Consider the following 54,627-nt stretch of genomic DNA (forward strand, 5'->3'; position numbering starts at 1 on the left):
GCGGCGCGGCGCGCGCGCTCGCGCGGCGCGGTGCCGACGGGCAGCGTCGCGACGGTCTGACGCGCGGCGCGCGGGGCGCGGGGCGCCCCGCGAGGTTTCGTGAGCAGAAATGGTCGGGTCACGTGCGCGCGCCCGACCATTTCTGCTCACGAGATGCGCGGCAGTCGCGGGGCGCCCATGCACGGACGGGAGGCGCGGTGCGGGCTGGCACCGTGCCTCCCGTCCGGCGGTGGTCGCGCCGCGCATTCGATGCGCCCGGTGCGCCATGGGAACGACGAAACCCCGGTCCTGGAGGACCGGGGTTTCGTGTGCCGCGGAGACGGAGGGATTTGAACCCTCGGTCCCCTCAAAGGGGACTCCACCTTAGCAGGGTGGTGCACTCGGCCGGACTATGCGACGTCTCCAAGCACTCTCGCGAGCGCTCCCACCACCATACAGGAGGTCGAGCACTGTCTCGACACCGACCCTGTCTCGGGCGCACGGCAGGGTCCCCCGAAGTGGGGACAGTCGGGGGTTGTCCACCCGTACCCCGGTCAATAGCATCGTCGAGGCGCGGCCATCACATTCCGGGGTCTCACCCCGTCGCCGCGACACAGCACCGACGTCGCTCCTGGGCGGCGAGCCCGACGCGCGCCCGATCGCGCGAGGCTCAGACCGAGGAGTGACCAGGGGGCGCGGCCCACCACCGCGCCCCCGTTCTCGGTGGTTCGAGTGCGCTGGGCTCGCTGGATTCGCGGGCAGTTCTTCGCGCTGGGCGACATCTCACGGGCCGGGGAGCGCGTGGAGTGTCGGTGAGCGCGAAACCTCGGGGACCGGGGTCAGGAGCCGAAGGCCTTCGAGCAGGTCTGCTCGTCGGCGGACTGCCCCTGCAAGCCGTCGAGGGTCTCGGCCGGAGCCGTCGCCGCGGGGCTGTTCGCGGGCGCGGAGGCTCCACCGGCAGCGGCACCGGCTGCACCTGCGCTCGCACCATCCGCACCAAGGCTCGCACCGACACCCGCCCCCGCGCCCGCGCCGCTCGCACCGGCACCCGTCCCCGTGCTCGCACCGGCACCCGTCCCCGCACTCCCCGTGCCCGACCCCGCGCCGGCAGCCGAGCCACCGGCACCCGAAGCCGACCCCGCGCCCGCCGCACGCTCCGCCCCGATCCCGGTGCTGTCCGCACCGAGCGAGAACGACTGGTCCGCCCGGATCTTCGCGAACAGCTGCGCCGCGAGCTCCGCCGACGGCTGCACCTTCCCCGAGTACACCCCCGTCCCACCGGTCGTCCCCGGGTACTGCACGAAGTTGACCTGCGCGAGCGGGAGGTCCTGGAGCGCCCGCCCCATCTCCACCATCGTGCCGGCGTCGTTGAGGCTCTGCGACAGCTGCATGTTCGAGGCCGCTGCCCGGGCCAGCTTGTACAGGGTGGGCGGCGAGGTGAGGGTGTCGTTCGACTTCACCGTGCGCAGCAGCGAGGACAGGAAGGCCTGCTGGCTGGAGATCCGCCCGAGGTCCGAGCCGTCGCCCACACCGTGCCGGGAGCGGAGGAACGCCAGCGCCTGGTCACCCTGCAACGTCGAGGTGCCCTGCGGCAGGTCGAGCCCCGTGTAGCGGTCGTGGATCGGCTGCGCGACGCACACCGGCACACCGCCGATCGCGTTCGACATCTCGATGACGCCCTGGAACGACACCGCCGCCGAGTACTGCACGTCGAGGCCGGTCAGTCCCTGCACGGTCTGCACGACGCAGTTCAGTCCGCCCTCGCCCCACGCGCTGTTGATCGGCTGTGCGGCCATGGCGGGTGTCGTCCCGGAGCCGTCCTGCTTGCGGCACGCGGGGATCGGCGTGACGAGGTCGCGCGGGATGCTCACCGCGGTGGCGTTGGTGTGGTCGGCCGAGACGTGCAGCAGGATGTTGACGTCGTTCAACGTGGCGTCGCGTTCGCCGTACGCCGTGCCCTGCTCGGGGTCGTTGTCCGTGCCGACGACCAGCATGTTGAAGCCGCCCTGGTACGAACTCAGCGCCGCCGGTCCCTTCGCCGGCTGCGCTGGCTGCCCCTGGATCGCGACGCCGTCGCCGAAGTCGTCGGTGACCTGCTTGGCGGCGATCGCGGCGACCGACGCCGTGCTCACGAGGGCGACCGCGGCCACGCCGGAGAGCACCTTCATCGCGGTACCGACGGGGTTGCGGTGCCGGAGACGTCCGTGCCGTGCGATCCCGGTCGCTCGGTTCAGCCGGTGGGATCGGTCGCGGACGTCGTTCACGGGCACTCCTGTCGTGTGCGGACACGGTGCGTGCTCGAGCGGACGAGCACGCGGGCAGTGCCCTCCCTGTCGGGCACCGTGGGGTCCCGCGCTGACCCGGTCGGTCCCGGAGCCGCGGGGACGGCAACCGGACCACCCTGCCATGCGCCCGCCTGTCGATTCAGTGCGAGCGGCCCCGGAATCCGCGGTGAGTGCTCAGGCGGCCGCCCGGAACCGTTCCGGCAGGCCGATCAGGGCATCGGCGAGCTCGACCAGCGCCACCGCGCACTCGTCGAGCGCGTCCCGCTCGGCCGCGGTGGTCGCGCGTTCGGCGATCTTCCGGCGTTCCCGACGAGCGACCACGGCGTCGATCCCGTTCGCCAGCGCCACGTCGTCCGTGAAGAACGCGTCGAGCACGGCACGCTGCGACAGGAGCCAGTCGGCGCTGACGGCCGCACCGCTCCGGCGGAGCCACCACGAACCGAGCTCGACGAAGACCCCGCCCTCGGTCACGCACTCGCGGAGCCAGGCGACGTCGAAGCGATCCGCGCACCGCACCGCGCCCGCCGAGGGCTCGGTGATCATCGTCCGCGCGATCCGGATCCGCTCGATCATGTGGTCGACGGTCCAGTGCGCGACGACCACCCCGACGTACCGCTGCACCGAGACGAGCCGCAGGTTCTCGAGCGGCACGAGCGCTTCGCGCACCGGCGTCCGGGACACCCGCATGTCCGCCGCGATCGTGTCGAGCCGGATCCGCTGGCCACGCCTGTAGACCCCGCGCAGCACGTTGTCGAGCAGCCGCGCGAAGACCGCGTCCCGCAGCAGACTCCGTCGGATGCCGTGCGGATCGTCGTCGTCGCGACCCGGTCGGTGCTGTGCTCGCTCCATGCCGCCAGGATCACGCACGGCCCACGCCGCCGGCTTCGCGAGTGGTCGGCCCGTGGACCGTGCAGGACACTGTCGTGCTGTGGAGGACTGCCATGCGAGGACGATGACAGACCCCGGAGCGCGGCGCTAAACACTCCGCATACGGAATACTACTTCCGCGCCGCGTCCGCTTCCTTGGTCAGGACCGACAGGGGTTGCGTGACGTCCTCGAGCCCCTTCCGGGCCGCGTCGACGCCGAAGATCAGCGCCACGACGCCGCCCGCGATCATCACCGCGGACCCGAGCAGGTACCCCCAGAACAGCGGCTCGCGGGACGACCCGTCGCCGATGAGCGCGCCGTAGATGAGCGGCGCGACGGCACCGAAGATCTGCGCCAGCGCGAAGAAGTACGAGATCGCCTGCGACCGGAGCTCGAGCGGGAAGATCTCGCTCACGGTCAGGTACGCGCTGGACGCGCCCGCCGAGGCGAAGAAGAACGAGACGCACCAGAAGACGACCTGCACCGGCGCGGTGATCGCGTCGGCCTGGAACAGGAACGCCGAGGTGGCGAGCACGAGCCCGGACACCAGGTACGTCGAGAAGATCATCTGCCGACGACCCCAGGTGTCGAAGAACCGACCGAGGATGATCGGCCCGAGCAGGTTGCCGATCGCGAACGGGAAGAAGTACACGCTCGTCTCGGCGGTCTTCAGGCCGAAGAAGTTCGTGAGCACCAGTGCGTAGGTGAAGAAGATCGCGTTGTAGAGGAACGCCTGCGTGATCATCATCGTCGCGCCGACCAGGGTCCGGGTCGGGTACTGCCGGAACAGCACCTTCACGATCGTCCGGAACTTCACGTTCTCCGTCGGCGTGACGGTCATCGCCTTGGACTCGTCGACCTCCGGCAGCCGGTGCCCGGTGGACTTCTCGACCGACTCCTCGATCTGCGTGACCGTCGCCTCGGCTTCCTCTTCGCGTCCGTGCGTCATGAGCCACCGCGGACTCTCCGGGATGTGCCGCCGCAGGAAGATGATCGCGATGCCGAGCACCGGGCCGAGGAAGAAGCCGATGCGCCAGCCGATGTTCTCGGCGAAGTTGGCCGTGTCGAGCAGGTAGATGTTCGCGAACGCGCCGAGTGCCGCGCCGCCCCAGTAGGTGCCGTTGATCGCGATGTCGACGTGCCCGCGGTACTTCGCGGGGATGAGCTCGTCGATCGCCGAGTTGATCGCGGCGTACTCGCCGCCGATGCCGAGCCCGGCGACGAACCGGAAGGCTGCGAGGAACCAGAAGTCCTGCGCGAGCCCCGCGATGCCGGAGCCGATCAGGTAGATGGCCAGCGTGAGGATGAAGAGCTTCCGACGCCCCAGCCGGTCGGACATCCGACCGAAGACGATCGCGCCGACGACCTGCCCGACGAGGTAGATGGTGCCGAGCGAGGTCACCTGCTGCGTCGACAGGTCCAGGTCGGCCTGGAACCCGGCGTTCGACACGATCTGGATCTCGAGGCCGTCGAGGACCCACGAGACACCGAGTCCCACCACGACACTCCAGTGGAACCGTGTCCACGGCAGTCTGTCCATCCTGGCGGGGACCAGGCTCTTGATCGCCCCGTTCGTCGTGCTGCTCACGAGAGGGGAACGTACGCCCGGATCGACGAGATGGTTCAGATCCGGAAACGAACGGGTTCCGGGCTCGGAGCCGGATCCCCCTAATCGAATCCGGCTCCGATGCCGGAACCCCAATCATTGCAATTGCTATGAAAACTCACAAGCAGGAGGCCTGGAGGCGCGGTGCCAGCCCGCACCGCGCCTCCAGGCCCGAACGGCGTAACGTCGAAGAGGTGACCCGACCCGACATCAGAACGGTCGGCGAGCTCCGCACCTCTGGCCACCTCCAGAAGACGGTCCGCGCCGAGATCCGCGACAACCTGCTCAGCGCCCTCCGCGAGGGCCGCGACCCCTGGCCCGGCCTCCACGGCTTCGCCACCACCGTCGTCCCGCAGCTCGAACGTGCCCTGATCGCCGGGCACGACGTCGTCCTGCTCGGCGAACGCGGACAGGGCAAGACCCGACTCCTCCGGACCCTGCAGGGCCTGCTCGACGAGTGGACGCCGGTCATCACCGGCTCCGAACTCGGCGAGCACCCCTACGAACCGATCACGACGGCGAGCATCCGCCGGGCCGCGGACCTCGGCGACGCCCTGCCCATCAGCTGGCGGCACCGCGACGACCGCTACGTCGAGAAGCTCGCGACGCCGGACACGAGCGTCGCGGACCTCATCGGCGACGTCGACCCGATGAAGGTCGCCGAGGGCCGCAGCCTGGGCGACCCCGAGACGATCCACTTCGGCCTCGTCCCCCGGGGCCACCGCGGCATCGTCGCCATCAACGAGCTCCCCGACCTCGCCGAGCGCATCCAGGTCGCGATGCTCAACGTGATGGAGGAGCGCGACGTCCAGATCCGCGGCTACGTCCTGCGGCTGCCGCTCGACGTGCTCGTGGTCGCCAGCGCGAACCCCGAGGACTACACGAACCGCGGTCGGATCATCACCCCGTTGAAGGACCGCTTCGGCGCCGAGATCCGCACCCACTACCCGATCGAGCTCGAGGACGAGATCGCCGTGATCCGCCAGGAGGCGCGGCTCACCGCCGACGTGCCGGACGCGCTGGTCGAGATCCTCGCCCGGTTCACGCGTGCCCTGCGCGGATCGAGTGCGGTCGACCAGCGCAGCGGCGTCAGCGCCCGCTTCGCGATCGCCGGCGCCGAGACGATCTCCGCCGCCGCGGTGCACCGCGCTGCGCGGCAGGGTGAGGATCACGCGGTCGCGCGGCCGATCGACCTCGAGACCGCGATCGACGTCCTCGGCGGGAAGATCGAGTTCGAGAACGGCGAGGAGGACCGCGCCGACGAGGTGCTCGAGCACCTGCTCCGGACCGCGACCGCCGAGACCGTCCGGGCGCGCTTCCGCGGGCTCGACTTCGCGGTCCTCGTCGAGGCGCTCGACGGGGGCACGATGGTGACCACGGGTGAGCAGGTCAGCGCCCGCGCCTTCCTCGAGGGCCTGCCGTCGATCGGCGAGTCCGACCTGTACGACCAGATCTGCGAACGGCTCGGAGCGACCGACGACGGCGAGCGTGCCGGCGCCATCGAACTCGCGCTCGAGGGGCTCTTCCTCGCCCGGCGGATCAGCAAGGAGTCCGGCGGGGGCGAAGCCGTCTATGGCTAGGGCGAACCGACGCCTGGCGCGGGACGCCCGCTACGGGAAGTACGAGGACGGCCCGGACCCGCTCGCTCCCCCGGTCGACCTGGCCGAGGCGCTCGACGCCATCGGCGAGGACGTCATGGGCGGCACCTCGCCCGAGCGTGCCATCCGGGAGTACCTGCGCCGCGGCGGTCGGGACCAGCGCGGCCTGGACGACCTGGCCCGCCGCGTGGCCGAGCGACGTCGCGAGCTGACGGCGAAGAACAACCTCGAGGGCACCCTGCAGCAGGTCAAGCAGCTGCTCGACGAGGCCGTGCTCCTGGAACGCGGACAACTTGCCCGCGACACCGAGATCGACGACGGCGACCGAGCCCTCGCCGAGATGCAGCTCGACAGCCTGTCGCCGTCGCCCGCCACCGCGGTGCAGGAGCTGAGCGGCTACGACTGGACGAGCCCGTCCGCCCGCCAGAAGTACGAGGAGATCAAGGACCTGCTCGGCCGTGAGGTCCTCGACCAGCGGTTCGCCGGCATGAAGCAGGCGCTCGAGGGCGCCACCGACCAGGACCGCGAGGACGTCGCCGCGATGATGCGCGACCTCAACACCCTGCTCGAGGACCACCGCGCGGGGACGGACACGCAGGAGCAGTTCGACGCGTTCATGGCCGAGCACGGGCAGTACTTCCCGTCGGACCCGCAGAACGTCGAGGAACTGCTCGACGACCTCGCTGCCCGGGCTGCCGCGGCACAGCGCATGCGCAACTCGATGACCCAGGAGCAGCGCGACGAGCTCGACGCCCTCGCCCAGCAGGCGTTCGGCTCCCCCGACCTGATGGGACAGCTCGCCCAGCTCGACGACACCCTCCGCTCGCTCCGGCCGGGCGAGGACTGGGGCGGCTCCGAGCGGATGGAGGGCGAGCAGGGACTCGGCCTCGGCGACGGGACCGGGGTGTTCCAGGACATCGCCGACCTCGACGCCCTGGCCGACCAGATCGCGCAGGCCGGACCGGGCTCCGACCTCGACGACCTCGACCTCGACGCCCTCGGCCGCCAGCTCGGGAACGATGCCGTCGTCGACGCGAGGACCCTGCAGCAGCTCGAGAAGGCCCTGCGCAACTCCGGTGCGATGCGCCGCGGTGCCGACGGGCAGCTCCGGCTCACCCCGAAGGCGATGCGGCAGCTCGGGAAGAGCCTGCTCCGGGACGTCGCCGAGCGCATGTCCGGCCGCCAGGGCGCCCGTGACCTCCGCCGCTCCGGTGCATCCGGCGAACCCTCCGGTGCGACCCGGCAGTGGCAGTACGGCGACACCGAGCCGTGGGACGTCACGCGGTCGATCACGAACGCGCTGACCCGCACGGCTGCCTCGGGACGGATGGGCCCCGGCGTCCGCCTGGAGATCGACGACGTCGAGGTGCAGGAGACCGAGGCACGGACGCAGGCCTGTGTCGCCCTGCTCGTCGACACGTCGTTCTCGATGGCGATGGAGGACCGGTGGGTGCCGATGAAGCGCACCGCGCTGGCACTCCACACCCTCGTGTCCACACGGTTCCGCGGCGACGACCTGCAGCTCATCGCCTTCGGCCGCGAAGCCGAGGTGATGGAGATCGAGCAACTCGTCGGCCTCGACGCGATGTGGGACAAGGGCACCAACCTCCACCACGCCCTGCTGCTCGCGAACCGGCACTTCCGGAAGCACCCGACCGCCCAGCCCGTGCTGCTCATCGTCACCGACGGCGAGCCCACCTCGCACCTCGAACCGAACGGCCAGGTGTGGTTCGGGTACCCGCCGGACCCGATCACGATCGCGCTGTCCGTCCGGGAGCTCGAGAACGCCGGACGGCTCGGCGCGCAGACGACGTTCTTCCGGCTCGGCGACGACCCGGGGCTGGCGCGCTTCATCGACGCGATGGCAAAGCGGGTGGACGGCAAGGTCGTCGCGCCCGAGAACGACGACCTCGGCGTCGCGGTGGTCGGGTCGTACCTGGGATCGCGCCGCGGTGGAGCGCTCTTCCGGGACGACTGGAAAATCTGACGGCAGGGTCTGTTCCTCGGGCGATCTCGGTCGTATGCTGACGCCACAGCTGCCCCAGACCCCGGCCGCGATCACCGCTCCACCTGACCGACCACGTCGGTGAACCGACGCTGTCGGGACACCGACAGCGTCGGTGAGGTGGTGATGACCGACCGATGGCACCTGATCCGTCCTCGGCCGGTCGACCCCCGTGGGGTCCCGGAGGACAACGGCGCCCTCCGTCCGACCGCCACGGGTCACCGCGACCCGGCAGGCGGGACGCGGTACGGGTCGGTGGGTTCCGCACCCGACGGAACCTGCCGACCCGATCTCCGCGCCGGAGGCCGAGCGGGTCGCTAGAAGAGCGGCCAGGGCACGGCGGGCCCGTGTCCCGGTGGCGGCGGGAACAGGCCGACCGCCCGCAGCGCCGCGCACCGAGCGCGCAGGGTGTCGACCTCCGCCACCGTGAGGTGTTCGTCGAGTGCGGCACCGAGATCGCCGTGCAGGGCCTCGGTCACCCGGTCGATGCCCTCGAGCTCGTCCGCGTCGAGCGGTTCGCCGATCCACCCCCACAGCACCGAGCGCAGCTTGTGCTCGACGTGGAAGGTCAGCCCGTGGTCGACACCGAAGCGGTGACCGTCCGGCATCGCGAGGACGTGCCCGCCCTTGCGGTCGGCGTTGTTCACGACGACGTCGAACACCGCCATCCGCCGCAGGGCGGTCGTGTCCTCGTGCACGAGGGTCACCGGACGGTCTGCTTCGTCGATCGCCTCGAGCACCGGCCGCCAGCGGGGTGCTCCGTCGCCGGACAGCTCGGCCTCGGCGTCCGCGGTGGGGACGAGGTCGACCGCGTCCTGCTCGGGATCGACGTCCTGCCACCGCTGGACCATGCCGCGGCCGAACGGCCCCTCGCCCATCCACGTCGGGGGGACGACGTCCCAGCCGAACGCCTCGGACACGAGGTACGCCGCGACCTCTCGATCGGCGAGGGTGCCGTCCGGGAAGTCCCAGAGCGGTCGCTCCCCCTCGATCGGCTTGTAGACGACCGCCTCGCCGTCGAGGTCGGCGAGGAAGGTGGCGTTCGAGGCTTCCCGGATGCGTGCCCGGATGGACAGCGACCCGTCGCTCATGCGGCCCCTGGTGGACGGCCGGCGGCCACGATCTCCCGCGTGCGCTCGACGAACGCGCGGGCGGTGCCGACCGGGATCTTCACCTGGAACAGCTCGGCGGGCTCGGGGATCTCGACCACGGCCTCGATCTCCTCACCGTCCTCGGTCGTCTCGGCGACGATCTCGAGCTCGTCGTCGATGGGGTACGCCTCGATCACCACCTGGGCGGTGGCGGGGTCGAACCCGAGGCTCAGGGCGCCGGCACGGAACTCGGCCTCGACCGGCTGGTCGAGCGGTTCACCGTCACGGAGTTCTGCGGGCGCGGACGGCGGGACGCTGAACCGGTTGTCCTCGACGGTCGCGACCTCGTCCAGGAGCTCGTCGATCTTGTCCGCGAGGACGGCCGACTGCTCCTTCTCGAGCGCGACGCTCGTGACACGGCGGCCGTCACGCGCCTGGATGTAGAAGGACCGCTCGCCCGGACGGCCGACGGTCCCGACGACGAGACGGTCCGGCCAGTCGAAGCCGTGCACGATGGTGGGCATACCCCGCATTGTAGGAGCGCCGGGCGACAGTCGTTCAGGCTCCGGCAGGAGCCGGCCCGGTGGCGGGGTCGTCGTGGCCGGCGCCGCCCCCGACCGCGGCGTCCGCGCTCGGCGCCGGTGCGGCCGCGAGCCACGTCAGGTCGCCCGACTCGGTGTTCGAGGCGACGACCTCGGGACGGTGCTCGCCGTAGCGCACGATGGACACCGACGCCGGTCCGACCGCGATGCGCTGGAACAGGTCGAGGTGCATGCCGAGGGCGTCGGCGAGCACGGACTTGATCACGTCGCCGTGGCTCACCGCGACCCAGACGGCGCCCGGACCGTGGGCGGCCTCGACCTCGGCGTCGATCCGGCGGACGGCGGCGACCGCGCGCGACTGCATCCCCTGCATGGACTCCCCGCCGGGGAACACGACGGCGCTCGGGTTCGCCTGGACCGTCCGCCAGAGCGGCTCCTTCGCGAGGTCCGCGAGCTTCCGGCCCTGCCAGTCGCCGTAGTCGCACTCCGTGATCGCCCGCTCGATGCGGGTCTCCGGCTCGCCGGCCTGGCGTCCGAGCAGCGCGCGGGCGGTCTGCCGACACCGTTCGAGCGGGCTGGACACGACCGCGGCGAGCGGGACAGCGGCAAGTCGTCCGGCCGTCCGTGCGGCCTGTTCGCGGCCGACGGCGTCGAGCGCCACCCCTGCCGTCCGTCCGGCGAGGACGCCGGTCGCGTTCGCGGTGGTGCGTCCGTGCCGGACGAGGAGGACGGTCGCCATGTGCCCGATCCTAGGCCGCGATGCGCCCGTCGCCCGTCGCCGCGTCGGACACCACCCGTCCGTCGACGACGGTCACGAGCGAGTCGAGCGCGCCCCGGTGCACGAGGTCGTGCGTCACGAGCATCGTCGCGGTGCCGCGCTCGTGGGTCAGCTGCGCGATGAGCGACATGATCGCCGCGCCGCGCTCCTGGTCGAGTGCGCTCGTGGGTTCGTCGACGAGCAGGACCTCCGGCTCGTGCACGAGTGCGCGGGCGATCGCGATCCGCTGCCGTTGCCCACCGGACAGCTGGGCCGGTCGCTTGTCGGCGTGCCCGGACAGCCCGACCGCGTCGATCAGGTCGTCGGCCCGATCGCGGACCGCCGCACCCCGCCGCCCGGCCCGCGGGCCCCCGAGGTGCGCCATGACGAGGAGCTGCTCGCGGGCGGTCAGCGACGGCAACAGGTTCGACTGCTGGAACACGATGCCGATGCGTTCCCGTCGGAGCGCGGTGGCCTCGTCCCGCGACAGCGCGGCGGCGTCGACCGCGTCGCCCCGCGCACCGGTGATGACGATGCGGCCGGAGTTCGGCCGGATGAGCGTCGCCGCGACGGCCAGGATCGAGGACTTGCCGGAGCCGGAGGGGCCGGTGATCCCGGTGACCTCGCCGGTGCGTGCCGTCAGCGAGACGTGGTCGACCGCGGTGACGCGGCGGTCGCCGTCGGGGAAGGTGAGGGTGACGTCGTCGAGGGTGATCATCGGTTGCTCCCGAGTGCGGTGAGGGGGTCGGCGGCGGTGACGGTGCGGAGGGCGACCGCGGCTCCGGCGAGCCCGAGGGCCGCCATCGCGATCGCCGGGACCAGCGTGGTGAGCGGGCTGAGCAGGAACGGCAGCGCACCGCCGGCGAGCGCCCCGAGACCCACGACCGCGGCGGTCCCGACGCCGATGCCGACGACGAGCACGACGAGCGCCTGGCCGAGGGCGTCCCGGACGAGCGACCGGGTGCTCGCACCGAGTGCCTTCAGGACGGCGACGTCGCCCGCGCGCTGCATGGTCCACACCGTGAAGAAGGCGCCGACGACGAGGGCGGAGACGCCGAACAGCATCGCGATCATCAGGGCGAGCGAACCGACCTCCGACCGGAACGTCTCGAGGGCGGTGAGCGAGCCGAGGTGCGACGAGGCCGACGTGCGGGTCGCGGTGGCGACGGCGTCCCAGTCGGGCGACCCGCTCACCGCGAGGACGGTGGGGTCGCCGTCGCCCCCGAGCCGCCGATCGGCCGCGGACCAGGCGTCCGGGGTCATCACGAGGACCGGCGTGTGGCTGTACCAGGCGTCGCCGCCGACGGAGGCGACCCGGTAGGTGGTGCCCGTGATCGTCACGGGGTCGCCGACGTCGACCCCGAGGTCGGCGGCCGCGCCGGAGGACAGGCCGACCTCGTCGTCCCGCGTCGGCGCGAGCGAGGCGACCGAGCCACGCGCGTCGGCCGAGCCGCCGTGGTCGGCGGCCAGCCCGAACAGGGCGACCCCGACCGCCGATCCGTCGTCGTGACCCGACGTCGCTCGCCCCTGGACGATCCCGACCGGGACCACCTCGTCGACGCCGGCCGCCGTCTGCCAGCCGACCCGCGCCTCCTGGCCGATGGTCGACTCGCCGAAGGACGGCTGCCCGTCGGACGGTTGCTGCAGGACCAGTCGGTCACCCGGCAGGTCGAGCACGGCCGAGACGTTCTGGGCGGCGAGTCCGCCGGTGAGGCCCGCGAGGAACCCCACGAGCAGGGTGATGAGCGCGACGACGGAGCCGATGAGCACGAAGCGTCCGCGAGCGAACCGGAGGTCGCGCCAGGCGACGAACACGATGGTCCCTTCCCGGGTCACGGACCCTCCGCGACCACGACGGTCACGGACCCTCCGCGACCACGCCTCCAGCCTCGCCGCGCCGGTCCCGGCGGACATCGTCGACCGGACTGGTCCCCCGATCGAACTTTCGGTTGATCCGGTCCCGCACCCGGCTCCGTACGCTGGGACCGTCATGGCGCACAGCACGCTCACCCCGGTCTTCGTCGGTCTCCGGACCGGCCTGCACGTGCTGTCCGCCGCGCTCCTGGCCCTCGTCGTCATCCGTGTGCTGGTCAGCGACGGCCCGCGGCCATGGGTGCCCCTCGGGCTGAGCGTCGTCTTCGCCGGCGTCTACCTGCTCGGAGCCGTCGCCGCCCGCACCGCCGAGCGCCGTCGTGCGATCGCCGGCGCGGTCTGGCTCGTCGCGCTGAGCCTCGTCTGGATCGCCCTGCTGGTGCTCGTGCCCGAGGCCGCGTACCTCGTCTTCCCGCTGTTCTTCCTGTACCTGCACGTCCTCCCCCGCGTGGTCGGTCCGGTCGCCGTGGTGGTCGCCACCCTCGTCGCGGTCGTCGCGCTCGGGCTGCACGGCGGGTTCACGGTCGGCGGGGTCGTCGGCCCGCTCGTCGGCGCCGGTGTGGCGTTGCTCATCGGGCTCGGGTACCGCGCCCTCGCGCGCGAGGCCACGGAGCGCGAGGCGCTCGTCGCCGAACTCATCGCGACCCGTGACCGCCTGGCCGCGACCGAGCGTGAACAGGGCGTCCTCGCCGAGCGGGCTCGCCTCGCCCGCGAGATCCACGACACCGTCGCGCAGGGCCTGTCGAGCATCCAGATGCTCCTGCACGCCGCGGAACGCGCGGACGGCGACCGCCCCGGGCTGGAGCACATCCGGCTCGCACGTGACACCGCGGCGGACGGACTCGCCGACACCCGGCGGTTCATCCGTGAGCTCACGCCGCCGTCGCTCGACCAGGGGCTCCCGGCGGCGCTCGGACGGCTCGCCGAGCAGCAGTGGTCCCGCGACGGCCTGTCCGTGACCGTCGACGTGCCCGACGTGGTGCTGCCGATGGACGTCCAGACGGCGCTGCTGCGCATCGCCCAGGGCGCGGTCGCGAACGTGGTGCAGCACGCGCACGCCACGAACGTCGCGCTGTCACTCGCGGTCGACGGCCAGGAGGCGCGACTGACGGTCTCGGACGACGGCGTCGGTTTCGACCCGGTCACCGCGCTGTCGCGAGCGGTCGCGTCCGACTCGTTCGGCCTGCGCGCGGCCCGGGACCGCGTCGGCCAGTTCGGCGGACGGCTGGAGATCGACTCGGCGCCCGGACGCGGCACCACCCTCGTCGCCGTCCTGGAGGTGCCGTGATCCGGATCCTGATCGCCGACGACCACCCGGTCGTGCGGGCCGGCCTGCGCGCGCTGCTCGACGCGGAGGACGACCTCGAGGTCGTCGGCGAGGCCGCGACGCCGGGGACCGCGGTCGAGCTCGCCGCCGACCTCTCGCCGGAACTCGTCCTGATGGACCTGCAGTTCGGCCAGGACACCTCCGGTGCCGAAGCCACCCGGCGGATCCGTGCGCTCGACGCCGCGCCGTACGTCCTCGTGCTCACGAACTACGACTCCGACGGCGACATCCTCGGCGCGGTGGAGGCCGGCGCGAGCGGGTACCTCCTCAAGGACGCGCCGCCGCACGACCTGATCGCGGCCGTCCGGGCGGCGGCGTCCGGCCAGAGCGCGCTCGCGCCCGCGATCGCCGGCAGGCTGATGGCCCGGATGCGGACCCCGCAGGTGTCGCTCTCGGCGCGGGAGATCGAGGTCCTCGAGCTCGTCGCCGCCGGCGCTGCGAACGGCGAGGTCGCGGCGCGGCTCCACATCAGCGAGGCGACGGTCAAGTCGCACCTCGTGCACGTGTTCTCGAAGCTCGGGGTCGCCTCGCGGACGGCTGCGGTGTCCACGGCGCGCTCGCTCGGCATGCTGCGCTGACCTCGCACCGGCGGTCTGCGCCGTTCCCTTGACTCGACCACGGTGGGACGTTCTGATGGACCCATGATCGAGCGCCACCGCGCGGCACTCTTCGCCACGTCGACGATGACCGGGTTCGGGATCGCCTCGTGGATCACCCGCACGCCCGCGATCCGCGACGCGCTCGGGGCCTCGATCGAGGCGATGGGCATCGTCATCCTCGGGCTCTCGATCGGCTCGATGATCGGGATCCTCGGCGCCGGTGTGCTCGTCCGGCGACTCGGGACCCGCCCGCTCATCGTCCTCGGCGGGGTCCTGCCCGTCGTCGGCATGCTCCTCGTCGCCCTGTCCGCCCCCGCGCAGCTCGCCGCCGGGGTGTGGGGCGGGCTGTTCCTCATCGGCTTCGGGTCGGGCGTCGCCGAGATCGGCCTGAACGTCGAGGCGGCTGCGGTCGAACGGCGGATCGGTCGGCCGGTCGTCCCGCTGCTCCACGCCTGCTTCAGTCTCGGCACGGTCCTCGGCGGGGTGGCGGGCATCGCGGTGACCGCTGCCCGGACGCCGGTCCTCACGCACCTGCTCGGCGCCACCGTCGTCATGGCCGCACTCGCCGCGTTCGCCGCCGTGAACCTCCGTCCGGTCCCCCGCGTTGCGCCCGAGGCGTCGTCCGCGGCCGCACCGGCTCCGCGGCTCCGGGCCGTGCTCACGGTGCAGGTGCTGCTCATCGCCGTGATCACCCTGGCGATGGCGTTCGCCGAGGGTGCCGCGAGCGACTGGCTCCCGCTGCTCATGACGACCGACCACGGCGCCCCCGAGGCCGTCGGGTCCCTCGTCTTCACCGGCTTCGCCCTCGCGATGTTCGTCGGGCGGACGGCCGGCACGCCCCTCGTCGCCCGGTTCGGTCGCGCCCCGGTCGTCCGGGTGTGCGCGGCGGTCGGCACCGTCGGCGTGCTCCTCGTCGTGGTGTCGCCGAGCCCCGTGCTGACCGCGGCCGCCGCCGGGGTGTGGGGTCTCGGCATCGCCCTCGGCTTCCCGCTCGCGATCTCGGCCGCCGGCGACCACCCGACCGATGGCGACCGACGGGTGTCCGTCGTCGCGACCGCGGGTTACATCGCGTTCCTGGCGGGTCCTCCGGCCCTCGGGTTCCTCGGCGAGCACCTCGGCCTGCAGGCGGCGATGCTCGTCCCCGCCGCACTCCTCGTCGTGGCGCTGCTCGCCGCCCCGGCGACCCGGAACCGCACCACGCTCGACGTGCGGGAGCCCCCGGTCGGCGCACCGGCCCCGTCCGCGGACTGACGGCACTACGTCTAGCGGACACCATTTCGTGTCGACGGCGGCCCGCGCCAAGATGGAGCCGTGCTCGTCTCCATCGTCTACATGAGCCGGGCGGCCACCCCCTTCGACGACGCCGCCCTGACCGAGCTCCTGCGTGGGTCGCGGCTCCGGAACGAGGCGCTGGGGGTCTCCGGCATCCTGTTGGCGAAGGACGGCCGCTTCATGCAGCTGCTCGAGGGCCCGGCGTGGAGCGTGGACGACCGGTTCGCCGCGATCGCGCGCGACCCCCGCCACGGCGAGGTGAAGTCCCTCGTGCGCGAGGACATCGAACGCCGTCGGTTCGACGGCTGGTCGATGGCCTACCGGTCGCTCGACGACTCCGACATCGCCGCGGAGGAGGGCTTCAGCCCGTTCCTCACCGACGGCGTCGACTTCCCGCGGTCCTTCGACCGCACGAGCGCGGCCTGGCTGCTGAAGTGGTTCCGCGACCGCGAGCTCCACGACCGCTGACCCGCAGCAGCCCGGCCCCCGTGCCGTCCCGCGTCAGTGCGCTCGTCGGTGCCGGACACGGGTGACCGCGGCCGCACTGCCCGCAGCGGCGAGCACGACCAGCCCGAGCGCACCGACGCCCAGGCCGAACACCCCGAGGATTCCGGCGCCGATGTTCGCGCCGCCGCCGTCGTCGACCGTGACGAACAGGGCCCAGAGCGTCACCGAGACGGCGACGAACCCGACCGCGAGCAGCACGGTCGCGACGACGTGCAGCGCGACGACGCTCGCGGACCACCCCACCCGCTCGACCCCGGACGTCGCGAGCGCGGGGTCGCCGTACGGAGGGGTGCCGTGCTCGCTGGTGTCCACGGCGTCAGTCTGCCGTGCCGAACGCGTCCGCCACGACCCCCAGCAAGCGGGGCCGGTGCCGAGGGTCCGCGACGGCGGTGAGCACCATCCGCCACATCGTCGCGACCGCGGGGAAGAGGTCCTGCCGGCCGGTCCGCACCGCCGAGACGAGCTGGACCCCGGTGAACATCGGGACGACGGTCGCGCCGAGCTGCTCGGGTGTGAGGTCCGTCCGGAGTTCGCCGCTCGCGATCGCGAGGCGGAACAGGTCACTGATCCCACCGATCCACTGGTCGTAGAAGGCGGCAGTCGCGGCACCGAACTCGCCGCGTTCGAGCGAGAGCCGGATGCCCGCGCTCACGACGGGGTCGGTCAGCAGCATGCCGGCGATGCCCCGGGAGGCCCGGACGAGCGCCTCGGCGGGCGACGCGTCGTGGTGGCTCACGACGTCGAACGTCCGCACGTTCTGCTCGTCGATGACCCCGAGCGCGAGGGACAGCTTGGTGGGGAAGTGGAAGTGCAGGGCGCCCTGCGAGACGCCCGCCTCGCGGGCGACGGCCGCGATCGTCGTGGCGGCGAAGCCGACACGCTCGAACTCACGGGCGGCGGCCTCCAGGATCAGTGCGCGTCGTTCCACGGTTCCAGTGTCTCGGACTGGAGGCGCGGTGCGGGCCCGCACCGCGCCTCCAGTCCGAGGGTGGTCACCGTCGGACCGCTCGCTCACCCGTGCAGCGAGTCGGTTCGTTCCTGCCGCTCCTCCGGACGCAGCCAGACCTTCACGACCGGGCCGGAGTCGGGATCGGTACCGGTCGGCACCACGACCTCGAGCGCCGTGGCGGTCTGCGTCCACTGCACCTCGCCGTCGGCGCCGAGCACCTCGACGCTGCGGATCGGCCGTCCGAGCAGGTTCGTCCCGCTGCCGAACGAGCGGATGCGCGCGACACCGTCCGCCGGGTCGGCGAGCAGGACCGCGTAGACGTACTCGCCGGTGACGTCGTGGCGGGTGGTGAACCGGACGTCCTCGGACGTGTGGGCCGGAGCGGCGCCGTCGACGAACGACCCCGCCTGGACGTGCGTCGGACCCTCGCCGAAGACGCGCCAGGGACGGGTGCCGTAGATCGCCTCGCCGTTGGCGGTCAACCACCGGCCGATGCCCTCCAGCAGCCGCTGCTCGGGCTCGGCGATCGTGCCGTCCGGCTTCGGGCCGACGTTGAGCAGGAGGACGCCGTTCTTCGCGACGACGTCGACGAGCTCGGCGACGAGGTCGCGCGCGGTCTTGTAGTCGTGCCCCTCGATCCAGCACCAGGCGGACTTGGACACCGAGGTGTCGTTCTGCCAGACGACCGGCGGGATGTCCCCCATCGCACCGCGCTCGATGTCGTAGACGGCGGAGCCGTCCGCGAACGCCTGCCACTTGTAGTTGATGACGACCTCGCGCCCCCACTCGGCGGCACGGTTGTAGTAGTACGCGGCGAGGGTGCGCAGCCACGGCTCGAACGCTGGCTGCTCGATCCACCAGTCGAACCAGAGCACCTGCGGCCGGTACTTGTCGATGACCTCGACGGTCCGGAGCAGCCAGTCCTCGAGGTGTCGCTCGTTCGGCGCGGTCTCCTCGCGCTGGGCCGGGCCGTAGAAGTCGATGAACCGCGGGTCGAGCACGTCCGAGTCGAACCGTGCTCCCCCGTTCATGAAGAACCAGTGCTCGGCCCGGTGCGAGGAAGCGCCGCGGACCATGAACGCGTCGTCGACTGCCTGGAGCAGGTCCCCGAACACGTCGCGCTCCGGCCCCATCCGCGCCGCGCTCCACCGGGAGCGGTCGGTGTCGTACATCGCGAAGCCGTCGTGGTGCTCGGCGACGGGGACGACGAACTGCGCCCCCGCGCGACGGAACAGGGTCGCCCAGTCCTGCGGGTCGAAGTGCTCCATCGTGAACGACGGGATGAAGTCCTTGTAGCCGAACTGCGACTGCGGTCCGTAGGTGGCCACGTGGTGCTCGAACTCGGGGGTACCCGCGCGGTACATGTCCCGCGAGTACCACTCGTTCCGGAAGGCCGGCACCGAGTAGACGCCCCAGTGCAGGAAGACCCCGAACTTGGCGTCCTCGTACCAGCGCGGCGGCGTGTACCCGCGGAGTGACTCCCAGGTCGCCTCGTACGGGCCGGCGGCGACGACCTCGGCGACGGCGGCGAGCGCCGCGGAGTTGTCCGACACGTCGACCGGCTCCGGCAGGGCTGCCGGGTCGATCCGTGGCAGGTCTTGGGGTTCGGGCATGACTCCTCCTCGAGTCGAGCGAAACGTTTCGTCCTGGAGACGGTTCTACGGTAGCGTGCATCGCACCCGCATGGGTGAAACGTTGAGTGATGCGCGACGACGCGCAGGAAGCAGGCCACCGTGGACGTCCTGACGACCCGCACCTTGCGGACCGGTGCGCACATCCCGACGATCGGGCTCGGCACGTTCGGCTCCGACCGGTACGGCCCGGACGAGGTGGCGGCGGCGGTCCGCGGCGGCCTCGACGCCGGCTACCGGTTGGTCGACTGCGCCTCGGTCTACGGCAACGAGCCCGAGGTCGGCGCAGCGATCGCGGCGAGCGGTGTCCCGCGCGAGGACCTCTTCGTGATGTCGAAGGTCTGGAACGACGCGCACGACCCGGCCGATGCGGTCGCGTCGGTCGAGCGATCACTCCGGGACCTGCGGCTCGACCACCTCGACGCGGTGTTCGTGCACTGGCCGTTCCCGAACCACCACGCGCCGCACGCCTCGGTCGAGGACCGCGACCGGTCGGCCCGCCCCTACGACCACGCCGCGTACCTCGCGCTCTGGCGGGCGCTCGAGGGGCTCGTCGACGCTGGACTGGTCCGGCACCTCGGCACGTCGAACACGACGGTCCCGAAGCTGCGGCTGCTGCTCCGCGACGCCCGGGTCCTCCCGGCGCTCAACGAGATGGAGCTGCACCCGACGTTCCAGCAACCGGAGCTGTTCGACTTCTGCCGCGCGAACGACATCCAGCCCGTGGGCTACTCGCCGCTCGGGTCACCGTCCCGCCCGGAGCGCGACCGCGAGGACGACGACCCCGTGGACGTCGACCACCCCGTCGTCCGGCGGATCGCCGAGGCGCACGGCGTGCACCCCGCCGTGGTCTGCCTCAAGTGGGCGGTCGCGCGCGGGCAGGTCCCGATCCCGTTCTCGGTGAAGCCCGAGCAGTACCGCGCGAACCTCGACGGCGCGCTGACGGACCCGCTCACCGACGAGGAACTCCGGGCGATGCAGGACGTCGACCGCGGCGTCCGGCTCATCAAGGGGCAGGTGTTCCTGTGGTCGGGCGCCGCAAGCTGGCACGACCTGTGGGACGAGGACGGCACGATCCCCGGGGGCGTCGGGTGACGGCGACCTACAAGGACCTGCAGCGGGCGACGGGGCTCTCGCTCGCGACGATCTCGAAGTTCTACAACGGCGGCACCGTCCGCGACGAGAACGCACAGGCGATCGAACGGGCCGCGGCGACGCTCGGGTTCCGGCCCAACGGGTTCGCCCGGAGCCTGCGCTCCCGGCGGTCCGGCACGATCGGCGTCCTGCTGCCGGCGCTCGACAACGACTTCCACCTCACCGTGATCGCCGGGGTCGAGAGCGCACTCCGGGCGCACGGGACGAGCGTCATCGTCTCGTCGAGCCCGGACGCCGCCGCGGGCGCGGTCGACCTGCTCCTCAGCCGGATGGTGGACGGCATCATCGCGGTGCCGTCGGACCACGACGTCGAGGCCCTGGCGCGTGAGGCCGAGCGGGTGCCGGTCGTGCAGATCGACTGGCGTGCGGACGCCCTCACCACCGACGGCGTCTTCCTCGACAACCGCGGCGCCGGCGCCCTCGCCGCCCGCCACCTGCTCGACCACGGGCACCGCCGGGTCGGGGTCGTCGCCGGTGACCCCGCGGTCTCCACCATGCGGGAGCGCACCGCGGGCTTCCGTGCGGTGGTCGAACGGGAGGGCGGTGTCCTCGGACCGGACTCGGTCGTCGAGGGCCCCCTCACGGTGCAGCACGGGCAGGCGGCGATGCAGCGGCTCCTCGTGCAGCCGGACCGCCCGACCGCGGTCTTCTGCGCGAACTACGAACTCACCCTCGGAGCCGTCATCGCGCTGAACGAGTCCGGGCTGACCCTCGGCCGGGAGCTCTCCGTGCTCGGGTTCGACGGCCTCGAACTCGCCCAGGCCACCGTCCCGAAGCTCACCGTCATCGTGCAGCCCACGCACGAGCTCGCCGTCCGCGCCGCCGACCTGATCCACGCGCGCCTGACGGACCCCGACGCCGACCCGGCTCCCGTCGACGTCGTCGTCGCACCCCGTCTGGTCGCCGGTGGATCGGTCGCCCGACTCGTCACCCCCACGGAGGCATGATGCTGCGCTACACCCTCACCCACCAACCGACGCTGAGCGCGCTCGCGTCGCTCGGGCACGGCTCCAAGGTGCTGGTCGCCGACGGGAACTACCCGTTCGCGACGGCGATGCGTCCCGGCGCCGCGCTCGTGCACCTCAACTTCCGCCCCGGACTGCTCGACGTCGACGAGGTCCTGACGACCCTGCTCGACGCGGTCCCGGTCGAGGCGGCGACGGTCATGCAGGCTCCGGCGGACACCGTCGTCGCGGCGCACGAGGGCTACCGGCGCATCCTCGGGCCGGACGTGCCGCTCGGTGCGCTCGACCGGTTCGCGTTCTACGACGCGGTCCGGGCGCCCGAGACCGGGTTGGTCATCGCGACGGGCGACCAGCGGTCGCACGCGAACCTGCTGCTCGAGATCGGGTTCCAGCGCACGCCGGAGCAGTAGGGCGCGCGGGCGCGGGCGGCGGGGCGCGCGGGCGGGCGCGGTCGGGCGCGGGCGTGAGTGCGCGCGCTGACGACGACTGCGCGCGTTCCACCACGCGCAGTCGTCGTCAGGGTGCGCATGTCCGCACATCAGCGTGCGCGTCCCCACGGGCGGACCGGAGGCGCGGTGCGGGCCGGACCCGCGCTGGAGGCGCGGTGCGGGCCGGACCCGCGCCTCCAGTCCCCCACGTGCGGACCGGAGGCGCGGTGCGGGCCGGACCCGCGCCTCCAGTCGGTCGACCGACGGCGGCTCAGGTGAGGGCGAGGAGGTTGTTGACCTGCTCGTTCACCCCGGTCAGCGTCGAGATCGGCTTGCCGTTCGCGTAGATGTCGTCGAACGCCGGTTGCACGAGGGCCTGCACGTCGGCCGGGTTCCGGGTCACGGGGAACAGGAACGTCGTGCCGTCCTCGACCTGCTCGGTGAAGGCCGTCACGTCGAGGCCCCGCTTCGCGTACGCCGCCACCGCTGCGTCGGTCCCCGATCGGCGTGCCGGGAAGACGATGCCCGCCCGGCCGACGATCTCCTGGGCGGCAGCGCTGCCGAGGAACGCGACCCACTTCGCCGCTGCCTCCGGGTTCCGCGCCTGCTTCGTGATCGAGTCGCCGAGACCGTTGAACATCGACGCGCGGTGCCCGATCGGCCCGGTCGGCGTCGGCGCGATCCCGACGTCGATGCCCGGGAGGTTCGCGTACGTCCCGATCATCCACGAGCCGTTGAACGAGAGCGCGACCTTCTTCGAGCCGAGCTGGACGTCCGGGCCGGTCGTCGTGGAGAAGACCCCGTACTTCGGCATGTAGCCCTTCTCGGCGAGCCCGAAGTACCACGAGATCGTCTTCTGGAACCCGGCGTCGTCGTAGCGGAACCGGTTCCCCCAGGGGTTCTTGTTCGTGTAGAACCAGTCGATCGACCCGGTGAACGGCGACCACTGGGTCTGCCCGAACCCGTCGCCCCCGCTGCCGTTGGCGCTCATCCCGTAGACGGCGACGTCCGCCTTGTCGAAACCCGGCTCGTCCCCGCGGCGCCCCTTGCCGTCGATCGTGAGGTGCGCGACGGCGCGCTCGAAGGTGCCGCCGTCATCGGGGTTCCAGGACAGGGCGGCCAGGTCGTCGGCGGTGTACCCGGCCTTCGCGATGACCTTCTGGTCGTAGAACATCGCGACCGTGTCCCAGTCCTTCGGCGAGCCGTACCGGTGGCCGTCCCGCCCCTTCCAGAGCTGGGCGAGCCCGGACTGGTAGTCGTCGTCACGGATACCCGACGTCGCCTCGAGCTCGTCGAGCTTGTACAGCACGTCGAGGTCGGCGAACTGCGGGAACTTCGACAGGTGGTCCGTGAACACGTCCGGCGCGGTGCCGGCGATGAACCCGGCGGTGAGCTTCGTCCAGTAGTCGGCCCACCCGAGCTGGGTGATCCTGATCGTGATGCCGGGGTTCTCGCGCTCGAAGGCCTTGGCGACGGCCTGGTACGCCGGCAGCTGGTTCGAGTCCCAGAGCCAGTAGGACACCGTGCCGGTCGCACCGCTCCGCGGGTTCGGGGTGCCCGTGGTGGAGCAGGCGGCGAGCGCACCGAGCGCCAGGGCGGACGCTCCGCCGGCGAAGAGGGCGCGGCGGGTGATGGAGTTCGTCATGTGCGGATCCCTACTTGATGCCGGAGAAGCCGATGGAGTTGACGATCCGCTTGGCGAAGACGCCGAAGAGCACGATCATCGGGAGCGCCGCCACGAGCGTCGCGGCCATGAGCCCGGCCCAGTCGGTGCCGGACTGCGGCGACTGCGACTTGAAGACCCCGAGCGCCACCGTGAGCACGCGGGAGCTGTCGGTGTACGAGACCATCAGCGGCCAGAAGTAGTCGTTCCACGCCGTGATGTACGTCAGGACGGCGAGCGTCGCGATCGGGGCGGAGGCCATCGGGAGGATGAGCCGGAAGAAGACCCGGACCTTGCCGGCGCCGTCGATGAGGGCCGCCTCCTCGACCTCGCGGGAGATCCCGAGGAAGAACTGCCGGAGGAAGAACACCGCGAACGGCGTCATGAGCATCGACGGCAGGGCGATCCCGAACAGGGTGTCGACCAGGCCGAGCGACTTGATCAGCGTGAAGTTCGGCAGGAGCGTGAAGATCGTCGGCACCATCAGTCCGGCGAGGAAGACCGCGAAGACGCGGTCGCGCCCGGGCCACCGCAACCGCGCGAACGCGTAGGCCGCCCCGGCCGAGAAGAACACCTGGCCGACGGTGATCATCGTCGCGGTGAGCACGGAGTTCAGCAGGTACTGCCAGAAGTTGATGGCAGCGCCGGACCCGCCCTGGGCGAGCGCCTCCTTCGTGGACTGCAGGCCGAACACGCGCTCGAAGCCACCGAGGCTGAAGCCCGTGGGGAGGAGCGAGGTGGGGTCGGCCGAGATCGCGCCGTTCGAGGACAGGGCGGTGCGGAGGATCCAGTAGAACGGGAACAGGGTCACGACGATGACGGCGATCATCGCGATCCAGGCGATGACCCGTCCGACGGAGGGCTTCCGACGAGGCGGTCGGGGGCCGCCGCGGGTGGTGATCGCGCGGGTGGTCTGCGGTTCGACCACCGGGGGCAGGGTGCTGGTCATCTTCGACTCGCTTCCGTGTGCTGTGGCCGTCAGTCCAGGTCGCTCTCGCCGGAACGCGAGAGTCGGTACTGGATGATCGTGATGATGCTGAGGACGATGAGGAGGGCCACCGAGACGGCGGACGCGTAGCCGAACTGGAACCGGCCGAACGCCAGGTTGTAGATGTAGTTCTGCACGACGTTCGTGGCGTTCGCGGGTCCGCCCTGGGTGGCGATGGCGACGGTGTCGAACACCTGGAACGACCCGATGATCGTGATGATGAGCACGAGCGACAGGATGGGTCGGAGCAGCGGCACGGTGATGCGCCAGAACATCTTCCACTCGCTGGCGCCGTCGATGCGGCCGGCTTCGTAGACCTGCTCCGGCAGCGCCTGCAGGCCCGCGAAGATGAGCAGGGCCGTGTAGCCGACGTTCCGCCAGACGTTGATGAACGCGATGGTCGGGATGCCCCAGAAGTCGCTCTGCAGGAACGGGATGCGGCCCACACCGATCGCCGACAGGATCTCGTTGCCGATGCCGAGCTGCGTGTCGAGGATCCACAGCCAGATGAGCGCCGCGACGACGTTCGACACGAGGTACGGCGCGAGGACGATGCCCCGGACGAAGGTCGACTTGGTGAGGCGGTGCATCATCACGGCGATGAACAGCGCGAGGATCGTCTGGAACCCGATGTTGAGCAGGACGTACTCGACCGTCACCGCCATCGAGTGCCAGAAGATCGAGTCCTGCACCAGGCGCTCGTAGTTCTGCAGCCCGGTGAACACCGGGGGCGTGAGCAGGTTGAACGACGTGAAGCTGAGGTAGATGCCCCGGACGGTGGGCCACGCGAGGAACACGGCGAAGCCGACCGATGCCGGGGCGATGAAGATCAGCGCCAGCCAGAGGTCGTTCCTGGGCCGGCGTCGCGGGGAGGTGGTGCCGGCACGGGCGCGGTCGGTCGCCCGACTCCTCCGTCTCGTGCTGGCCGTCGTCAAGGGTGACGACACAGGGCTCTCGGTGGCCATCGCGACTCCTTCGTCTGCGGTGGACTGACGTGCAGCAGTCCGTGAGCCGGGAATCTACACGTGGGGACACCGGGTGGCAAGAGGCTTTCTCTTCGTTTGAATCAGGGGTTGTCACGTGTAGACATCGGTGTCAGGATGGCCCTCGATCGCATCGGAGCGACCTGCCCGGCGACGCATCCCCCACCTGGAAAGGTCACTGATGATCTCTGTCGGAATGGTCGGCGCGGGCCAGTTCGCCCCCCAGTTCGCCAAGCTGTTCAAGCTGCACCCGGACGTCGACCGCGTCTTCGTCACCGACCTCGTCGACGACCGGGCATCCGAGCTCGTCGAGTCGCAGCACCTCGACGGCACGTTCCCGGACTTCGACGCCGTGCTCGCCTCGGACGTCGACGCCGTCGCGATCTTCACGCAGCGCTGGACGCACGGGCCGCTCGTGGTCAAGGCCCTCCGCGCCGGCAAGCACGTCTACTCGGCCGTGCCGATGGCGATCTCGGTCGACGAGATCCGCGACATCATCGAGGCCGTCCGCGAGACCGGGCTCACCTACATGATGGGCGAGACGAGCTACTACAACCCCGCGACGGTGTTCGCCCGCTCGAAGGTCGCCGAGGGTGCCTTCGGCCGTGTCTTCTACGCCGAGGGCGACTACGTGCACGACATGGACCTCGGCTTCTACGCCGCGTACCAGTTCAGCGGCGGCGAGGACTGGAAGCGCACCGCCAGCTACCCGCCCATGCTCTACCCGACGCACTCGGTCGGCGGGGTCCTCGGCGCGATCCCGGGGCACGCGGTCAGCGTCAGCTGCATCGGCGTCAAGGACGACCGCGGCGACGGGGTCTTCGACAAGGACGTCAGCCAGTTCGACAACGACTTCTCGAACGCCACCGCCCTGTTCGAGCTCGACAACGGCGGGGTCATGCGGATCAACGAGATGCGCCGCGTCGGCTACCCGTCGCACATCCGCGAGTCCCGCTTCCGCTACTTCGGCACCGAGGCGAGCTTCGAGCAGCTCGCCAAGGTCAGCGTCTGGCAGGACAAGGAGGACTCGCACGACATCAGCGACCAGATCGACACCCAGGCCACGATGGAGCTCGACGACCCGCGCCTCGCCGGCGTCGACCCATCTCTGCGTGACGCGTTCGTCTCCGGCTACGCGGCCGTGCACGACACGTCGCGCCTGCCGGCCGAGTACGCCGGGGTCCCGACCGGACACGAGGGCAGCCACCAGTTCCTCGCCGACGACTTCGTCCGCGCCGTCGTCGACCGGACCCTGCCGCCGGTGAACGCCTGGACCGCCGCCCGGTTCACGCTGCCCGGCATCATCGCCCACCAGTCCGCACTGCAGGGCGGCGTCCGCCTCGAGGTGCCGGACTTCGGCGACGCCCCGGAGACGGTCGAGGCGGTGGGCTCGTCTAGTATCGCCAGCGACTAGCAAGTGGTGTTCGGGTGTCGGTCCGCACGGGCCGGCACCCGAACGCGACTTCCGACCCGACGAAGGTGGCACCCGTGACCGTCCCGACGACCCCGAGGGCGGTCACCCGCGCCGACGTCGCCCGGTACGCGGGCGTCAGCACCTCCGTCGTGAGCTACGTCGTGCACGACGGACCCCGTCCGGTCGCAGCGGCCACCGCGGCACGTGTCCGCGAGGCGATCCGCGTCCTCGGCTACCGCCCGAACGCGAGCGCCCAAGCCCTCCGCACCGGGTCCTCGAAGATGCTCGGACTCATCGTCCCCGAGCTCGACAACCCGTTCTGGTCCGAGCTCGGCGTCGCGGTCACGCACGCCGCCGCCGCGCGCGGGTACGACGTCCTGCTCGCCAACAGCGACGGCGACGCCGCGCAGGAACGGGAGCGCCTGCGCAGCCTCTCCGCGCGGCAGGTCGACGGCATCATCGTCACGAGCATCATGACGCGGCCCGACCTGTCCACCGTGACGGACCCCGGCATCCCGATGGTCCTGCTCAACACCTTCTTCGAGGTCCCCGACTACGCGAGCATCGGCGTCGACGCCCTTCGTGGCGCGTACGACGGCACGCAGCACCTCGTCGAGCACGGGTACCGCTCGATCGGCCTGGTCATGGGGCACGCCGGCTCGATGGAGCTCCGCGAGCAGGGCTGGATGCGAGCACTCCGCGACGCCGGGCTGCCCGACGGCCCGATCGTCCGCTGCGACTTCACCCGACGGGGCGGCTACGAGGCCGGTCTCCGCATGTTCGGCGAGGGCTCCGGCCCCCGAGCGGTGTTCGTCAGCTCCGACATGCAGGCGGTCGGGCTCCTGCGCGCCCTCTTCGAGCTCGGACTGTCCGCGCCCGACGACGTCGCGATCGTCTCCTTCGACGGCGCGGTCGAGGCCGACTACACGAACCCGCAGCTCACCACGGTCCGGCAGCCGATCGAGACGATGGCGAGCGCCGCCGTCGACCGGGTGCTCGGCCTCGACGCGGACAACCAGTGGCACCGGGACCTCGTCCCCGCCGAGTTGGTGCTCGGCGCCAGTTGCGGGTGCGGCGTGCGTCGCTGACGCACCCGCCTGTGGTCCGGGAGGCGCGGTGCGGGGCCGACCCGCGCCTCCCGTCCGACGGTGGTCACGCCAGTCCGCCTGCTCGCACCGTCAGCCCTCCATGACCGCCTCGAGCGCATCGAGCGCGACGCGGCGGTGCCCGCCGCGCGTCACGGCGACCGCCTCGACCGGCTCGCCGGTGGTGGCCTCGACGAAGCGGAGGTCGGACGTGCGCTCGGACGGCCGGTGCCGGTCCGCCCACCCGCCGAGAGCGAGCAGCACGAGCGAGAGGTCGCGGCCGGCCTCGGTGAGGACGTACTCGTCACGGACCCGTCCACCGTCCGGCTTGTAGGCGTGGCGTTCGAGCACGCCGCCCTCGACGAGGGAGCCGAGGCGTGCCGTGAGGACCTCCCGCGGGACCCCGAGGCTCTGCTGGAACTGGCTGAAGCGGGTCGACCCCGCGAGGGCGTCGCGGACGATCATGAGCGTCCACTTCTCGCCGAGGACGTCGAGGGACCGCGCGATGGGGCAGCGCTCGTCGCCGCCGAGGATGCCGAGCATGTGTTCATCCTACCTGGGTTCGGAATCCAGACACACCGTGCTAAGTTCACTTTCCGTACTCAACCTCTTCGACAGGAGCACACCATGACCACCCTCACCGACGCGACCGTCCTCGTCACCGGAGCGAACGGCGGCCTCGGCGCCGCGTTCGTCCAGCAGGCCCTCGACCGCGGTGCCGCCAAGGTCTACGCCACGGCCCGGACCCCTCGCACCTGGGACGACGAGCGCATCGTGCCGCTCGCCCTCGACGTCACCGACCAGGCGAGCGTCGACGCCGCCGCCCGTGCAGCAGCCGATGCCACGATCGTCGTGAACAACGCCGGCATCGGTGGCTCCGCGCCGCTCCTCGAGACCTCGGTCGACGAGGTCGAGCACGTCTTCGCCACGAACGTCTTCGGTGCGCTCCGGGTCGCCAAGGCCTTCGCGCCGTCGCTGGCCGGGGGCGCGCTCATCGACGTGCACTCGGTACTCAGCTGGATTGCGCTGGCCGGGGGCTACTCCGCCTCGAAGGCCGCGTTCTGGTCGATCACGAACTCCCTGCGCCTCGAGCTCGCACCCCAGGGGACCCAGGTCCTCGGAGCGCACCTCGGTTACACGGACACCGGCATGACGGCAGACCTCGACGTCGAGAAGGCCGACCCGGCGGACATCGTGGCGGCGATCTACGACGCCCTCGAGGCCGGCGAGCACGAGGTCCTCGCCGACCAGGTCAGCCGCGACGTCCGCGCCGGACTGAGCGCCCCGCTCACCGCGCTCTACCCGGCGCTGGCGTCGGTCTGACGGCTCCGCTGTCGATGGCCTCGGCGGCGCTCGCGACCCGGCCCGCCGTTCCGCGCGACGGCGAGGCGTCGGGACGCGCGGCGGCGAGGCGTCGGGCCGCGGCGGGACCGCCGGTTCCGCGGGGCGCGTGACCGTTCCGGTTCGCGAATCCCGTGATCCGCGAACCGGAACGGTCACGACGGCGGAACGATACGCGCAGGACCGCAGCGAGTCGGGCGATCCCTGCCGGTCGGGTCACACCCGCGTGTCCGGGGTCAGCCGTGGGCCCCTCGGCCGGCGATGCCCGCGGTGGCATCGGCGATCGACGCACGCTCGGAGTCGGTGAGACCCGCCGCGCGCAACACCCGGTCGAGCACCGCGGTCTTGCGCACGAGGTAGTCGTCGATGTCCAGCGCCTCGGCGGCAGCCCGACGCTTCACGGCGGCGTACTCCTCGCGGAGTGCGTCGTCCCCACGCAGGACGTCCCGCACGCCGAGGTGGTTGCGGAGCGCGAGCGATCCTTCGACCACGACGTAGGTGTTGCTCGGGGCGAAGCGCTCGGCCGTGCGGAACGCCTGCCGCCCCGGGATACCCAGGTCGCCGCGCGGCACGAAGCCGATCGCAGCGAGGGCCTCGACGGCCGCGGGCACGTCCGCCGCCCCGACGACCACGTCGACGTCGATCACGGGCTTCGCCGCGAGGCCGGGCACCGCCGTGCTCCCGACGTGCTCGATGCGGTGCGGGAAGCCGGCGGCGAGGAGCGCCGCGCCGTACGCCGTCCGCAGCGCCTCGAAGCGCCGCGGCCACTCCGCCCGGTACTCGACGACCTCGACCACACCGCCCCCTGGATCTCCTCGCGCACGGTGCACGGTACGCGTCCCGGTGTCCCGACGGTCGGCGGCCCGTGCGATCATCGATCAGTGCAACTCCCTCCCCCGATCGCGGTCGTCATCGCCGCCATGAGCGAAGAGGTGTCCGCGTTCGCCGGGCTCCTCGGCGGTGTCCCGATCCTCGACGGTCCGGTCGGCGGCCACGACGAACACCACCTGCTCGACGTCGGCGGCGCCACGGTCGCCGTGCGCCGCAGCGGCATCGGGTTCACGAACGCCACGGCAGCGGTCGCCCACGCCTTCCACGACTTCGGCTCCGGCATCCCGGTGATCAGCGTCGGGACGGCCGGAGGGCTGATGCACGGCGTCGAGATCGGCGACGTCGTCGTCGGGGACCGCTACGTCAACCTCAACGCCGACGCGACGGCGTTCGGGTACGCGCTCGGCCAGGTCCCGGGCATGCCCACCGGGTACGAGCCCGACGACCGGCTCGTCGAGCTGGCACTCGCCTCGGACGCCGGGTACCGCCTCCGCTCGGCCACGATCGGCTCGAGCGAGATCTTCGTCACCGAGGGTCGAGCGCGTCTGCTCCGGACGGCGTTCCCCACGGTTGCGGCGGTCGACATGGAGTCGGCGGCGATCGCGCAGTTCGCGCACGTCCACGCCATGCCGTTCGTCTCCGTCCGGTGCATCAGCGACCTGTGCGCGCCGGACGGCGACGAGTTCAGGGAGCACCTCGACGATGCGGCCGCGCGTGCCGCCCGCGTGGTGCACGACGTCGTGACGGGGCTCGTCAGCTGAACCGGGGGCTCACCGGTCGGTCGGAGCGAGGAGCTGGAACATGACGTGGTCGCGCCACGCCCCGGCGATCCTGAGGTACTCGGGCGCCAGGCCGTAGCGCGTGAACCCCGCTGCCTGCAGTGCACGCTGCGAACCCACGTTCTCGGGCAGGGTCTCCGCCTGGACACGGTGGAGCCGCAGCACCTCGAACGCGTGCGCCGCAGCGGCCCGGACCGCCCGGGGAGGCATGCCCCTGCCGCACCCGGTCGGCGCGGATCCAGTACCCCATCGCACACGACTGCAGGGCACCGCGGGTGATGCCGCTCAGCGTGATCCGGCCGAGCAGTTCGCCGTCGACCGACTCGATCACGAACGGGACGGACGTGCCGGCACGCTCGGCCGCGAGGGCCTGGACGATGACGTCGTGCTGCCCCGCCTCGGTGAAGTAGGCGGGCGAACGGGTCGGTTCCCACGGCCGCAGGTGGTCGGCGCTCGCACTCACGACGGCCGCGAGCGTCGCAGCGTCGTCGACGCGGATCAGGCGCAGGCGTGTGTCCATGGCGGAGGGTGTGGGATTCGAACCCTGGCCGCCAGACAGTCCCCTGGCGGCGCTCGACCCTCCGCCCAGCAAATACGGCCCGTTTGAGTCAGGTTCGATCACTGGGAGCACCTTCGATAGAAGTCGATTGTGGGCAGGTTGTGGGCAAGAACCGCCCGGGCTGCGTGTCAGGTCAGATCTGACCAATGACAGATGGTCGCACGACGCCACATCATTGCCGCATGCACGAGCTCGAACCATCTTGCACGGACCGGCTCGCCTACTCGATTCCCAACTTCGCCACCGCGGTCGACCTCAGCGTCGACACGATCCGCAAGGCGATCGATTCCGGTGATCTGATCCCGGCCTACCCAACCAAGGCAGGCCGCAAGCCGATCATCACTCGGGAGGAAGGGTTGAGGTGGTTGCGGTCGCTTCCTCAGGAGTCACCGCGGTATCGGTGAGAAAAGCAGGCTTGCCCGCGCCTCGTCAGTGGTCGCCGTCACGATCGTCGCATGGGTCGTCGTCGCAGTGATCGTTGGTCGCCTCCTGAGCCGTTCAGTGTGCCGCAGGAGGCCCGTGGTGGCCCTCAGAAGGACTTGGAGCCCGCCATGCCCGTTCGGTCGTGGGTGCAGCTTCCGGACCGCCTCATCCGGGTTGAGGGTCACGCATTGGCGATGACTCGCGATGCAGTGCTGGTGGAGTGGGGCGAACGCTCGACGCGACAGTCAGCGTGGCTGTGGCGTCGGGCGGTCAGGCATCGCGCTCCCGCTTGACGAACTGGTACGGGACAGGCTCCTGGCCATTGGGCTGTTCGTCTGCGACGCGAGCCCATGTCTCAAGCCAAGCGCCGTCCTCGGTTTCGAGGCGACGTTCATATGTCTCGACCGCCCGGCCGCCGGACAGGGGGATGGTCACGATCTCTGCGGTTCCAACGCGAAGGTCCGGGCCAATCAAGGCGGCGTTATACGTATCCATGCTCGAACCCTAAGCGGTGTCGGCAGTCGTCGGTAATGTTCCCTCAACTTCCCACCGACCGAAGGAGAACCCGGTGAAGTACATCTACAAGATCAACTACAAGCACCCCACCTGGCCCCAGTTCGACATCGAGGCCGACTCTTACGCCATCAGCGATGGCTTCTTCACGTTCAAGGAGCGCGTGCAAGGTTCGCAGAACGGCCGGCCCGTCGCGTCGGTGAAGGCAGACATGGTGTTCGACATCCAGCGCATCGACAAGGAGTGATAAGGGGGTGGGCCAGGTTGGAGATGACCTGGCCCACCCGTTTACCCCGCCGGCCGAGGGCGGGGAGCTTTCAGGCGTACTCGGATCGTTCCCGGCGTTCCACTGCCTGCACGAACGGCTCCGGATCGAGAGTCGTCAGGTGGTAGTGACGGTCGCCGGAGCGGACGGGCGCTGACGCTTGCGCCGTTGCAGCTCGGTACGGCGTCGGGTCCATGTAGCGGACCGTGCCACCGTTGTTCAGCGCCTCGAGGTACGGCAGGTTACGGGCGGTCGCGTACTGGTTCATCACGAACTCACGTCCGTGCACGACGCCAGCGACCTGGCCAGGGTGACCGTTGCCGGTGTACCCGCCAGCCGCGTACCCCTTGAGGCCGAACCCGCGGGCGATGATGCCCTGAATGGCCTTCGACTGGTCCTTGATCTGCTTCTCGAGGGACCGGGCGTTCTTGTCCGCGGACGTGATGAGCGCCTTGTAATTCGCGTCAGCGACCGTCTGTCCGGCCTTCGTGGCCGTCGACTGGATCGTCCCGTAGGACGAGTTGATCGACTTGATGTCCGCAGCGGACGCGGCTGCGAGGGACCGTGCGAGCGGCAGGCCCTCCGCGGTTCCGAGGCTCGCGATCTCTGCCAGCAGGTTCCCGTTAATGCCCTTCTTCGCGAGCGTGCTGAGCAGTCCGGCGAACTCGGTGACGTTGCCAGCCGCCTTCGCCAGCCCGCGGCGGAGCGTCGAAGTGGTTCGGTAGTTCCCGACGTCGGTCCTCCCGATCGCGCTCGCCACGGACGACTGCAGCGACGCCGCCGACTGACGGAGGTCGGAGAGCTTGGACGCTGCGGTGTCGGACTTGTCCGCAAGCTTCGTCATGGACGTCTGGTAGCGGAGTGCAGCAGCGCCGATCTGGTTGCGGAACTTCACCGGGAGCGACGTGTCCCCGAACATCGACATGAGCTCGGAGACAGCGCCCAGACCGTCGTACTGACCGGACGCGCGGTTGTAGTTGAACTGCACCCGACCGCCCGTCGCGTACCGCTGCACCAGGCCCCCGGAGGCGTAGTGACCGCGGTTCACCCGGTCGAGGAACCCGGTTCCGTACTTCTTCACCGAGCGTTCCCGGATGACGTACTCGCCGTTGGAGAGCATCGCCGGTACTGAGTCGGACGTGCCGGTGCCGGGGCCGCTGATGTAGCCGCCAGCGGCCTTGAAGATCCCGACCGTGTTGTCCGCCGTACCGGTCGTCACACGGTTCGTAGTGACCGTGATCGTCTTCTGCGTCGGGATCGCGTTCAGGGTGTCGAGGACGCTCTGAATGGCCACCTGGGCGGCAGTAGTTGCCGCGTTGACGTTCGTCCGCTTCTCCGCGGGCAGGGCGTTCAGCTTCCGCTGGTACTCGGACACGAGAGCGCCGGCGGCATCTGCGGAGTTGGTGAACAGGGTCGACCACTGCGTAGGAGTTCCGAGGATCTTGTCCGCGTAGTCCTCAGCAGCCTGGCCAGTGACGCCGTACTGCCCGAGAGCAGCGATAAGCGACTTGCGGCCTGACTCCAGCGCGCTCGTCGCCTTGTCCTGGTCACCCGTCTGCTGGTACAGAGCGCCCGCGTAGTTCAGGGTGGACTGGGCGATCGAATCAAGGGCCGCGGAGTTCGCTCGCCCCTTCTCGGTCGTCACATCGAGCGACTGGCCGTTCTGCTCGATCGAGTCGGTCACACCGTCGATCGCAGCCTCAAGGTCGCGCTGCGTCGAGTTCACGTCGAGCTGCGCGGAGTTGAACCCCTTGATCGCGTTGGCCGTGTCCGAGATCGCTTGGGTGGCGTCGTCCGCTGCCTGGGTGATCGAATCGAGACCGTTCGCAGCTGCGTCCGAGGTCGTCTCCGAATCACCCTGCGCCTCGTTCAGAAGCTTCTGCTGGTCTTTCGCTCCCTTGAGGGCGGTCCGCTGCTCGTCGACCTTCCGAACCACAGCGTCAGCAGCCTTCGCGGCGTTGTTCGCGTCGAGGTTGCCGACTCCGCGTGCGTCGTCCAGTTCCTTCTGCGCAGCCTTGAGCTCGCGGTACGCCTTGGCGTTGCCCTCTGCTGCCTTCGTGACAGTCTCGAGCGACAGCCCCGCGTTCTTCGCCTGCTGCAGGGCGGAGGGGCCAACATCGAACATTGCGAACTTGCCCGGTGCGTTCAGGTTGGCTGCGATCTGCGCGCGCGTCATCTCAGTCACAGCACCGGTCGTCTCGTCCAGCGTCGCCTTTAGCTGGGCAGTGCGTTCCTGCGCCTCCATCTGCTGCGCCGCGAACACAGCAGCAGCTGTAGCGGCCACCCCCAGGGCGATACCCCAAGGGCCGGTCATGAACTTGGTGACACCAACCAACGCAGAACGTGCCGTGATGCCCCCGTCGCGGAGCGTCGCGAGGGCGCTGCGGAACTCCACGATCTTCGGGATCGCGAAGAGCATCCCGCCGCCAAGCAATGACACCGCCCCGACGACTCCGGTCGCGCCGAGCGCGGTCGCCTTCAGTGGTTCCGGAAGACCATTGACCGCCTGCACGACGCCAGTAAGTGTCTGCACCAGCGGACGGAGCGCGCTGCTGGCCGATGTGCCGGTCTCGATCAGGCCGGTCTGGAAAGCTGAGCGCAGTTTCTTCAGGTCGCCGTTGAGGTTGTCGGACTTCAGGCGCGCCTGCTCCATCGCGTAGCCGGCGTCGTTGTTCTGGTCGATGTAGCCCTGGATGCCGTCCGCGCCCTCTTTGTAGAGGACGGTGGCAGCACGGACTGCGTCGGAACCGAAGATCTGCGCGAGGGCCTGCTGCCTCTGAGCGTCACTGAGGGTGGAGAGCTTGTCGTGCAGCACCTGAGCGATGTCCGCAGCGCCGAGGAACTTGCCGTTGGCGTCCTCGACGTTGATGCCGAGGGACTTCATCAGCTGCGCCGATTCCTTCGACGGGTTCGCCAGCTGCTGCAGCATCGTTTTCAGCGAGGTGCCGGAGTCGGAGCCGAGTAGACCGGCGTCCGCGAACGCCGACAGCACGCCGGTCGTTTCCTCGAGCGAGAACCCGAAGTTGGACGCGACCAGACCGGACTGGTTCAGAGCATCGCCCAGCTGCTCGACGCCACCGAGAGCCTTGCCCGCGCCGGCGGCGAGCTCATCCGCGATGTGCGGGACGTCCTTGCCCTCAAGGTTGAACTGCTTCATCGCAACCGCGGCAATCTGGGTCGCCTTGCCGAGATCCACGTTGTCCGACGCGGCCAGAGCGAGGACACCGTTCAATCCGCCGTTGAGGATGTCTGCGGTGGCCAGGCCGGCCTTACCGAGCTCCACCTGAGCCTCGGTGACCTGAGTAGCCGTGTACCCAAACGCGGCACCAGCCGTCAGCGCCTGGTTCCGGAACTTGTCCATCTCCGAGGCTGTGGCGTTCGTCGCTGCCTGCACCTTCGAGAGCTGTGCGTCGAAGTCAGCGGCCATCTTCGTGACGACGAGGACCGCGCCTGTGGCGGCTGCTCCGATCGTGAGCAGTCCACCGCCCACGCGTTCGGCGGCTTGTCCGACCTTCTCGAGCTTGTCGGATTCCTTCGCAGTGTCCGCTGTGGCTTTGCGAACCTTTTCCATTCCGCTGAGGTAGTTCGCTACAGCGGCTTGGATTGTTACTTTGACAACACGTTCGGCCATGGGTGAGTCCTCTCCAAATAACCCTCACCCTTAACCTTTCGGCTGCTTACATTATCTCATTGAAACCTGACAAAGGCGACATCTGGTGGAAAAGAAATAGCCCCGAGCCGGATTGGCTCGGGGCTATCACCTTCTTGGATCAGATCATTGACGGATCCCAGGCTTCGTCTTCGACCGGCGCGAAAGACTCATCTTCTGACGTTGCATCAATGAATCGGATTTCTGAGTCGATCTTCGACAGCTCAGCGATGAGCCTCGCCAGAGTGTGCGCCGGGACGCCCGCCTCGATCGTCTCCGCAACATGCCGCCTCGAGACAGCCAGCAGATCCCTGCGGGACAGCTCCGTAGCGCCCGTCAGAGACACCCCGGAAAGGCCATCAGCGCTCGTTTCAGCCACTTTCTTCCTTGCCATGTTCACCTCCTTCAAATAGTTGTTTTTCTCGGGGAGAGACGTCACCTAGCCCCGGAGGTCTGGGACGGGCGCGATGGGGGCACCCGTCCCACCCTCATCAGCGGAAGTAACCGCCGACGACAGCGCCGCCGAACTTCTGTCGCGCCTGCTCGGTCGCTCGCTCCTGCTCGCGTTCCTGCATTGCGCGGGCATGCTCGACGCGTGCCATCGTGTCGGTCGGGTTTGCAAGTCGGATTGTGAAGCCTGCTTCGAGCGCCGACCAATGGTCGTAGCGCAGCTTCTGCATGATCGTTCCGGTCGTCGCGTCGCCAGCGTCAGCGAACTGCAGTACGCGTCCGGTGTTCGCGCCGTTGATGCGAGAGAACAGCGACAGCAGCGGATGGATCACGACATCGATGCTGCGAAGGATCTCGCGTGCGTTGCGTGCTGCGTAGTTCGCTGCTGCCGCTTCCATGTCCGAGCTGGCGACGAGGGCGCTGTCGATCTCGGGGACGCCGCGTTCCTTCATCACAGCGTGCGCCTTGCCGAGCTCTTCGCCGTTCGCGTCGTACACCGGCTTGAACGCATCCACGAGGTCGTCGATGTGGTCGGCGATCAGGCGCTCAAGCTTCTCGCCGGCACTGATCGACAGGCCTGCCTGCTGGTTCTGCAGCTGCTGCCGGATGACGGCCTCGCGAACCGCAGGGTCAGCCATCGGATCGCGCTTGGCGAGTAGGGCGTCCGCCATCGCATCGGGCACGGAAGGTCCGTTGAGGTCGACAGTGTTGGCCGCAGCCAACAGGTCGAAGCGCGCCGCGATGTCCTTCCGCAGTGCCGGCTTGATCTTCGCCCCAACCGCGTCGGCGGTCTTCAGCAGGTTCCGGACGGTCATCTCGACCAGTCGTGCGTTCGCCATCTTCAGTTCTCCTTGTCGTCGTTGTCGATCGCCTCGAGGGTCAGCTGCGCGATGACTCGCTGGCAGTGCTCGATGGCTGCTGTCTTGCTGTCCAGTTCGTTGACCAGCAGCTCGCTCGCGTCGACAGCGAGGTACCCGATCACGTGCATCACAGTGTCGAGGTCACTGTCGACGAGGGTGTCTTGGATCGACTGCCTGAACTGGGTGTCGTCGTCCTGTAGCGCGCCGATGACGAAGCGCGCCGCGAGGATGTGGTCATCGCTTGTGGGTTCACGAAGCGTCATTAGTGCTCTCCTTCTGCGGCACGTAGCCGCCGTCGATCAACGCGTCCGCAAGGCCGGTCATCAGCCGGTCCAGCAGCACGTCGTACTTGTCCTTGATCTCGTCACGTTCCGCCTCAGCAGCAAGCGCACGCGCCTGCCACTTGCTCGAGGCCGACGTCCTGGCCATGTCGTCTCCCATCACGCCGCCGCCGTCCGGTATCGGTTGTGTTCGTCGTCCTGATTCGCGCACCAAGGCACCGGCGAGTACCCGGGAATCTCAGCCCCACAGACAGCGCACGACCGCGCTCCCCACGAGGCCTGGACGGAAGGTGCAGGGTCAGTGATCTCGCCGGTTTCTTCGTCGAACCACTTCCCTTCATCCCTGCCTGTCCTTTCCTGTCCTGTCTTGTCCTCGGGGACACGTCCCCGGGACGTCCCCGGGTACGGTCCCCCGGTACTGTCCCCGGGTACATCGGAGAAGGAAGGGCCGGATGACTTCGTGGCCCGCTGACGTGCCTTCTTCTGACGCTGAGCCCGCCGCATGTTGTCCAGCACCTCGAGGTCGTGCTTGCTGGTCTGCGTCTGCTCGAAGTCCTCGATTCGCCAGCCCTTTTCGGTCTGTGACCACAGCCCCCGCTCAACGAGCGTCATGGGGCCGTTTTCAGGCATGAACGGGAGCAACGGCAGGTCGTCGTCCAGCACGATGCCGTCCGTGCGGTTGGACACGCTCCAGGCCGTAGCGAGGACCCATCCGCGGAACACGTCAGGCTCGAGGCGCAGCACGCGCCGATCACTGAGGTAGCGCTCGGGGAACCTGGCGTCGGTCATGCGCTCACCTCCTTCCGTATGAAGTTGTGCAGCTGAATCAGGCGGCGACCCGATCGGGGTACTTGCCGTAGACGTTTGGCAGGCCGAGCCGACGACGGATGCGCGAAACCGTCTCGGAACAGATGCCGAGGTTTCGAGCGATGTCGTTGTCCGATCGGCCTGCGGCGACCCCGTTGCGCACTTCGAGCTCGCGCTCCCAGACGGCAATCGGGTACGTAGACCGGTTCATGTGCGTCGAGCGCACCTTCCAGTCCGACATCAGCTGATGCTCTTGGTACCGCGGAACACGTCCTCGGACGTCATCTGCAGCACGCGCATGACTCGGAACAGGTCGCTCATCAGGATGTTGAGGCCGCACCAGGCGAGCAGCATCCTGACGGGCTTGATCTGTGCTGCGCGGGCGACTCTGATCGGCCCGGTGCCAGCGTCATGCGCTGCGGACCTGATGTTCGCGCACATGATCCGCTGGTTGTGGCGGGCTCGACGCCGCGCGGCACGGATGTCGGTGGCTTGCGGCATGGCTGTAACGTTCTTCACGATCGTTCCTCCTCGTAGGGGTTCTGGTCACTGCCCGCGTCGAGTTGCCCCTCGGCGCGGGCCTTCTTCTTTTCGGACGCGCGCACGACGGCGCGCGTGTACTTGGCGACGAACGCCGGGTTGGGATTGATGCGACCGCTCTCAAGCATCTCGACCCAACGCGACGTGAGATCGAACTCGGCCGCGATGTCGGTGCGCGTCAGTTCGAACTGCTCCCGCACCTTCTGCAGAGCCCCGCCGATCGTGGTCACGACGCCCCCTGCATGTCTCCCGTGCGCGTCTGCGCGGTGCTTTCGAGCCAAGCGTCCACGTCACTGCGCTTGTAGAGCACCTTCCTCGGGGTTGGCTTCAGGAACCGGGGGCCAGTGCCGGTGTACCGAAGTTGGGCGAGCAGCGGGACGGTCATGCCGGGCAGGTACTCGGCTGTCCGAAGCGGAGTCATCAGCTCGTCGTTCATCTTCACTCCAATCGAGTCTTAGTCTGGTGAAGCACTTTCAGTCTAAATCCATCCTGGTCTACCGCACAAGAGCCAATCTGATCTAGTGTCATCCGCGTGACAAACGCGGAAGAGTACGAGGGCGCGTTCGCCCGAGGTGTGAGACTGCACCGAGAGCAGCGGGGCGAATCGCAGCAGTGGCTGGCCGACAAGATGCGAGCGGAAGGCCACGAGTGGCATCAGTCGACCGTCTACAAGGTGGAGACGGGCAAGCGGAAGGTGATGGTCGAGGAGGCGGCATCGATCGCAGACATCTTCCAGGTGCCTATCTCCGACCTACTCGCGAGCTCCGATAGCAGCGGCGCTCTGGCGGTCCGGCGCGTTAACGAAGCTGCTGATGCACTCGTTGACTCGCTGCTGCAGATGGACGACTTGGCGGTCAAGTCTCATCAGCAGCGCCTGGCGTTGTCGGTGGCCTGCGCCATCCATGACGAGCAGGATCCGCATTGGGGCCTGCGCATCAGCGGCAAGCCGATCCCCGGAGGCGTGGAAGAGTCAGCGACCGAGCACTACCGGCAACTGCTCGACTTCACGCTTGCGGACGAGTTCGCAGTCAAGCTGCGCGCGGCTTGGGACGGCATCGGCCCTCTGATGTACGAGCACGGCATGGTGAACATCCTGGCCCCGTTTGCCCCAACTTCAGATGGGCTTGTAGATGGGTAGCGTCTCCCCGTACGACACAGCAAAAGGGCGGCGCTACAGGGTTCGCTACCGCACCCCGGAGAACAAACAGACGGACAAGCGCGGTTTCAAGACGAAGCGCGACGCTGAGCTGTTCCTCGCATCAGTCGAAGTATCAAAGGCTCGCGGCGAGTTCGTTCGCCCGGAGGATGCTCGCGAGACGATAGGCACGCTCGGTCCCGCCTGGCTCGCCAACCAGACGCACCTCAAGCCGTCGTCGTTCCGTCCGCTCGAGATCGCATGGCGTCTGCACGTCGACCCTGTCTGGGGTAAGACGCGAGTGTCCGACGTGAAGCACAGCGCCGTGCAGTCTTGGGTGACGTCCATGAACTCGGCAAGTGCAACGACGGTCATCCGCAACTACGGGGTGCTCGCCAGCATCCTGGACACCGCAGTGAAGGACCGCCGCATCCTGAGCAATCCGGCGCGTGACGTGAACCTCCCGCGCAAAAAGCGGAAGGAGCACGTCTACCTCACGCACGAGCAGGTGTCTGACCTCGCGCTCGCGGCCGGCGAACGGTCGACGCTTGTCCTCGTGCTCGCCTACACCGGTCTGCGCTGGGGTGAAGCGGTCGGCCTCCGAGTCAAGGACGTCGACTTCACCCGACGACGGCTAAACGTAACGGTGAACGCGGTGGAGGTGGCGAACGTCATCACGGTCGGGACGCCGAAGACGCACAAGCGGCGCTCCGTGCCGTTCCCCGCGCTGTTAGCACCAGCCCTACGCGAGCGCTGCGAGGGGAAAGACGGCGACGCACTCGTGTTCGCGACGAAGCAGGGCACTCACGAGCGGCGCTGGCACAACGACCACGGCTGGTTCCCCGCGGCCGTGAAGAAGGCCGGAATCCCGTCGACGACCCCGCATGGACTCCGGCATACCGCTGCGAGCCTGGCGGTGAGCGCCGGCGCGAACGTGAAGGCCGTGCAGCGGATGCTCGGTCACGCCTCTGCAGCGATGACTCTCGACGTGTACGCCGACCTGTTCGAAGACGACCTGGACATAGTTGCGGGCCGCCTCGATGACGGGCTCGCGCAGACGGTTGTGGGCAAGATGTGGGCAGAGGCCGCCCGGAACGAAGACGAGGCCCGCTAGATCCGCTTGTGGCTGCGGATTAACGGACCTCGGTGGCGGCGGAGGGTGTGGGATTCGAACCCACGAGACATCTCTGCCCACCTGTTTTCAAGACAGGCTCCATCGGCCGCTCGGACAACCCTCCAGCGACGCGACCACGTGGCGAGACGTGATCGCGTCCCGGGAAGTCTACCGGGCTAGCGCGGCAGGGAGTCGAGCGCAGCCGCCAGGCCGTCGTCGGTGACGCCGCCCGTGAGCTCGTTGCCCGCGTCCACGACGTCCTCGGGTGCCTGCCCCATGACGACGCCGCGCCCCGAGGTCGAGGCCCACCGGAGCATGTCGATGTCGTTCCGACCGTCCCCGGCGGCGAACACGCGGGAGCGCGGGATGTCGAGCCACTCACGGACCCGCTCCATCGCGGTGGCCTTCGTCACGCCCTCGGGTGCGATGTCGAGCCACGACGTCCAGCCCACCGAGTACGAGACCTTGTGCAGCCCCATCCGCTCGACGATCTGCAGGAAGTCCTCGGTGTCGTGACCGGGCGAGATGACGACGACACGGGTCGCCTCGACGCCGAGCAGCCGTTCGAACGGGACGTGCTCGCCGGCGACGGTCATCGTGTCGTCGGGGAAGTTGCCGGAGAGCAGGAAGTGGCCGGTCTGGTCCTCGACGCCGAACGCGGCGTTCTCGAGGGCGCCGTGGATCGTCCGGAGGACCTCGCTCGGGTCGAACTGCTCGACGTGCACCCGCTCGTAGGAACCGTCGGACCGGCGTCCCAGGGTCAGCGCGCCGTTCGCGCAGACGAGGTACTTCGGCTGGATGCCGAGCGTGTCGAGCAGCGGGACGGTCATGCCCTCGCTGCGACCGGTGCTGAGCATGACCTCGTGCCCGGCTGCCTCGGCATCGCGGAGCGCGGCGATCACGGTGTCGGTGACGACACCGTCCTCGCGCATGGTGGTGCCGTCGATGTCGAGCGCCACCAACCAGCGCTTCGTCCGGGCCGGCGCACCCGCACCGGCCGAACCGTCGACGAACCGACCCTGCGTGCTCATCGGGGTTCGATCACCTCGACGCCGCCCAGGTAGGGACGGAGGACCTCGGGCACGACGACCGAGCCGTCGGCCTGCTGGTGCGTCTCGAGGATCGCGACGATCCACCGGGTCGTCGCGAGCGTGCCGTTCAGGGTCGCGACCGGCGCGGTCTTCCCGCTCTCGGTGCGGTACCGGATGTCGAGGCGACGAGCCTGGAACGTCGTGCAGTTCGACGTCGACGTGAGCTCGCGGAAGGTGCCCTGCGTCGGGACCCACGCCTCGATGTCGTACTTGCGCGCCGCACTCGTGCCGAGGTCGCCACCGGCCACGTCGATCACGCGGTAGTGCAGCCCGAGGTCCTGCAGCATCTGCTCCTGGTACCCGACGAGTTTGGCGTGCTCGGCCTCGGCCTGGTCCGGGTGGACGTAGGCGAACATCTCGAGCTTGTTGAACTGGTGCACGCGCAGGATGCCGCGGTTGTCCTTGCCCGCCGACCCCGCCTCGCGCCGGTAGCAGGTCGACCAGCCGGCGTAGCGCAAGCCGTCGCCACCGTCGAAGGAGAGGATCTCGTCGGCGTGGAACCCGGCGAGGGCGACCTCGCTCGTACCGGTCAGGTAGAGGTCGTCCGCCTCGAGCCGGTAGACCTCGGCCGCGTGCTCGCCGAGGAAGCCCGTGCCGGCCATGGTCTCGGGCCGCACGAGCGTCGGGGTGATGAGCGGCTCGAAGCCGGCGGCGATCGCACGGTCGAGGCCGAGCGACATCAGGGCGATCTCGAGCCGGGCACCGAGGCCGCGGAGGAAGTAGAACCGCGAGCCGGAGACCTTCACGCCGCGCGGGATGTCGATGATGCCGAGGTGCTCGCCGAGGTCGGCGTGGTCCTTCGGCTCGAAGTCGAACTCCGGCTTCGTGCCGACGGTGCGGAGCGTGACGAAGTCGTCCTCGCCACCCTTCGGCACGTCCGGCAGCACGACGTTCGGGATGCTCCGGACGACCGCGTTGAAGGACTCCTCGGCCGCGGTGACGGTCGCCTGCGCTTCCTTCACCTTCGCGGCGAGCGCCTGGGCCTGCTGCACGAGCGCGGCCTTCTCGTCCTTCGGTGCCTTCGCGACGGTCTTGCCGAAGGCGTTCTGCTCGGCACGGAGGGACTCGAACGAGGTGATCGCGCTCCGCCGTGCCGCGTCCGCGGCGACGGCCTCGTCGACGACGGCGACGGAGGCGCCGCGCGCCTCCTGCGAGGCCTTGATGACGTCCGGGTTGTCACGCAGCAGCTGGGGATCGATCACCGCACCATCCTAAAGGGGCCGAGTTGCGGACGGACTGGAGGCGCGGTGCGGGCCCGACCCGCGCCTCCAGGCTTCGATCGGTACCGTTGGTGCATGTCGACCCCTTCGGAGACCGCGCCCGCGGACCAGGACGCCCTCCAGACCGAACAGCGGACGGCCGCGGTGGTCTACAACCCGGTCAAGGTCCACCTGCCGACCCTCAAGCGCACCGTCGAGAAGCACCAGCAGGAGGCCGGCTGGGCCGAGACCCTCTGGTTCGAGACGACGGAGGAGGACCCGGGCGGCGGCATGGCCCGCGCCGCGCTCGAGGCCGGTGCCGACGTCGTCGCCGCCGCGGGTGGGGACGGCACCGTCCGCGCCGTGGCCGAGGTGGTGCACGGGTCCGACGCCTCGCTGGCGCTGCTGCCGAGCGGCACGGGCAACCTGCTCGCGCGGAACATGAAGTTGCCGCTGGACGACCTCGGCGGGATGGCCAAGGCGATCTTCACCGGGCACGACCGTTCGATCGACTTCGGTCTGCTCGGTGTCGAGCGTCCCGACGGCTCCCGCGACCGGTTCGGCTTCGTCGTGATGGCCGGACTCGGGCTCGACGCCCGCATGCTCGCGAACACGCGCCCCGAGCTGAAGAAGCGCGTCGGGTGGCTCGCCTACCTCGACTCGCTGTTCCGCTCCGTCCGGGACACCGACGGCTTCGAGTTCAAGTACCGGCTCGACGAGTCGGCGCGCAACGGCTCGGTCCGCGCGCACTCGGTCATCGTCGGCAACTGCGGCATGCTCCAGGCCAATGCCATGCTCCTGCCCGATGCCGAGATCGACGACGGGGTGTTCGACATCGTCGTGATGCGGCCTCGCGGGTTCTTCGGCTGGGTGCGCATCGCGGCCCGGGTGTTCTGGGAGAACGGGATCCTGCGGTGGTTCCGCCGGTCGGCCCTGTCCGACACCGTGATCGGCCGCCGGATCACCACGGCCGCGAAGCAGGAGCGCCCGCTGCGGTACCTGCGCGGCGAGGAGTTCACGCTGCGCCTGGCGAAACCGGACGAGTTCGAGATCGACGGCGACCCGGTGGGCGAGATCGTGGCGTTCCGCGCGAAGATCGACCCGGGCTCGCTGGACGTGCGGATCCCCGCGGTCGAGCCGGCGACGGGCCGCGGCCGCCGGCGGTAGCCGCGCCGCCGCGCGCGCCGCGGCGCGGTGCGCGCTCCGCACAACGAAAGTCCATCGGAACCACGCGACGACGTGGTGACGAAGGTCTCGCGAGGTACGGCATACCTCTACCTCGACGTCGCCGGCTCCTTCGTGCAGTCGTCCCGCAGCCGCTAGCGCTGCCGGTCCCTGCTCTGGTGCGCTGACGCCTTCGAACCACGGATCCGACGTGGAACCGTGCCTCGCGGCTGGTTCCATGTCGGATTCGTGGTTCGACCCTGCAAGGGCGCGCAGCGCGCAGCGCTCAGCGCTCAGCGCGCCTCGGGCTCGCCCGACACGATCGCGCGCAGCCAGTCGCGCGCCTCGACGAACGCGACGTCCGAGTAGCGCGCGGGCACCTCGGGCCGGACCCCGTCGGCCCGCGGGTACGACCCGAGGAACGTCACGCGCGGGCTGAACCGCCGCAGGCCGAGCAATGCGTCCGCCACGCGCTCGTCCCGCACGTGCCCGTCGAGGTCGATGACGAACCGGTACCGCCCGAGCTCGTCGCCGATCGGCCGCGAGGACAGCAACCCCATGTTGATGCCCCGCGTCGCGAACTGCTCGAGCATGTCGACCAGGGCGCCGGGGTGGTCGGCGGGCAATTCGACGATGACGCTGGTCTTGTCGGCGCCGGTCGGCTCGGGCAGCGCCAGGGTCTTCGACACGAGCACGAACCGGGTGACCGCCGAAGCGTTGTCCCCGATGGACGAGGCCAGGACCTCGAGCGCGTAGTGGTCGGTGATCCCCGGGGGTGCGACGGCGGCGTCGGCGGTGGGGTGCTCGTCGAGCAGGGCTGCCGCGGCGGCCACGTTCGAGGACGCCGGGATGTGCCCGTGGCCGCGGACGTTCGCCTCGAGCCAGTTGTGGGTCTGGGCGTAGGCCACGGGGTGCGCGTTCACGGTGCGGACGTCGGCGAGCGCGGTGCCGGGGCGGGCGACGAGCACGAAGTCGACGGGGACGAGGTACTCCCCCACGATGCGCACGCCGGGGATCCGGGCGAGGGCGTCCTGCGTCGCGCTGACCCCGCCGTCGACGCTGTTCTCGATGGCGATGACGGCACCGATCGACCGGCCGCTGACGACGTCGTCGAGGGCCTCGCCGACGTTGTTCACACTCCGCCAGGGCTTGCCGGCCGCCGCGTCCACGAGCTTGAGCGCGGCCTCGGTGAAGGTCCCTGCGGGTCCGAGGTAGGAGTACGTGTCGGACGGCGCGGCGGACTCGGTCATGCGGCGAGCCTATTGCAACGCCCCCGGCCCGCAGACGTGCGTGACGGTGGCGTCAGTCGGTGGCCGTGCCGGTCAGCCGGGCCTCGCAGATGGCGGGCTCGTCGTCGTCGCGCGGGTAGGTCAGGGCGGCGAACCGCCCCTCGGGGTCGAGCCGGCTGAGGAGCGCCGCGGCGATGCCGTCGAGCTGCCCGACCTGCTCGTCGCTCAACGCGTCGATCACCACGCGACGGGCGGTCCGGACGTGGTCGGGGGCCGCGTCGACGATGGTCGCGTAGCCGGCGTCGGTCAGCCGGACGTCGGTCGCGCGCCGGTCGTCGGTCGAGGGACAGCGCGCCACGAGGCCGCGCTTCTCGAGCCGGGACACCACGTGGGACAACCGCGGCAGCGAGGCGTTCGTCGCCGAGGCGAGCGCCGACATCCGGAGCGTCCGGGAGTCGGTCTCGGAGAGCATCGCGATGACCATGTAGTCGAAGTGCGTCAGGTCGGCGTCGCGCTGGAGCTGCTGGTCGAGCGTGGCCGGCAGGAGCTCCATGACCGCGACGAGCTTCATCCACGCGCGCAGCTGGTCGCGGGTGAGCCACGGGGTGTCGTCGGTCATGCGTCGAGTCTACCGAAAGGTTGTCGGTTCAACCAGTACTCGCGCGAACGCGTGCCGGACGACGTGCGGCGACCACGAGCACCACCACGACGACGAGCAGCAGGACCCCCTCGACGAGGAGCAGCCGCGCGCCGTAGTCGAACGGCAGCACCGTCGGGTTCTTCTGCCCGTGCGCCTTCGCCGCGATCTCCGGCAGGACCACGAGCGCGAGGACGCTCCCGAGCACGACGACCGCCTGCACGACGACGAGGGCCCAGGCCCGCAGCGTCCGCCCGGTCCGGCGGAGCAGGAGCCCCACTCCGACGACGAACGGCGACAGGATCGCGTCGTGCAGGATCACGGCCCCGAGGAGCCAGGTCGCCAGCCCCCAGATCCGGTTCGGTCGGACCGTCGTCACGAGGACGTACGCCCCGAACGCGATGACGAGCACCCCGACCACGACGAGCACGATGCGTGCGGCCCTCATGCGATCACCTCGATCTTCTCGATCCACTTGGTCTGCAGCACACCGGGTCGTCCGGGAGCGATGATCCGCGCCGGGAACCCGTGGTCGAGGTCGAGCGTCGCGCCGTTCAGCTCGAGCGCGACGAGCGTCGTCGGGTCCTCGGCGTACTCGGGGCCCATGTCCATGATGCGGTAGCCGCCGTGCCGCTCGAGGCTCGTCACCCGCACGTGCGACCCCGGCGCCGCCTGCACGGCGCCGAGCAGGTCGCGCATGCGCACGCCCTTCCAGGTCGCCATCTGGCTCCACCCCTCGACGCAGGAGATGGGGAGCTCGGCCTCGGCGGTGCCGAGCGCCACCAGCTCGGCTCGCGAGAAGGTGCGGACCACGTCGTGCCCGACGACGGTCAGGGACCAGTCGGCGGCGGTGGCGGTGGCCAGCACACCGGCGGCACGGGCCGTGCGGTTGACCGGCAGGTCGTTCGGCCCGCGGTGCCGCTGTCGGGCACCGAACACGTTGAACGGCTCGGCGAGCGTGCTCGACTGTCCGGCGGTCAACGCCACGACACCGACCGTCGCGGCGGTCACACCGGCGAAGAACCCGCGTCGGGCGATCCGCTCACGTCGACCGTCGGTCGCGTCCGGCGTGGCCCTGGAGGCGCGGCTCGCCTCCGCCGCACCGTCCTGCGGCACGCCGAGACTCGGCTCTGCGGACGCCGCTCGGGTCGCGGACGCCGAGTCCGGTCCGCCGGGACGAGTCTCGGCAGCGTCCGCCGGGACGGCCGGGACGCCGTCGACCCAGCGGAGCACACGGCCGGTGATGCCGCGGGGGTAGGACGCGACCGCCTGCGGTGCCGGAGCCGACGTGGCAGGGTCGACCCGTGCCTCCTGGGACGGCGAGAGCAGCTCGCTCCCCGCGGCCGGGTCGACCACGAACCGGCCGTGCTCGTCGTACGAGTCCCGCTTCCGCCAGTACCGGGTGATCAGCCGGAGCTTCACGCCGATGTGCAGCACGAGCGACCCGATGAGCACGTACGCGAGCGCGTTGTGGACCTGCTTGAACGGGAACGGCCACGGGTACCACTGGTACGTGTTGAGCAGGCCCGTCGTCACCTGCACGATCGCCGACGCCACGAACACCGCGATGGACAGCCGCTCGAGCAGGTGCAGCGGCCCACGCACCGGCGGGGTCTGCGCGAGTGCCGGCATGACCGTGTTGAGCTTCGCGAGCAGCAGCGGGATGATCGCGATCCCCGCGGTGATGTGCACGCCCTGCGTGAACTGGTAGAGCTGCGCGGGACGGGTCGGGAACCGCATCCACGGCAGCGGCTGCTGCAGGAAGTAGCTGTAGACGCCGGTCGCGAAGCAGACCAGGAACGCCACCCCGAGCAACCGCCCCAGGACGACCGCCGTCCGCGCGTTCCGGTTCGGCGACGCCATCGCGGATCGTGCATCCAGGAGCAGCCCGCGGACCATGGATAGCCTCGTCGCACCATGAGTGAACGACTTCGCCCCGGCCGACTCCTGCCGACCGTGCTGGCCGTGGTCGGCGTGCTCGCTCTGTCGGGCGTCATCGCCTTCGGCGTCACGCATCTGGGGTTCCTCCGGTCCGGTCATCGTTCCCCATTCGTTGCGTGGACCCTGATCGCTTGGACGGTGTTCGTGCTCGCGGTGCTCGCGCTGCGGTTCGTCCCGGCGAAGTGGATGACGTGGCTCGTGGTCGGCGGTGGCCTGGTGGTCGGGCTCGCCGCCATCGCCGGGCCGCCGAACACCAGCACCGACTCTGCTCGCTACGCCTGGGACGGCATCGTGCAGCACGCCGGGATCTCGCCGTACGCGCACACGCCGCAGTCGACCGCGTTGTCCGGTCTGCGCCCCGACTGGCTCTTCCCCGGCAAGGTCGACGGCACGTGCAAGCCGCTCGAACCCCGGTTCCGCGGGCTCGGCGACGGCGCGGACGGGCACTGCGTCGCGATCAACCGCCCGGACGTCGTGACGATCTACCCGCCGATGGCCCAGCTCTGGTTCGCGGCGGTGCGGGCGTTCGTGCCGGCCACGGCGCAGTACATGCCGTTCCAGGTCGCGGGGCTGCTCCTGTCGCTCGGCGTCACCGTGGGCCTGGTCGTCGTGCTCCGCAAGCTCGGACGACCGACGTGGTGGGCCGCACTCTGGGCGTGGTCCCCGCTCGTCGCGTCCGAGGCCGTCACCAACTCGCACGTCGACGCCCTCGGCGCGGCCCTTGCCACCGCCGGCGCTGTGCTCGTCGCATTCGGTCGGCCGATCTGGGGCGGGATCGCCCTCGGCGCCGCGACCGCGACGAAGCTCATCCCCGCGATCGTGTACCCGCCACTGCTCGGTCGGTGGCGGAACTGGTGGGCGATCCCGGTCGGCATCGCGGTGTTCGGGCTGCTCTACGTGCCGTACGTGCTGACGACGGGCCTCGACGTCCTCGGCTACCTGCCCGGGTACCTGTCGGAAGAGGGCTACGAGGACGGCTCCCGGTTCGCCCTGGTCTCACTCGTCTTCCACGGCGACGCGGCGACGCTCGTGGTCGGACTGCTCGTCCTGCTGGCGGCGTTCGTGGCGTGGCGGCTGTCCGACCCCGCGCGGCCGTGGTCCGGCGAGGTCCTCCTCATCGGCGTGACCTTCCTCGCGGTGAGCCCGCGCTACCCCTGGTACGCGCTGCTCCTCATCCCCTTCGTGGTGCTCTCCGGGCGCTGGGAGTGGCTGTCGATCGGACTCGCCATCGCCCTGCGCGGCGTCTGGCCGTCGGCGGACGCGTACCGCTGGTGGCTCGCCGCCGCGGTCGCCGTCGTCATCGTCGTCACGTTGGTGCGCACCCGGCGGTCCGACTGGGAGCGCTGGGGGCGCCGGCTCGCCTTCCGGGAACGAGCGCTCGCGATGTCACCAGGTGGAGGACCCGCTGACCCCGTACGCTGACGTTCATGGCACCCGCGACCATGCTCGGCTCCACCGGCGGCCTGCTCGACCGGTTCGGGCGGCGCGCGGTCGACCTGCGCGTGTCGCTCACCGAGCGCTGCAACCTCCGCTGCACCTACTGCATGCCGGCGGCCGGGCTGCCGTTCGCCCCCGACGACGCGCTCATGACCGCGGCCGAGATCGAGCGGCTCGTCCGGCTCGCGACCGACCGCTTCGGCGTGCGCAAGGTCCGCTTCACCGGCGGTGAGCCGATGCTCCGCCACGACCTCGTCGACGTGATCGCCCGGTGCGCCGCGCTCCCCGACGCCCCGGAGCTGTCGCTCACCACGAACGCGATCGGGCTCGCCCACCGCGCAGCCGCCCTGTACGACGCCGGCCTCCGACGCGTGAACGTGTCACTCGACACCGTCGACCCGGACGTCTTCACCACCGTCACCCGGCGCCCGTTCCTCGACAAGGTCATCGCCGGGCTCGAGGCCGCCCGGGCAGCGGGGCTCGCGATCAAGGTCAACGCGGTGCTGCTGCGCGGCGTGAACGACCACCTGGCGCCGGACCTCATGCGGTGGTGCCTCGACCGCGGCTACGAGCTCCGGTTCATCGAGCAGATGCCGCTCGACCCCGACCACGCCTGGGACCGCACGTCGATGGTGACCGCGGCCGAGACCCGGGCGATGCTGTCCGAGTCCTTCGCCCTGGTGCCGGACGAGGCGCCCCGCGACGGCGCCCCGGCCGAGCGCTTCCGGGTGCTCGCACGGACGGCCGACGGCGGCGTCGGTGCGGAGCTCGGCACGATCGGCATCATCGCGAGCATCACCGAGTCGTTCTGCGCCGACTGCACCCGCACCCGTCTGACGGCCGACGGCAACGTCCGCAGCTGCCTCTTCTCGGACGACGAGACCGACGTGCTCGGCCCGATGCGCAAGGGTGCCTCCGACGACGAGGTCGCCGAGCTCTGGCGCCTGGCGATGTGGGCGAAGCCCCGCGACCACGGCGACGACAGCGACGACCTGGTGCACCCCACCCGGGGCATGAGCGCGATCGGCGGATGACGGTGACGACGATCCGGTTCTTCGCCGCGGCACGGGCAGCGGTGGGCGTGGACGACGTCGCCGTGCAGGCAGCGACGCTCGACGAGGCCCTGCGGTCGGTGACGGCGGACGATCCCGATCGGTGGCGGGCGCTGCAGGAGCGCTGCTCGTACCTCGTCGACGGGGTGACCACGCGCGACCGGGCGACCGGGCTCGACGGTGTGGCGGTCGTCGACGTCATGCCGCCCTTCGCCGGCGGCTGAGCCCGGCGGCTGAGCCCGGCAGCCGAGTCCGGCAGCCGAGTCCGGCAGCCGAGCCCCGCGGCCGTGTCCGGCTCAGTCCGGCGTCGGTCCGTCCGGCCGGTAGACCGTCAGTTCGTCCGCCGGGACCGCGATCCGCACGGCATCCCCCGGCGCGAGCCCCAGCGCCGCAGCCACCGCAACCGTGACGTCCGCCACGAGGTCGCCGGCCCGCACCCGGACGAGCCCGTCCCGCGGTTCGAGTCCGGTCACCCGGCGCTCCGGCCCGGCACCGTCGCGCGTCACGACGGCGGCCGTCGGGTGGTAGACGGCGAGGGCGGACGAGCCAGGAGGCGCGGTGGCGGTCGACGACGCGAGTGCACCCCCGTCGTCGAGGGCGATCCCACCCCGGGTGGCGGTGCCGCGCACGAGCGTCAGGCCCGAGAAGGACGCCGCGAACGCGCTGGTCGGACGCCCGAGGACGACGGCGGTCGGCCCCTGCTCGGCGACCCGGCCGCCCTCGAGCACGACGATGCGGTCCGCGAGGGTGACGGCCTCGAGCGGGTCGTGCGTGACGAGGACCGTCGGTCGACCGGTCCGGGCGGTCCCGAGGGCGGAGCGGACCTCGGCCCGGGCGTCGACGTCGAGCGCCGAGGTGGGCTCGTCGAGCAGCAGGAGCGCCGGCTCGGTGGCGAGGGCCCGGGCGATCGCCACGCGCTGGGCCTGCCCTCCCGAGAGCGTCCCCGGTGCGCGGTCCGCCAGACCAGCCACGCCGACGGCGGCGAGGGCCGCGTCGGAGCGGAGCCGCGCCTCCTGGCCCCCGGAACCGGCCGCGCGCGGTCCGTAGCCGACGTTGCGGGCGACCGACAGGTGGGGGAAGAGGTCCGCGCGCTGGGCGACGAGCCCGACCCCGCGGCGGTGCGCTCGGACGCCCGTGAGGTCGCGGTCGCCGAGCAGGACCGATCCGGACCGGATGCGCAGCAGTCCGGCGAGGGCCTCGACGACCGTGGACTTGCCCGCGCCGTTCGGCCCGACCAGCGCGACGCACTCGTCCGGTGCGACGTCGAGGTGGACGTCGACGCCGCGGTCGGGGACGACGACGTGGGCGCGGAGGCCGCTGTGTGCCGGACGCTCGCGGCTCATGCGAGAGCCGTCCGGGTGCGGAGCGCGGAGGCACCGATGACCACCAGCGCGACGACGACCAGCACGAGCGCCAGTGCGACCGCAGTGTCGGGGTCGATCTCGCGCTGCAGGTAGATCTCGAGGGGCAGCGTTCGGGTGACCCCCTGCAGGCTGCCGGCGAACGTGAGGGTCGCGCCGAACTCACCGAGGGCACGGGCGAAGCAGAGGACGAGGCCGGCCAGGATGCCCGGGAGCACCCGCGGTGTCGTCACCGTCAGGAACGTCCGGGTCGGGGACGCACCGAGCGTCGCGGCGACCCGCTCGAACCGGTCGCCCCCGACGCGCAGCGCACCCTCGATCGAGGACACCAGGAACGGCATCGCGACGAAGGTCTGCGCGATCACGACCGCGGCCGTGGTGAAGGCGATCCGGAGGCCGTGCTCGTCGAGCCACGCCCCGACGACGCCGAGCCGACCGAACGCCGCAAGCAGGGCCAGTCCCCCGACGACCGGCGGCAGCACGAGCGGCAGCAGGACCAGGGCGCGTGCGGCCCCGATCCACCGCGACGTGGACCGGGCGAACAGGACGGCGAGCGGGTAGCCGAGCACGAAGGCGATGCCCGTCGCGGCGGCAGCGGTCCCGAGGCTCAGTCCGAGGGCGGTGAGCGACGCGGGCGACGTGACGAGTGCGCCGAACGACCCCCAGTCGACGCGGCCGACCATCGCCAGGACCGGGACCACCACGAACAGGCCGCCGAGGACAGCCGGGACCGGCAGCCACCACGGCACCGGGGTGCGGACGGACGGGCTCGCCCGGGGTGTTCGGTCAGTGTGGTCGGGCACGGCTCAGGGGGCTCCGAAGCCGGCGTCGGCGAGCACCTTCTGGCCGGCGTCGGAACGCACGTACGCCGTGAACGCCGCCGCGAGGTCGGGATTCGACGCGTCCTTCAGGACACCGATCGGGTAGGTGTTGACGGCCTTCGACGCCGCGTCGAACCGGACGCCGTCGACCTTGCCGCCGGCACCCTCGACGTCGGTCACGTAGACGAGTCCCGCGTCCGCCTGGCCGGACTCGACCTTGCCGAGGACGTCGGTCACCGACTGCTCCTCGCTGACCGGCTGCAGGTCGACACCGGTGGCCTGCTCGACCTTCGCGGTCGCGGCACCGCACGGCACCGGGGTGGCGCAGGTGACGAGCTGCACGTCCGAGGCGGTCAGGTCGTCGAGGTCCTTGATCCCCTTCGGGTTGCCGGGAGCCACGGCGATCTCGAGGACGTTCGTGGCGAAGTCCCGCGGCGAACCGGCGGCGATGTCGGTCTTCACGAGCTTGTCCATGTTCGCCTCGTCGGCGGACGCGAAGACGTCGGCGGGGGCGCCGTTCTGGATCTGCGTGACGAGGTCGCTCGAGCCGGCGAACGAGAAGGTGATCGTGGTCCCCGGGTGGGCGGCCTCGTACTGCTCGCCGAGGGTCGTGAACGTCTTCTGGAGCGACGCCGCGGCGAAGACGGTGATCTTCCCGGTCGGGGCCGCGGCCGTGCTGCTCGCGCTGGTGCTCGGGGCGGTCATGTCCGTCGTGCCGGCCGTGCCAGCCGTGCCGGCCGTGCCAGCCGTGTCGGCCGTGCTGCAGCCGGCGAGGCCGACGGCGACGAGGGCGGTCGCGGCGATCAAGAAGGCGGCGTTCCGCACATGCGTCGTCATTGCTCGATCGTATCCGCATCTGCGGTCACCGTGGGCCGGATCGTCGGCAGGCCCTCCCTGTCCCAGGCCTGGATGCCACCGTCGAGGACCGTCGCGTCACGACCTGCGGCACGGGCTGCGCGTGCCCAGGCGGTCGCGCGGACGCCGCTGGCGCACACCACGACGACGGGTCGGTCGTCGTCTGCGGCGAGGTCGTCCGGCGGGATGCTGCCGGGGACGATCCCGGTGGCGCGTTCGGCCGGGGTGCGGACGTCGACGAGGACGGGTCCGCCGCTGCCGCCGGTGGTCCGGTCGAGTCGGGCGGCGAGTGCCGCCGGGGCGATCCGGGGCGGGGCCTCGTCCACCGAGGGGGCCGGACGCCGGGAGCCCGGGCCACGTCGCAGCGTGCTCTCGGTCCAGCGCCACCGTCGCGCGTCGACCGTGAGCACCCGGCCGGTCAACGGCTCCCCGATGCCGGCGACGAGCGCGGTCACCTGGGCCGCCATCACCGAGCCGACGGCGCCGCACAGCGCGGGCAGCACGCCGTCGAGCGCGCAGGACCCCTCGTCCGGCAGGGCGTCCGGGTGCAGGTCGTGGAAGTCGATCGGCTCCGACCCGGCGTCGTGGAACACGGACACCTGCCCGTCGGTGCCGAGGACCGTGCCCCACACGAACGGGACTCCGGCCGTGGAGCAGGCGTCCGAGATCGCCCGTGTGACCTCGACGCTGTCCGCGGCGTCGACGACCACGTCGTGGCCCGCGA

59 protein-coding genes and 2 tRNA genes (1 of these 61 only partly in view) are annotated in these 54,627 nt (G+C 70.5%); 21 read left to right on the forward strand and 40 right to left on the reverse strand.

What is annotated here, in order from left to right:
* Positions 1-314: 314 nt before the first annotated feature.
* The 4 genes from HWD93_RS04665 to HWD93_RS04680 form a co-directional block, all read right to left on the reverse strand.
* Positions 315-404, reverse strand: a tRNA-Ser gene (locus HWD93_RS04665).
* A gap of 414 nt (positions 405-818) precedes the next feature.
* Entirely contained in the window at positions 819-2,243 is a 1,425-nt protein-coding gene (locus HWD93_RS04670) for an LCP family protein (protein ID WP_261646164.1), read from the reverse strand.
* Positions 2,244-2,438: 195 nt separating this feature from the next.
* Positions 2,439-3,113: a GntR family transcriptional regulator gene (locus HWD93_RS04675; RefSeq protein ID WP_071296032.1), complete on the reverse strand. Its 675-nt coding sequence runs from the start codon at positions 3,111-3,113 to the stop codon at positions 2,439-2,441.
* Positions 3,114-3,262: 149 nt separating this feature from the next.
* A complete protein-coding gene (locus HWD93_RS04680; RefSeq protein ID WP_308202934.1) occupies positions 3,263-4,720 on the reverse strand; it encodes an MFS transporter in 1,458 nt (485 codons plus the stop codon).
* 212 nt (positions 4,721-4,932) lie between these two features.
* Here HWD93_RS04680 and HWD93_RS04685 point away from each other — a divergent pair, with 212 nt between their 5' ends.
* The gene (locus HWD93_RS04685; RefSeq protein WP_261646165.1) at positions 4,933-6,318 is read left to right on the forward strand and encodes an AAA family ATPase; all 1,386 of its coding nucleotides are present in this window, start codon (positions 4,933-4,935) and stop codon (positions 6,316-6,318) included.
* Complete coding sequence (locus tag HWD93_RS04690; protein WP_261646166.1) at positions 6,311-8,323, forward strand: VWA domain-containing protein; 2,013 nt, start codon at positions 6,311-6,313, stop codon at positions 8,321-8,323. Before HWD93_RS04685 ends, HWD93_RS04690 begins: the two co-directional genes overlap by 8 nt.
* Before the next feature lie 335 nt (positions 8,324-8,658).
* On the opposite strand, the gene HWD93_RS04695 is transcribed toward HWD93_RS04690, so the two are convergent.
* The 5 genes from HWD93_RS04695 to HWD93_RS04715 are packed head-to-tail and all read right to left on the reverse strand — an operon-like array spanning position 8,659 to position 12,546.
* Complete coding sequence (locus tag HWD93_RS04695) at positions 8,659-9,432, reverse strand: SCO1664 family protein (RefSeq protein WP_261646167.1); 774 nt, start codon at positions 9,430-9,432, stop codon at positions 8,659-8,661.
* Positions 9,429-9,956, reverse strand: coding sequence for a DUF3090 domain-containing protein (locus tag HWD93_RS04700; RefSeq protein WP_070418140.1), 528 nt, complete (start codon positions 9,954-9,956; stop codon positions 9,429-9,431). Before HWD93_RS04700 ends, HWD93_RS04695 begins: the two co-directional genes overlap by 4 nt.
* A gap of 34 nt (positions 9,957-9,990) precedes the next feature.
* Complete coding sequence (locus HWD93_RS04705) at positions 9,991-10,713, reverse strand: histidine phosphatase family protein (RefSeq protein ID WP_071296033.1); 723 nt, start codon at positions 10,711-10,713, stop codon at positions 9,991-9,993.
* A 10-nt stretch (positions 10,714-10,723) separates the two neighbouring features.
* Positions 10,724-11,449 carry an ABC transporter ATP-binding protein gene (locus HWD93_RS04710; protein ID WP_261646168.1) on the reverse strand — a complete coding sequence of 242 codons (726 nt, stop codon included), beginning with the start codon at positions 11,447-11,449 and terminating at the stop codon, positions 10,724-10,726.
* Positions 11,446-12,546 (reverse strand): ABC transporter permease, encoded by a 1,101-nt coding sequence (locus HWD93_RS04715; RefSeq protein WP_261646241.1) that lies wholly within the window; start codon positions 12,544-12,546, stop codon positions 11,446-11,448. The genes HWD93_RS04710 and HWD93_RS04715 overlap by 4 nt, the downstream gene beginning before the upstream one ends.
* 175 nt (positions 12,547-12,721) lie before the next feature.
* On the opposite strand from HWD93_RS04715, the gene HWD93_RS04720 reads away from it, so the two are divergent.
* The 4 genes from HWD93_RS04720 to HWD93_RS04735 all read left to right on the forward strand — a co-directional run bounded on the left by HWD93_RS04720 (position 12,722) and on the right by HWD93_RS04735 (position 16,269).
* Positions 12,722-13,891 (forward strand): sensor histidine kinase, encoded by a 1,170-nt coding sequence (locus HWD93_RS04720; protein ID WP_261646169.1) that lies wholly within the window; start codon positions 12,722-12,724, stop codon positions 13,889-13,891.
* Positions 13,888-14,508 carry a response regulator transcription factor gene (locus HWD93_RS04725; protein ID WP_070418136.1) on the forward strand — a complete coding sequence of 207 codons (621 nt, stop codon included), beginning with the start codon at positions 13,888-13,890 and terminating at the stop codon, positions 14,506-14,508. Before HWD93_RS04720 ends, HWD93_RS04725 begins: the two co-directional genes overlap by 4 nt.
* Positions 14,509-14,571: 63 nt before the next feature.
* A complete protein-coding gene (locus tag HWD93_RS04730; RefSeq protein ID WP_070418135.1) occupies positions 14,572-15,780 on the forward strand; it encodes an MFS transporter in 1,209 nt (402 codons plus the stop codon).
* Positions 15,781-15,840: 60 nt separating this feature from the next.
* The gene (locus HWD93_RS04735) at positions 15,841-16,269 is read left to right on the forward strand and encodes a BLUF domain-containing protein (protein WP_083295228.1); all 429 of its coding nucleotides are present in this window, start codon (positions 15,841-15,843) and stop codon (positions 16,267-16,269) included.
* Between the two features lie 33 nt (positions 16,270-16,302).
* Here HWD93_RS04735 and HWD93_RS04740 read toward each other — a convergent pair whose 3' ends face one another.
* The 3 genes from HWD93_RS04740 to HWD93_RS04750 form a co-directional block, all read right to left on the reverse strand.
* Positions 16,303-16,620 carry a hypothetical protein gene (locus HWD93_RS04740; RefSeq protein WP_261646170.1) on the reverse strand — a complete coding sequence of 106 codons (318 nt, stop codon included), beginning with the start codon at positions 16,618-16,620 and terminating at the stop codon, positions 16,303-16,305.
* A gap of 4 nt (positions 16,621-16,624) precedes the next feature.
* Complete coding sequence (locus tag HWD93_RS04745; protein WP_070418133.1) at positions 16,625-17,236, reverse strand: ScbR family autoregulator-binding transcription factor; 612 nt, start codon at positions 17,234-17,236, stop codon at positions 16,625-16,627.
* 83 nt (positions 17,237-17,319) lie between these two features.
* Positions 17,320-18,870 (reverse strand): alpha-L-fucosidase, encoded by a 1,551-nt coding sequence (locus tag HWD93_RS04750; protein ID WP_261646171.1) that lies wholly within the window; start codon positions 18,868-18,870, stop codon positions 17,320-17,322.
* A gap of 120 nt (positions 18,871-18,990) precedes the next feature.
* On the opposite strand from HWD93_RS04750, the gene HWD93_RS04755 reads away from it, so the two are divergent.
* From HWD93_RS04755 to HWD93_RS04765, 3 genes are read left to right on the forward strand one after another with little or no spacing between them, the layout of a single operon-like run.
* On the forward strand, positions 18,991-19,983 hold the full coding sequence (locus HWD93_RS04755; RefSeq protein WP_261646172.1) for an aldo/keto reductase: 993 nt from the start codon (positions 18,991-18,993) through the stop codon (positions 19,981-19,983).
* Entirely contained in the window at positions 19,980-20,990 is a 1,011-nt protein-coding gene (locus HWD93_RS04760; RefSeq protein WP_261646173.1) for a LacI family DNA-binding transcriptional regulator, read from the forward strand. Before HWD93_RS04755 ends, HWD93_RS04760 begins: the two co-directional genes overlap by 4 nt.
* Positions 20,990-21,418: an RbsD/FucU family protein gene (locus tag HWD93_RS04765; RefSeq protein ID WP_261646174.1), complete on the forward strand. Its 429-nt coding sequence runs from the start codon at positions 20,990-20,992 to the stop codon at positions 21,416-21,418. The genes HWD93_RS04760 and HWD93_RS04765 overlap by 1 nt, the downstream gene beginning before the upstream one ends.
* A gap of 289 nt (positions 21,419-21,707) precedes the next feature.
* Here the strand turns inward: HWD93_RS04765 and HWD93_RS04770 are convergent, their stop codons facing one another.
* From HWD93_RS04770 to HWD93_RS04780, 3 genes are read right to left on the reverse strand one after another with little or no spacing between them, the layout of a single operon-like run.
* Positions 21,708-23,081, reverse strand: coding sequence for a sugar ABC transporter substrate-binding protein (locus HWD93_RS04770; protein WP_261646175.1), 1,374 nt, complete (start codon positions 23,079-23,081; stop codon positions 21,708-21,710).
* A 10-nt stretch (positions 23,082-23,091) separates the two neighbouring features.
* Positions 23,092-24,048: a carbohydrate ABC transporter permease gene (locus tag HWD93_RS04775; RefSeq protein ID WP_083295227.1), complete on the reverse strand. Its 957-nt coding sequence runs from the start codon at positions 24,046-24,048 to the stop codon at positions 23,092-23,094.
* Between the two features lie 29 nt (positions 24,049-24,077).
* Positions 24,078-25,052: a carbohydrate ABC transporter permease gene (locus HWD93_RS04780; protein WP_229087209.1), complete on the reverse strand. Its 975-nt coding sequence runs from the start codon at positions 25,050-25,052 to the stop codon at positions 24,078-24,080.
* Between the two features lie 199 nt (positions 25,053-25,251).
* Between HWD93_RS04780 and HWD93_RS04785 the strand changes: the two genes are divergently transcribed.
* Complete coding sequence (locus tag HWD93_RS04785; RefSeq protein ID WP_374115139.1) at positions 25,252-26,484, forward strand: Gfo/Idh/MocA family protein; 1,233 nt, start codon at positions 25,252-25,254, stop codon at positions 26,482-26,484.
* 74 nt (positions 26,485-26,558) lie between these two features.
* Positions 26,559-27,572 (forward strand): LacI family DNA-binding transcriptional regulator, encoded by a 1,014-nt coding sequence (locus HWD93_RS04790; RefSeq protein ID WP_261646176.1) that lies wholly within the window; start codon positions 26,559-26,561, stop codon positions 27,570-27,572.
* 90 nt (positions 27,573-27,662) lie between these two features.
* Here the strand turns inward: HWD93_RS04790 and HWD93_RS04795 are convergent, their stop codons facing one another.
* Positions 27,663-28,112: a helix-turn-helix domain-containing protein gene (locus tag HWD93_RS04795; protein ID WP_261646177.1), complete on the reverse strand. Its 450-nt coding sequence runs from the start codon at positions 28,110-28,112 to the stop codon at positions 27,663-27,665.
* Between the two features lie 84 nt (positions 28,113-28,196).
* Between HWD93_RS04795 and HWD93_RS04800 the strand changes: the two genes are divergently transcribed.
* Complete coding sequence (locus tag HWD93_RS04800) at positions 28,197-28,892, forward strand: SDR family oxidoreductase (RefSeq protein ID WP_261646178.1); 696 nt, start codon at positions 28,197-28,199, stop codon at positions 28,890-28,892.
* A 254-nt stretch (positions 28,893-29,146) separates the two neighbouring features.
* Here HWD93_RS04800 and HWD93_RS04805 read toward each other — a convergent pair whose 3' ends face one another.
* Positions 29,147-29,707 (reverse strand): GrpB family protein, encoded by a 561-nt coding sequence (locus HWD93_RS04805; RefSeq protein ID WP_261646179.1) that lies wholly within the window; start codon positions 29,705-29,707, stop codon positions 29,147-29,149.
* Between the two features lie 84 nt (positions 29,708-29,791).
* On the opposite strand from HWD93_RS04805, the gene mtnN reads away from it, so the two are divergent.
* The gene (gene mtnN, locus HWD93_RS04810; protein WP_261646180.1) at positions 29,792-30,502 is read left to right on the forward strand and encodes a 5'-methylthioadenosine/S-adenosylhomocysteine nucleosidase; all 711 of its coding nucleotides are present in this window, start codon (positions 29,792-29,794) and stop codon (positions 30,500-30,502) included.
* Positions 30,503-30,511: 9 nt separating this feature from the next.
* Here mtnN and HWD93_RS04815 read toward each other — a convergent pair whose 3' ends face one another.
* Positions 30,512-30,730, reverse strand: a complete 219-nt coding sequence (locus tag HWD93_RS04815) for a GNAT family N-acetyltransferase (RefSeq protein WP_261646181.1) — start codon at positions 30,728-30,730, stop codon at positions 30,512-30,514.
* A gap of 531 nt (positions 30,731-31,261) precedes the next feature.
* Here HWD93_RS04815 and HWD93_RS04820 point away from each other — a divergent pair.
* On the forward strand, positions 31,262-31,483 hold the full coding sequence (locus HWD93_RS04820) for a hypothetical protein (protein WP_261646182.1): 222 nt from the start codon (positions 31,262-31,264) through the stop codon (positions 31,481-31,483).
* A gap of 289 nt (positions 31,484-31,772) precedes the next feature.
* Here the strand turns inward: HWD93_RS04820 and HWD93_RS04825 are convergent, their stop codons facing one another.
* Positions 31,773-31,997, reverse strand: a complete 225-nt coding sequence (locus HWD93_RS04825) for a hypothetical protein (protein ID WP_261646183.1) — start codon at positions 31,995-31,997, stop codon at positions 31,773-31,775.
* 73 nt (positions 31,998-32,070) lie between these two features.
* Here HWD93_RS04825 and HWD93_RS04830 point away from each other — a divergent pair, with 73 nt between their 5' ends.
* Positions 32,071-32,262, forward strand: coding sequence for a hypothetical protein (locus HWD93_RS04830; RefSeq protein ID WP_261646184.1), 192 nt, complete (start codon positions 32,071-32,073; stop codon positions 32,260-32,262).
* A 70-nt stretch (positions 32,263-32,332) separates the two neighbouring features.
* Here HWD93_RS04830 and HWD93_RS04835 read toward each other — a convergent pair whose 3' ends face one another.
* The 10 genes from HWD93_RS04835 to HWD93_RS04880 form a co-directional block, all read right to left on the reverse strand.
* Complete coding sequence (locus tag HWD93_RS04835) at positions 32,333-35,911, reverse strand: phage tail tape measure protein (RefSeq protein ID WP_261646185.1); 3,579 nt, start codon at positions 35,909-35,911, stop codon at positions 32,333-32,335.
* Between the two features lie 139 nt (positions 35,912-36,050).
* Entirely contained in the window at positions 36,051-36,368 is a 318-nt protein-coding gene (locus HWD93_RS04840; RefSeq protein ID WP_261646186.1) for a hypothetical protein, read from the reverse strand.
* Between the two features lie 52 nt (positions 36,369-36,420).
* Positions 36,421-37,218: a hypothetical protein gene (locus tag HWD93_RS04845; protein ID WP_261646187.1), complete on the reverse strand. Its 798-nt coding sequence runs from the start codon at positions 37,216-37,218 to the stop codon at positions 36,421-36,423.
* 2 nt (positions 37,219-37,220) lie between these two features.
* Positions 37,221-37,502, reverse strand: a complete 282-nt coding sequence (locus tag HWD93_RS04850) for a hypothetical protein (protein WP_261646188.1) — start codon at positions 37,500-37,502, stop codon at positions 37,221-37,223.
* Entirely contained in the window at positions 37,489-37,668 is a 180-nt protein-coding gene (locus HWD93_RS04855; protein ID WP_261646189.1) for a hypothetical protein, read from the reverse strand. The genes HWD93_RS04850 and HWD93_RS04855 overlap by 14 nt, the downstream gene beginning before the upstream one ends.
* Positions 37,669-37,679: 11 nt before the next feature.
* The gene (locus HWD93_RS04860) at positions 37,680-38,309 is read right to left on the reverse strand and encodes a hypothetical protein (RefSeq protein WP_261646190.1); all 630 of its coding nucleotides are present in this window, start codon (positions 38,307-38,309) and stop codon (positions 37,680-37,682) included.
* 37 nt (positions 38,310-38,346) lie between these two features.
* Positions 38,347-38,568 (reverse strand): hypothetical protein, encoded by a 222-nt coding sequence (locus tag HWD93_RS04865; protein ID WP_261646191.1) that lies wholly within the window; start codon positions 38,566-38,568, stop codon positions 38,347-38,349.
* Complete coding sequence (locus tag HWD93_RS04870; protein ID WP_261646192.1) at positions 38,568-38,846, reverse strand: hypothetical protein; 279 nt, start codon at positions 38,844-38,846, stop codon at positions 38,568-38,570. The genes HWD93_RS04865 and HWD93_RS04870 overlap by 1 nt, the downstream gene beginning before the upstream one ends.
* The gene (locus HWD93_RS04875) at positions 38,843-39,097 is read right to left on the reverse strand and encodes a helix-turn-helix transcriptional regulator (RefSeq protein WP_261646193.1); all 255 of its coding nucleotides are present in this window, start codon (positions 39,095-39,097) and stop codon (positions 38,843-38,845) included. The genes HWD93_RS04870 and HWD93_RS04875 overlap by 4 nt, the downstream gene beginning before the upstream one ends.
* Positions 39,094-39,303 carry an AlpA family transcriptional regulator gene (locus HWD93_RS04880; protein ID WP_261646194.1) on the reverse strand — a complete coding sequence of 70 codons (210 nt, stop codon included), beginning with the start codon at positions 39,301-39,303 and terminating at the stop codon, positions 39,094-39,096. Before HWD93_RS04880 ends, HWD93_RS04875 begins: the two co-directional genes overlap by 4 nt.
* 96 nt (positions 39,304-39,399) lie before the next feature.
* Between HWD93_RS04880 and HWD93_RS04885 the strand changes: the two genes are divergently transcribed.
* Positions 39,400-40,005 (forward strand): helix-turn-helix transcriptional regulator, encoded by a 606-nt coding sequence (locus tag HWD93_RS04885; protein WP_261646195.1) that lies wholly within the window; start codon positions 39,400-39,402, stop codon positions 40,003-40,005.
* The gene (locus tag HWD93_RS04890; RefSeq protein WP_261646196.1) at positions 39,998-41,116 is read left to right on the forward strand and encodes a site-specific integrase; all 1,119 of its coding nucleotides are present in this window, start codon (positions 39,998-40,000) and stop codon (positions 41,114-41,116) included. The genes HWD93_RS04885 and HWD93_RS04890 overlap by 8 nt, the downstream gene beginning before the upstream one ends.
* A 39-nt stretch (positions 41,117-41,155) precedes the next feature.
* Here HWD93_RS04890 and HWD93_RS04895 read toward each other — a convergent pair.
* From HWD93_RS04895 to serS, 3 genes are all read right to left on the reverse strand, one after another.
* Positions 41,156-41,240 (reverse strand) — tRNA-Ser (locus HWD93_RS04895).
* 52 nt (positions 41,241-41,292) lie between these two features.
* Positions 41,293-42,147 carry an HAD family hydrolase gene (locus HWD93_RS04900; protein ID WP_175473690.1) on the reverse strand — a complete coding sequence of 285 codons (855 nt, stop codon included), beginning with the start codon at positions 42,145-42,147 and terminating at the stop codon, positions 41,293-41,295.
* Complete coding sequence (gene serS, locus HWD93_RS04905) at positions 42,144-43,409, reverse strand: serine--tRNA ligase (RefSeq protein ID WP_070418122.1); 1,266 nt, start codon at positions 43,407-43,409, stop codon at positions 42,144-42,146. The genes HWD93_RS04900 and serS overlap by 4 nt, the downstream gene beginning before the upstream one ends.
* Positions 43,410-43,502: 93 nt before the next feature.
* On the opposite strand from serS, the gene HWD93_RS04910 reads away from it, so the two are divergent.
* Positions 43,503-44,573, forward strand: a complete 1,071-nt coding sequence (locus tag HWD93_RS04910) for a diacylglycerol kinase family protein (protein WP_083403430.1) — start codon at positions 43,503-43,505, stop codon at positions 44,571-44,573.
* 290 nt (positions 44,574-44,863) lie between these two features.
* On the opposite strand, the gene pheA is transcribed toward HWD93_RS04910, so the two are convergent.
* From pheA to HWD93_RS04930, 4 genes are read right to left on the reverse strand one after another with little or no spacing between them, the layout of a single operon-like run.
* Complete coding sequence (gene pheA, locus HWD93_RS04915) at positions 44,864-45,820, reverse strand: prephenate dehydratase (RefSeq protein ID WP_071296051.1); 957 nt, start codon at positions 45,818-45,820, stop codon at positions 44,864-44,866.
* Between the two features lie 52 nt (positions 45,821-45,872).
* A complete protein-coding gene (locus HWD93_RS04920) occupies positions 45,873-46,418 on the reverse strand; it encodes a MarR family winged helix-turn-helix transcriptional regulator (protein WP_261646198.1) in 546 nt (181 codons plus the stop codon).
* A gap of 28 nt (positions 46,419-46,446) precedes the next feature.
* On the reverse strand, positions 46,447-46,884 hold the full coding sequence (locus HWD93_RS04925; protein ID WP_092385993.1) for a hypothetical protein: 438 nt from the start codon (positions 46,882-46,884) through the stop codon (positions 46,447-46,449).
* Positions 46,881-48,299, reverse strand: a complete 1,419-nt coding sequence (locus HWD93_RS04930) for a molybdopterin-dependent oxidoreductase (protein ID WP_261646199.1) — start codon at positions 48,297-48,299, stop codon at positions 46,881-46,883. The genes HWD93_RS04925 and HWD93_RS04930 overlap by 4 nt, the downstream gene beginning before the upstream one ends.
* Before the next feature lie 54 nt (positions 48,300-48,353).
* Here HWD93_RS04930 and HWD93_RS04935 point away from each other — a divergent pair, with 54 nt between their 5' ends.
* From HWD93_RS04935 to HWD93_RS04945, 3 genes are read left to right on the forward strand one after another with little or no spacing between them, the layout of a single operon-like run.
* Positions 48,354-49,799, forward strand: coding sequence for a glycosyltransferase family 87 protein (locus HWD93_RS04935; protein ID WP_261646200.1), 1,446 nt, complete (start codon positions 48,354-48,356; stop codon positions 49,797-49,799).
* 5 nt (positions 49,800-49,804) lie between these two features.
* On the forward strand, positions 49,805-50,848 hold the full coding sequence (gene moaA, locus HWD93_RS04940; protein WP_229087356.1) for a GTP 3',8-cyclase MoaA: 1,044 nt from the start codon (positions 49,805-49,807) through the stop codon (positions 50,846-50,848).
* Positions 50,845-51,090: a MoaD/ThiS family protein gene (locus tag HWD93_RS04945; protein ID WP_070418116.1), complete on the forward strand. Its 246-nt coding sequence runs from the start codon at positions 50,845-50,847 to the stop codon at positions 51,088-51,090. The genes moaA and HWD93_RS04945 overlap by 4 nt, the downstream gene beginning before the upstream one ends.
* 72 nt (positions 51,091-51,162) lie before the next feature.
* Here HWD93_RS04945 and HWD93_RS04950 read toward each other — a convergent pair whose 3' ends face one another.
* The 4 genes in view from HWD93_RS04950 to HWD93_RS04965 are tightly spaced (at most 3 nt apart) and all read right to left on the reverse strand, a layout consistent with a single transcriptional unit that may run on beyond the window.
* Positions 51,163-52,209, reverse strand: coding sequence for an ABC transporter ATP-binding protein (locus HWD93_RS04950; RefSeq protein ID WP_261646201.1), 1,047 nt, complete (start codon positions 52,207-52,209; stop codon positions 51,163-51,165).
* Positions 52,206-53,030, reverse strand: a complete 825-nt coding sequence (locus tag HWD93_RS04955) for an ABC transporter permease (RefSeq protein WP_261646202.1) — start codon at positions 53,028-53,030, stop codon at positions 52,206-52,208. The genes HWD93_RS04950 and HWD93_RS04955 overlap by 4 nt, the downstream gene beginning before the upstream one ends.
* Before the next feature lie 3 nt (positions 53,031-53,033).
* Positions 53,034-53,885: a molybdate ABC transporter substrate-binding protein gene (gene modA / locus HWD93_RS04960; protein ID WP_261646203.1), complete on the reverse strand. Its 852-nt coding sequence runs from the start codon at positions 53,883-53,885 to the stop codon at positions 53,034-53,036.
* On the reverse strand, positions 53,882-54,627 hold the 3' portion of the coding sequence (locus HWD93_RS04965) for a ThiF family adenylyltransferase (RefSeq protein ID WP_261646204.1). 352 nt of this gene lie beyond the right edge of the window; 746 of the gene's 1,098 nt are visible here — the last part of the coding sequence; its start codon lies off the right edge, out of view; the stop codon is at positions 53,882-53,884. The genes modA and HWD93_RS04965 overlap by 4 nt, the downstream gene beginning before the upstream one ends.

It is taken from the genome of Curtobacterium sp. C2H10 (assembly GCF_025407985.1).
Lineage (GTDB): Bacteria > Actinomycetota > Actinomycetes > Actinomycetales > Microbacteriaceae > Curtobacterium.

What these genes read in the sequence shown, in the direction of transcription:
- HWD93_RS04675 (WP_071296032.1), bottom strand. Translation starts at nt 3,113, where the DNA reads ATGGAGCGAGCACAGCACCGACCGGGTCGCGACGACGACGATCCGCAC.
- HWD93_RS04690 (WP_261646166.1), top strand. Translation starts at nt 6,311, where the DNA reads ATGGCTAGGGCGAACCGACGCCTGGCGCGGGACGCCCGCTACGGGAAG.
- HWD93_RS04695 (WP_261646167.1), bottom strand. Translation starts at nt 9,432, where the DNA reads ATGAGCGACGGGTCGCTGTCCATCCGGGCACGCATCCGGGAAGCCTCG.
- HWD93_RS04700 (WP_070418140.1), bottom strand. Translation starts at nt 9,956, where the DNA reads ATGCCCACCATCGTGCACGGCTTCGACTGGCCGGACCGTCTCGTCGTC.
- HWD93_RS04705 (WP_071296033.1), bottom strand. Translation starts at nt 10,713, where the DNA reads ATGGCGACCGTCCTCCTCGTCCGGCACGGACGCACCACCGCGAACGCG.
- HWD93_RS04710 (WP_261646168.1), bottom strand. Translation starts at nt 11,449, where the DNA reads ATGATCACCCTCGACGACGTCACCCTCACCTTCCCCGACGGCGACCGC.
- HWD93_RS04720 (WP_261646169.1), top strand. Translation starts at nt 12,722, where the DNA reads ATGGCGCACAGCACGCTCACCCCGGTCTTCGTCGGTCTCCGGACCGGC.
- HWD93_RS04730 (WP_070418135.1), top strand. Translation starts at nt 14,572, where the DNA reads ATGATCGAGCGCCACCGCGCGGCACTCTTCGCCACGTCGACGATGACC.
- HWD93_RS04750 (WP_261646171.1), bottom strand. Translation starts at nt 18,870, where the DNA reads ATGCCCGAACCCCAAGACCTGCCACGGATCGACCCGGCAGCCCTGCCG.
- HWD93_RS04765 (WP_261646174.1), top strand. Translation starts at nt 20,990, where the DNA reads ATGCTGCGCTACACCCTCACCCACCAACCGACGCTGAGCGCGCTCGCG.
- HWD93_RS04770 (WP_261646175.1), bottom strand. Translation starts at nt 23,081, where the DNA reads ATGACGAACTCCATCACCCGCCGCGCCCTCTTCGCCGGCGGAGCGTCC.
- HWD93_RS04775 (WP_083295227.1), bottom strand. Translation starts at nt 24,048, where the DNA reads ATGACCAGCACCCTGCCCCCGGTGGTCGAACCGCAGACCACCCGCGCG.
- HWD93_RS04780 (WP_229087209.1), bottom strand. Translation starts at nt 25,052, where the DNA reads ATGGCCACCGAGAGCCCTGTGTCGTCACCCTTGACGACGGCCAGCACG.
- HWD93_RS04785 (WP_374115139.1), top strand. Translation starts at nt 25,252, where the DNA reads ATGATCTCTGTCGGAATGGTCGGCGCGGGCCAGTTCGCCCCCCAGTTC.
- HWD93_RS04795 (WP_261646177.1), bottom strand. Translation starts at nt 28,112, where the DNA reads ATGCTCGGCATCCTCGGCGGCGACGAGCGCTGCCCCATCGCGCGGTCC.
- HWD93_RS04800 (WP_261646178.1), top strand. Translation starts at nt 28,197, where the DNA reads ATGACCACCCTCACCGACGCGACCGTCCTCGTCACCGGAGCGAACGGC.
- HWD93_RS04815 (WP_261646181.1), bottom strand. Translation starts at nt 30,730, where the DNA reads ATGCCTCCCCGGGCGGTCCGGGCCGCTGCGGCGCACGCGTTCGAGGTG.
- HWD93_RS04820 (WP_261646182.1), top strand. Translation starts at nt 31,262, where the DNA reads ATGCACGAGCTCGAACCATCTTGCACGGACCGGCTCGCCTACTCGATT.
- HWD93_RS04825 (WP_261646183.1), bottom strand. Translation starts at nt 31,997, where the DNA reads ATGGATACGTATAACGCCGCCTTGATTGGCCCGGACCTTCGCGTTGGA.
- HWD93_RS04835 (WP_261646185.1), bottom strand. Translation starts at nt 35,911, where the DNA reads ATGGCCGAACGTGTTGTCAAAGTAACAATCCAAGCCGCTGTAGCGAAC.
- HWD93_RS04845 (WP_261646187.1), bottom strand. Translation starts at nt 37,218, where the DNA reads ATGGCGAACGCACGACTGGTCGAGATGACCGTCCGGAACCTGCTGAAG.
- HWD93_RS04850 (WP_261646188.1), bottom strand. Translation starts at nt 37,502, where the DNA reads ATGACGCTTCGTGAACCCACAAGCGATGACCACATCCTCGCGGCGCGC.
- HWD93_RS04855 (WP_261646189.1), bottom strand. Translation starts at nt 37,668, where the DNA reads ATGGCCAGGACGTCGGCCTCGAGCAAGTGGCAGGCGCGTGCGCTTGCT.
- HWD93_RS04860 (WP_261646190.1), bottom strand. Translation starts at nt 38,309, where the DNA reads ATGACCGACGCCAGGTTCCCCGAGCGCTACCTCAGTGATCGGCGCGTG.
- HWD93_RS04865 (WP_261646191.1), bottom strand. Translation starts at nt 38,568, where the DNA reads ATGTCGGACTGGAAGGTGCGCTCGACGCACATGAACCGGTCTACGTAC.
- HWD93_RS04880 (WP_261646194.1), bottom strand. Translation starts at nt 39,303, where the DNA reads ATGAACGACGAGCTGATGACTCCGCTTCGGACAGCCGAGTACCTGCCC.
- HWD93_RS04890 (WP_261646196.1), top strand. Translation starts at nt 39,998, where the DNA reads ATGGGTAGCGTCTCCCCGTACGACACAGCAAAAGGGCGGCGCTACAGG.
- HWD93_RS04900 (WP_175473690.1), bottom strand. Translation starts at nt 42,147, where the DNA reads ATGAGCACGCAGGGTCGGTTCGTCGACGGTTCGGCCGGTGCGGGTGCG.
- HWD93_RS04910 (WP_083403430.1), top strand. Translation starts at nt 43,503, where the DNA reads ATGTCGACCCCTTCGGAGACCGCGCCCGCGGACCAGGACGCCCTCCAG.
- pheA (WP_071296051.1), bottom strand. Translation starts at nt 45,820, where the DNA reads ATGACCGAGTCCGCCGCGCCGTCCGACACGTACTCCTACCTCGGACCC.
- HWD93_RS04920 (WP_261646198.1), bottom strand. Translation starts at nt 46,418, where the DNA reads ATGACCGACGACACCCCGTGGCTCACCCGCGACCAGCTGCGCGCGTGG.
- HWD93_RS04925 (WP_092385993.1), bottom strand. Translation starts at nt 46,884, where the DNA reads ATGAGGGCCGCACGCATCGTGCTCGTCGTGGTCGGGGTGCTCGTCATC.
- HWD93_RS04930 (WP_261646199.1), bottom strand. Translation starts at nt 48,299, where the DNA reads ATGGCGTCGCCGAACCGGAACGCGCGGACGGCGGTCGTCCTGGGGCGG.
- HWD93_RS04935 (WP_261646200.1), top strand. Translation starts at nt 48,354, where the DNA reads ATGAGTGAACGACTTCGCCCCGGCCGACTCCTGCCGACCGTGCTGGCC.
- moaA (WP_229087356.1), top strand. Translation starts at nt 49,805, where the DNA reads ATGGCACCCGCGACCATGCTCGGCTCCACCGGCGGCCTGCTCGACCGG.
- HWD93_RS04945 (WP_070418116.1), top strand. Translation starts at nt 50,845, where the DNA reads ATGACGGTGACGACGATCCGGTTCTTCGCCGCGGCACGGGCAGCGGTG.
- HWD93_RS04950 (WP_261646201.1), bottom strand. Translation starts at nt 52,209, where the DNA reads ATGAGCCGCGAGCGTCCGGCACACAGCGGCCTCCGCGCCCACGTCGTC.
- modA (WP_261646203.1), bottom strand. Translation starts at nt 53,885, where the DNA reads ATGACGACGCATGTGCGGAACGCCGCCTTCTTGATCGCCGCGACCGCC.